The organism is Streptomyces sp. NPDC001231 (assembly GCF_042896885.1).
Taxonomy (GTDB): Bacteria; Actinomycetota; Actinomycetes; order Streptomycetales; family Streptomycetaceae; genus Streptomyces.
The window spans coordinates 57,051-98,937 of the sequence record NZ_JBIAXS010000033.1 but is presented as its reverse complement, the minus strand read 5'-3'; the positions used below and the strand labels follow the sequence as shown (position 1 = coordinate 98,937).

The following is a 41,887-nucleotide window of genomic DNA, read 5'->3' as shown; positions in this document are numbered from 1 at the left end:
CAGTCCTCCAACCCCGCGGTCATCGCCTTCCTGCGGGAGTACGAGGACGACCTGGTCCTGTGCGTCCACAACTTCTCCCGCTTCGCCCAGCCCACGGAGCTGGACCTGAGCGCGTTCCACGGACGGCATCCGGTGGAGCTGTTCGGCGGGGTGCGCTTTCCGGCCATCGGTGAACTCCCCTACCTGCTCACCCTGGCGGGCCACGGCTTCTACTGGTTCCGGCTGCGCAAGGACGCAACCGTCTAGGGCTCGTCCGGTACCCGGGGCGGGGCGGGCGTTTCCTTCGCCCCGCCCGTGGGCACGCGTCAGTCACACCCGACCAGCGATTGGACGCGACGCCATGTCGGAAGCCATGTCGCAAGCCGTCACACGCTCTGTCACCACCGGCAGCCCCGGTCTCCTCGCGTCACTGGACCCGCTGCTGCGGGAGTGGCTGCCGCGGCAGCGCTGGTTTTCGGGAAAGGGCCGTCCGGTGACCGGCTTCTCGCTGGTCGCCGCCACCGAGCTGCTGCCGGGCGACCGGAAGCTGGGCCTGTACCACCTGCTCGTCCGCGCCCACCAGCCGCTTGCGCCCGTGCACGGCACGGTCCCGCACCCCGGTGACTGCTACCAGCTGCTCATAGGCGTGCGCGAGGCGCTGCCCCCACGGCTGGCGCCCGCGCTGATCGGCCATGTGCACGAGGGGCCGCTCGCCGGACGCACGGTGTACGACGCCCTGTACGACCCACGGCCCGCCGAGGTGATCCTGGAGGCACTGCGCACCCGGGCCCGCATCGGCGGGCTGCGTTTCGAACGGCGGGACGAGATACGCCCCGACCTGGTCCCCCGCGTGGTCACCGCCGAGCAGTCCAACTCGTCGGTGGTCTACGGCGACACGTTCATCCTGAAACTGCTGCGCCGGGTGCTGCCCGGCGTCAATCCCGACCTGGAACTGCCGCTGGCCCTGGCCGAGGAGGGCTGCTCGCGGGTGCCGCCGCCGACGGCGTGGATGACGGCGGAGCTGGACGGCGAGTCGTACGTGCTCGGGGTGCTCCAGCCCTTCGTGCAGGGCGCCTCGGACGGCTGGGAGCTGGCACTGCGCGAACTGGCCAAGGGCGAGGACTTCGGCGCCGAGGCGCGGGCGCTGGGCCGCGCCACCGCCGAGGTGCACACCGCACTGGCCCGCGCGCTGCCCACGGTCACACTCGGCCACATGCAGCTCGAGACCCTGGTCAACGGCATGACCGAGCGCCTGGAGTCGGCCGCGCAGGCGGTGCCCGCGCTCGGCCCGTACGTCCCCGGTCTGCGCTCCGCGTTCGAGGCGCTGGCCGATCTGGCGGCCGAGGGCCACACCTGGACCGCCCAGCGCATCCACGGCGACCTCCACCTCGGGCAGTGCCTGCGCTCCGCCTCCGGACAGTGGTGGCTGATCGACTTCGAGGGCGAGCCGGCGAAACCGCTGGCCGAGCGGCGGATGGCCCAGCCCGTGGTGCGGGACGTGGCCGGGATGCTGCGCTCCTTCGACTACGCGGCGCACTCGGCCGGCGGCCCGCCGGCACCGGAGTGGGCCGAAGCCTGCCGCGCCGCTTACTGCACCGGATACGCCGAGGTCAGCGGCAGCGACCCGCGCACCGACCCCGTCCTGCTGCGCGCCTACGAGACGGACAAGGCGATCTACGAGGTGCTCTACGAGGCCCGGCACCGCCCTGACTGGCTCCCGGTACCGATGTCCGCGGTACACCGCCTGGCCGCTCCGGACACGACCTGACCCCCTTCCCCTGTCCCCCGTCTCCCCCGTCCACCGCACCGAACTGCGCCGAGGAGGCTCCACCCGTGACTCCCCGCACCCCGTCCAGCGGTTCTGATCCGAAGAACACGGCCGAGGCCGCGGGCCACGACCGGCCGGCACCGGCGAAGAAGGCAGCCGCGAAGAAGGCCACGGCCAAGAAGGCGGTGGCGAAGAAGACCGCCGCGAAGACGACGACGGCCAAGAAGGCAGTGGCGAAGAAGACCGCCGCGAGGACGACGGCCGCGAAGGCCGCGGCCACCGGGGCCGCCGCCGGGAAGACCGCCAGGAAGGCGGCAACGGCGGTGAAAAAGACACCAGCCACGAAGGCAGCAGCCCGACCCGCGGCGCCGGAGCCCGTGGCACCGGACCCGGCAGCCGCCTGGCGCCCGGAGGACCCCGCTCTGGTCGCCGTCGGGGCCGGCGACCGGGAGCGGTTGCTCGCGGGGACGCATCACGATCCGCATTCCGTGCTCGGCGCGCACCCGGTACCCGGTGGGGTCGCCTTCCGGGTGTTCCGGCCGTACGCGCTGGGCGTGACCGTGGTCGCCGGGGAGCAGCGGGCCGGGCTGCGCGACGACGGGGAGGGGTTCTTCTCGGGCCTGCTGCCGCTGCCGGAGGTGCCCGCGTACCGGCTGGAGGTGCAGTACGCGGGGACGGTGCAGCACACCGAGGACGCCTACGGTTTCCTGCCCACGCTGGGCGAGTTCGATCTGCACCTGATCGGCGAGGGCCGGCACGAGCAGCTGTGGCAGGCGCTCGGGGCGCATCCGATGACCCACGGGGGCGTGACCGGCACCCGGTTCGCGGTGTGGGCGCCCAATGCCCGGGGGGTGCGCGTCGCCGGTGGCTTCAACTTCTGGGACGGCACCGGGTACCCGATGCGCTCGCTCGGCGCCACGGGTGTGTGGGAGCTGTTCGTGCCCGGGATCGGCGAGGGCGAGCTGTACAAGTTCGAGATCACCCGGCCGGACGGCTCCAGGACACTGCGCGCCGACCCGCTGGCCCGCCGTACCGAGGTGCCGCCGGCCACGTCGTCCATCGTCCACGCCTCGCACCACGAGTGGGCCGACGCGGAGTGGATGGCCAGCCGTTCCCAACGCCCGGCGCACGAGGCCCCGTTCTCGGTGTACGAGCTGCATTTGCCGTCCTGGAGGCCGGGGCTGACGTATCGCCAGCTCGCCGAGCATCTGCCGGCGTACGTCAAGGACCTCGGCTTCACCCACGTGGAGCTGATGCCGGTCGCCGAGCATCCCTTCGGCGGCTCCTGGGGCTACCAGGTCACCGGCTTCTACGCGCCCACCGCGCGCCTGGGCACCCCGGACGACTTCAAGTTCCTGGTCGACGCCCTGCACCAGGCGGACATCGGCGTCCTGATGGACTGGGTGCCGGCGCACTTCCCGCGCGACGAGTGGGCCCTGGCCGAGTTCGACGGCCGGCCCCTGTACGAGCACGCGGACCCCCTGCGGGCCGCGCATCCGGACTGGGGCACCCTGGAGTTCGACTTCGGCCGCCGCGAGGTGCGCAACTTCCTCGTCGCCAACGCCCTTTACTGGTGCGAGGAGTTCCACATCGACGGCCTGCGCGTGGACGCGGTCGCCTCCATGCTGTACCTGGACTACTCCCGCGAGCCGGGCCAGTGGACGCCGAACGAGCACGGCGGCCGGGAGAACCTGGACGCCGTGGCGTTCCTCCAGGAGATGAACGCGACCGTGTACCGCAGGGTGCCGGGCGTGGTCACCGTCGCCGAGGAGTCCACGGCCTGGGACGGCGTGACCCGCGCGACCCACCACCGGGGCCCGAGCGGCTTCGGCGGCCTGGGGTTCGGGCTGAAGTGGAACATGGGCTGGATGCACGACTCGCTCCAGTACATGAGCCACGATCCCGTCCACCGCAAGTTCCACCACGGTGAGATGACGTTCTCGATGGTGTACGCCTACAGCGAGAACTACGTGCTGCCGATCTCGCACGACGAGGTGGTGCACGGCAAGCGTTCGCTGGTGTCGAAGATGCCCGGCGACTGGTGGCAGCAGCGGGCGAACCTGCGCGCCTACCTGGGCTTCATGTGGTCCCACCCGGGCAAGCAACTGCTGTTCATGGGCCAGGAGTTCGCGCAGGGCGCCGAGTGGTCGGAGACCCGCGGCCCGGACTGGTGGCTGCTCGACCCGAACTACGGTGCCGCGGCCGACCACCGGGGGGTGCTGGACCTGGTCCGCGACCTCAACACCGTCTACCGGGCCGCGCCCGCCCTGTGGGCGCGCGACGTCCACCCCGACGGCTTCCAGTGGATCACCGGGGACGCGGCGGACGACAACGTCTTCGCCTTCCTGCGCTACGACACCGACGGCACCCCGCTGCTGGCGGTGTCCCACTTCGCCCCGGTCGTCCGCCCCGACTACCGCGTCGGCGTCCCCGACGACGTGCCCGCCTGGCTGGAGGTCCTCAACACCGACGCGGGCCGCTACGGCGGCAGCGGCGTCGTCCACCCGGACCCGGTCAAGCCGGAACCCCAGGGGCGGCACGGCCGTCCGGCGAGCATCCGCCTGACGCTGCCACCTCTGGCGACGGTGTGGCTGCGACCGGCGTAAGGATTCCTCCGGCATCTGGAAGATGCCTGGCCGACTGCGACCAGCCCGTCCGGCGTTTGAGGACGAGGCCGTCCAGGCCGAAGCGGGGGTCCCGGGGGCGGCAGCCCCCGGGACAGCCCCCCTACTCCCCGAACGCCTCCGCCAGAGCCGGAGGCAACACCTCCGTGTACAGCACGCCCAGCCGCTGTGTGGCGCGGGTCAGCGCCACGTACAGGTCGCTCGTGCCGTAGCGGGCGGGTTCGACCACCAGGACGGAGTCGAACTCCAGGCCCTTGGCCTGGCGCGGGTCGAGAAGGACGACCGTCCGGGTCAGGTCGGGCTCGGCACCGGCCTCGACCCCCTCGAGGCGGGCCGCCAGCCGCCGGTGCAGGTCGCGCGGGGCGATCACGGCGAGCCGGCCCTCCTCCGGGGTCAGTTCCGCGACGGCCTTCTCCACCGCCCCGGGCAGGTCGTCGGTGGCGTGGGCCCAGGGCCGTACGCCCGTGGAGCGGACCGAGCTCGGGGGCTCGAAGCCGGGATGCTCGGCGCGGACCACGGCCGCCGCCACGTCCATGATCTCGGCCGGGGTGCGGTAGTTGACGCCGAGGCGGGTGTGCTCCCAGCGGTCCTCGACGTACGGCCGCAGGATGTCCGCCCAGGAGCCGACGCCGGCCGCCTCCGCCGTCTGCGCGGGGTCGCCGACCAGGGTCATGGAACGGGTCGGGCTGCGCCGCATCAGCAGTCGCCACGCCATCGGTGACAGCTCCTGCGCCTCGTCGACGATGATGTGCCCGAACGCCCAGGTGCGGTCGGCCGCCGCGCGCTCGGCGGCGCTGCGGTGGTCCTCCTCCTCCTGGCGTTCGGCGAACCGCTCGGCGTCGATGATGTCGTGCGCGGACAGCACCTCCGAGGCGTCCGGGTCACCGTCCTCCTTGTCCTCGAACTCGTACGTCCGGGACGCGTACGACACGTCGAGCACGCCCTGGGCATAGGCGATCCGGGTCTCGCGCTCGCGCTCGGCCCGGGTGCGGGCCAGGCGGTCGTCCTCGCCGAGCAGTTCGGCGGCCTCGTCGAGGAGGGGGACGTCCGCGACGGTCCATGCCCGGGTCACCGGGCGGCGGATCGCGGCCGCCTCCTCGTCACCGACGTACCCCTCCGGGTCCGCCAGGAAGTCCGCCACCAGCCGCTGCGGGGTCAGCCGCGGCCACAGCTGGTCGATGGCCGACCAGACCTCCGGGTTCTCGGCGAGTTCGTCGCGGATCTGGGTGATGTCGCTGGGGTCGAGGAGGTTGGATCCGTCGTAGGGGTCGGTGCCGATGCGCTCGGCGACCAGGTCGGTGAGCGTGTTGAGGATGTGGCCCTCGAAGTGCTCGCGGGCCGCGTTGTGCGGCAGCTTCGCGGCGCGGGTGCGCTCACGGGCGACGCCCACCAGGCCGTCGTCGAGCATCAGGATCTCGCGGTCGTGCTCGATGGCGATCACCGGATCGGGCAGCGCCTGCCGGTCCCGTACGACGGCGGCGAGCACGTCGGCCATGCCGGCGCGGCCCTTCACCGCGGCGGCCTCGGGAGTGTCCGCCGCGGTGGCCCTCACTCCGGGGAACAGCTCGCCGACGGTCGCCAGGAGCACCCCGGTCTCGCCGAGGGAGGGCAGCACCTCGCCGATGTAGCCGAGGAAGGCGGGGTTCGGACCGACGATCAGCACGGCCCGCCGGGCGAGCAGCTCCCGGTGCTCGTACAGCAGGTACGCGGCCCGGTGCAGGGCGACCGCGGTCTTGCCGGTACCCGGGCCGCCCTCGACCACGAGCACTCCGCGGTGCGGTGCGCGGATGATGCGGTCCTGGTCGGCCTGGATGGTCCGCACGATGTCGCCCATCCGGCCGGTGCGGGCGGAGTCGAGCGCGGCGAGCAGCACCGCGTCGCCGGTCGGGTCCTCGTGGCCGGTCCGGGTGGTGTCGCCGAGGTCGAGGATCTCGTCGTGCAGGGCGGAGACCCGGCGGCCCTCGGTGGAGATGTGCCGGCGGCGGCGCAGGCCCATCGGGGTGTGGCCGGTGGCCAGGTAGAAGGGGCGGGCGACGTCGGCGCGCCAGTCGATCAGGATCGGCGTGCGCTCGGCGTCGTCGGCGCGCAGGCCGATACGGCCGATGTGGTGGCTGTCGCCGTCGGTGAGGTCGATCCGGCCGAAGCAGAGCGAGCCGTCCACGGCGTTCAGCGCGGCGAGCAGCCCCGACCGCTCGGCGACGAGGATGTCCCGCTCCAGCCGGGCCTGCATGGGCGTGTTCCCCTGGGCGAGCGCGTCCGTGACGGAGTCCTCGGTGTCGCCGCGCAGCGCGTCCACGCGCGCGTACAGTCCGTCGATGAATTCCTGCTCCTGCCGCAATTCATCGTCTGGAAATTCGGTGTTTGACAATTCAGCTCCCGCCCGGATATACTGTGCTCACTGAACTTCTTCGTGATTCGATGAATACCAAGTCACGAATCACCGAATATACGCAAAGAAATCCCCCGGGCGCAATTACCCGGGGGATTTCTGGTTCTCGGGCCCGCCGTCACAGCAGGTCCGGAGGGTCACACCACGTCCGACAGCTCCTCCAGCAGCCGCCGCTTGGGCCGTGCGCCCACCATGGACTTCACGGGCTCACCGGCGCGGAAGACCATGAAGGTCGGCATCGACAGCACCTTGTAGGCGTTCGTGGTGTCCGCGTTGGTGTCCACGTCGAGCTGCACCACCTTCAGCCGCTCGCCCTGCTCGGCAGCCAGCGCGCTGAGCACCGGCCCCATCTGCCGGCACGGCGGACACCAGTCGGCGGTGAACTCCACCAGCACCGGCCGGTCCGCGCCGAGCACCTCCGCCGCGAAGTCCGCGTCCGTCACTTCCGCCACTCCCGCTGCCCTGATCACCGCTGCTGCCCTCCCAGCTCGCACCTGGGCTCCGGACCTCCCGGAACCCGCGCGTCGGCGGCCAGCGCCTCCCGCGCCTGCTCGGCCTTGGCCAGCTGCGTGCCGACCTGCTCCCGCACCGCCCGCAGCTCGCCGATCAGCGCGTCGAGCTCGTCCAGCTTGCGCCGGTAGACCGCGAGGGACGCCGGGCACGAGTCGCCCTCCGGATGTCCGGCCCGCAGGCACTCCACGAACGGCCGGGTCTCCTCCAGCTCGAACCCGAAGTCCTGCAGCGTCCTGATCTGCGTGAGCAGCCGCAGGTCGCGCTCGTCGTAGGAGCGGTGGCCCTGCGCGTCCCGCCGCGCGGGCAGCAGCCCCCGCGACTCGTAGTACCGCAGCGCCCGCGTCGTGGTCCCGGCCCGCTCGGCCAGCTCGCCGATTCGCATGTCCTCGACCGTACGGCTTGACGCCGACGTCAGGGCAAGAAGCTCAGCCGGGGGGCAGCAACGGCTTCCGCCGCACCGGGGAGGACAACACGATCGACGTGGTCGTGCGGCCCAGCACCGAGGTCTGCTCGAGGACCTCCTCCAGGTGCACGGTGTCGGTGACGGCAACCTTGAGGATCCAGCAGTCCTCGCCGACCACATGGTGTACCTCGGTGATCTCCGGGCGGTCGATCAGTTCCAAGGTGCGAGGGTGCTTGAGGGTGTAGCCACCGTGAGGGTTGACCCGGATGAAGGCCTGGATGCCGTAGCCGAGCCGGGCCGGAGCGACCTGCGCGCCGTACCCGGTGATCGCACCCGCCGCCTCCAGCCGCCGTACCCGCTCGGTGACCGCCGCGGGGCTGAGCCGCACCCGCCGCCCCAGTTCGCTCAGCTTGATCCGGCCGTCGGTCTGCAGGAGGTCGAGGATCTGCCGGTCCAGCGCGTCGAACGCCACCGAGGTTTCCTCGGCGGCGAGGCGCGGATGCCGTGGTTCTTTCGGTGCGGAGGCGCCAAATCCCATGTCTTCCCCTTCAGACGTCGTGGACACGCCGGGAGAATTATGGTCATGCGAACGGGACGAGGGGCTCAAGAGCCGCGAGATGTACTGGTCATCGGCGGCAACCGCTATTTCGGGAAGCGCCTGATCGCGCGACTGCTGGCGGCCGGAGACCGGGTCACGGTCCTCAACCGCGGCTCGTCCGCCCCGCCTTCCGGCGCGCTTCACCTGGTCGCCGACCGGAACGACGATGCGTCTCTGGCCGCGGCGATCGGCTCACGTACCTTCGACGTCGTGGTCGACCAGGTCTGCTACACACCGCGCCAGGCGGCGACCGCGCGCCGCGTCTTCGCCGGGCGCACCCGCCGCTATGTGATGACCTCGACCGTCGAGGTCTACGAGTACGAGGACTCGGCCGCCCCCGTCCGCGAGGAGCACGTCGACCCGCTCACCGTCCCGGTCGACCTCGAACTCCCCTGGCACAACGCGGAATTCCTCGCAAACCACTATGGCGAGGGCAAGCGGCAGGCCGAGGCGGTCCTCGCCGCCGATGCGGAACTCCCGTACGTCGCGGTGCGGGTGGCCCATGTGCTGGGCGGGGAGGACGACTTCACGGGACGCCTACGGCACTACGCGGACCGGATCCGAGCCGGCGAGCCGATCTCCGTACCCGTTGTGAACCATCCGGCGTCCTACATCCACGTCGACGAGATCGCCGGTTTCCTGGCCTGGGCGGCCGGCGAGGACTTCACCGGGCCGGTCAACGCTGCCTCCCACGGGGAGCTGACCACCGGGGAGTTGTGCGAGGTGGTGGCCACACGTCTGCCCGGCGGCAGGGTGGTGTTCCAGGAGGTCGAGGGCGGGGAGGTCTCCCCGTTCTCCTTCTTCCGCCGCCACTGCATGGACAACTCCCGGGCCACTGGGCTCGGTTACGGATTCGAGCAGGTGCGTGAGTGGCTGCCGAGGGCGGTCGCCGAGACGCTGGGAAAGGACGGCTGAAGTGCGGTACCGCAACCTTGGCGATCTTCGGGTGAGTGCGGTCGGGCTCGGGGCCATGCCCCTGTCCATCGAGGGCCGTCCGGATGAGGCCCGTGCCCTGGCCACCGTGCACGCGGCGCTGGACGCGGGTGTGACGCTGCTGGACACGGCGGACTCGTACCACCTGCCCGGCGAGGGGCCCGGCCACAACGAGTTGCTGCTCGCCCGCGCGCTCGCGACGTACGGCGGTGACACCGGCGGTGTGCTGGTGGCGACGAAGGGAGGCCGGGGCCGGTCCACCGACGGCAGCTGGACGGTGACCGGCACGCCCGCCCATCTGAAGGCGGCCGCCGAGGCGTCCCTGAAACGGCTCGGTGTGGAGGCGATCGGCCTCTACCAGCTGCACAAGCCCGATCCGGCGGTGCCCTTCGAGGAGTCGGTCGGCGCCCTGCGGGAGCTGCTGGACGAGGGGAAGATCCGGCTGGCCGGGCTCTCCAACGTGGACGCCGACCAGATCCGCCGGGCGCGCACGATCCTCGGCGACCGCCTGGTCTCGGTGCAGAACCGCTGCTCCCCCACCGTACGCAGCAGCGATCCGGAGTTGCGACTGTGCGCCGAACTGGGGTTGGCGTTCCTGCCATGGAGCCCGCTCGGGGGCATCTCCCGCAGCTCCCTGGACGGGCCGTCGAGGACCGAGGGCGCCGACCGCTTCGCAGCGTTCCACTCCGTGGCGCGGGAGCGCGGGGCCGGCCCCCAGCAGATCTGTTTGGCCTGGCTGCTGGCCAGGTCTCCGGCAGTGATCCCGATTCCGGGGGCGAGCCGACCGGAGACGATCCGGGACTCGGCGGGCGCAGCCGACCTGGAGCTGAGCGGGGAGGAACAAGCGCTCCTGGAATCGGCCGCCCGGCGTAGCTGAGATCACGAGAAGCTGATACCGGTGGGCCCCGTACGGGACCTCAGCGCCGGGCCAGCGCCAGCACACTCAGACCGAACATCAAGACACCCAGGGGGAGATGGACCGACGGGACGTGCGCGATGCCCAGCACGACCTGGACCGAGGCGAGTACGAGGAAACCTGACGCGTGCCAGACAGGCCGGGGCGAGCCGCCGCCCGGCTTCCACGCCAGCACCGCCGCGAGCACGTACAGCATCGACGCCCCGTACATCACACGGGCTCCGACACTGTGCAGCGTCTCTCCGTAGGACGAGGTCAGCAGCAGTCCGGCGGAGACCGCCTGAAGGAAGATGGTCAGGGTCTGGAGGGCGATCGCGATCTGTAGGAACGAGGAGCCGCGCCGTGCGTTCGCCGTCACCTGAGTGGCCATGTCGCAGTCCTCTTTTCCGCCCTCGGGCAGTAGATCGATAAGGTCTCACCAGCTCGACGACGCGGGCCTGCGAAAGGTAAGGCGAGGGGGCGGCCGGAAGCATGGGGACTGTCGGGACCAGCGCAGATGGGATAGCCGACGAGCGACGCCAACTGATCAATGTCGCTTACCGGTTGCTCGGTTCGGTGACCGAGGCCGAGGACGCCGTACAGGATGCCTACGCACGCTGGTACGGGCTGCCACGAAGCCGGCAGGAGGAGATCCTGTCCCCCGGCGCCTGGCTGACGACGGTGACCAGCCGCATCTGCCTGGACCTGCTCGGCTCGGCGCGGGCCCGCCGTGAACGCTATGTCGGCGCGTGGCTGCCCGAGCCGCTGCCCGACCGCACCGAGTGGGACCACGCGGGCGGCGCCGACCCCACCGGCCCTGCCGACCCCGCCGACCAGATCGTCCTGGACGAGTCGGTGGCCATGGCCTTCCTCGTCGTCCTGGAGTCGATGACGCCCGCCGAGCGGGTGGCGTTCGTCCTGCACGACGTCTTCCGGTACCCGTTCGCCGAGATCGCCGACGTTCTCGGCCGGACCCCTGCGGCCTGCAAGCAGCTGGCGGCCTCCGCCCGGCGGCGGGTGAGCATCGCACACCCGCCGGTGACGGCAACCGGCCGGGCCGACGTGGTGAGGCACGTCAAAGAGGCATGGGAGACCAAGGACATCGCAGCCCTCGTCGGGCTCCTCAACCCGGCCGCCGTGATGACCGCCGACGGCGGCGGCATGGTCGGCACCGTCCTGCGCCCGGTCGAGGGCGGCGCGCGCATCGCCCAGTACATGGTCGCCATTGCCGACAAGGCTCCGGGGCTCGAACTGCTGGAGCGGTCGGTCAACGGTGTGCCGGGCCTGGTGGCCCAGCGTGCCGGCGTCGTCCTGACCGTGGCCTCGTTCGACGTCTTCGACGGGCGCGTCACCCGGATCTGGGTGGTCCGCAACCCGGAGAAGCTGCGGCCATGGACACGGGACGGCTAGCCGGTGAAGGCGATGCCGTGTGCGGGCCATTCACAGGATCTCGCCCCGGCTCCGGGCGTTGGCCTCGGCTACCTTCTCCCTCAGCTTTTCCGGGCGGGTCGCCGAGAAGGGCGGTCAGTTCGACGCCGAGGCCCTTCGCCAGAGCGTGCAGGGTGGGCAGGTGCGCCGAGTGCTTACGCTTCTGCTCCGGTTTCCTGACGACGTCCACGGACGTGCCGGACCGCTCGGCCAGCCCCTCTTAAATCAGCTTGACCATCTTCCGGAGCCGCGCGACGCGGTCCCCAAGGTGCTCAGCCATGCTCCGAGCGTACGGCTCGCGGCGGCAGCAGTACGTTCAGATGCTGCAACGGATACCGAGCCGCTCAGACCATCACCCCCGCCGACTCCCCCACCTCCAGCAGTGAGGCGCTGCGGCGCTCCTCGTCGAAGGCCGCGCGCCCGCCGCGCAGGCCGAACAGGCGCTTGGCGAGGGCGATGTAGAGGACGGCGACGATGTTGAGGACGAGCGTGGTGATCTTGACCGCGCTGATGTGCTCGGTGAGTTCGTAGATCTCCAGCGGCAGGAAGGCGGCGGTGGCGACCACCGTCAGGTATTCCGCCCAGCGCTTGGCGTACCACAGGCCGACCGCCTCGATCAGTTCGACCAGCGCGTAGGCCAGCAGCAGGGAGGCCACCAGGAGCAGCGTGGAGTGCTGGTAGCCGAAGGTCTTCCGGACGGTGCCGACGACCGGTGAGTGGTCGAGGTCGTAGTGGAAGTGCTGGAAGACCGGGCGGAAGGCGTCCAGGTACTCGTCGAACAGCCGACGTACCGCGTCCTGGCTGTTGCTGAATTTCCACACCGCTACCGCGACCAGCACGATGAACACTCCACGCAGGGCCCGCTCGACGGCGAGGAACCGCAGGATGAACAGGTCCCGGAGCACCTTGCCGCGCGGCACCAGCGGGGCGTCGCCGGCCGGGCCCGAGCCGTGCGGCTCGCCGAGTGTGAAGTCGCCGCAGCGCAGGCAGCGCCACACGTCCCCCAGTGCGGTCTGCGCGCGCAGCCGGATCCGCAGTCTCGGGTCGTCCGGGGCGTAGGTCACATGCCCCTTGCGCGCACACGTGCGCCGGTCCCAGTCGATCGCCATCCCCCGTGCCTCCATACATACATACCTGGGGTTGTGCCGTGCCGGATCAATCCGGCACGGCAAGGTACTGCATCACAGTAAGAGACGACCGCCGGGAGGTTTCCGTTCAGAGCGCCCCCACCAGCTCCTTCGCCTCCTCGGCCGGCTGCTCGTCGCGGGCGGCGCCGCGCGGCAGCAGCAGGGCGACGGCGAGGGTGCCCACGCCCAGGATCACCGCGCCGACCAGGCTGGTGTGGGCCACCGCGTCGGAGAAGGACGAGCCGACCGCGTCCTTCATCCGCTGTGCGCCCTGGGCGAGTTGGCCGGCCTGCGCCTTGAGCTGCGCGGCCTGCTGCGGGTCGGTCGCGTGGGCGGCCTGCGCCGCGAGCTGCCGGGCCTTCTCACCGATGCCCTGGGCGACGGCGTATCCGGCGCCGACCGAGTCCTGGGCCGTGGACAGGGCACCCGCCGGGAGCCCGCCGCCGGCGGTGGCGTCGGAGAGGTGCCGGGCGTACGAGGTGGACAGCAGGGAGCCGAGGATCGCGATGCCGAGCGAGCCGCCCAGCTCCAGGGAGGTGTCGTTCACGGCGCCGCCGACACCCAGCTCGGACTCCGGGAAGGCGCCCATGATGGCGTCGGTGCAGGGCGAGAGGGCGAGTCCGATCGCCAGCCCCAGGATCACCAGGGGTGCCACGAGGTCGCCGTAGCCGGACGAGCCTTCCACCCGGGTCAGCAGCGCCAGGGCCGCGGTGCCGCCGACCATGCCCGCGGTCACCGTCCACTTCATGCCGACCCGCGGGGTGAGGTAGCCGGTCAGCGCCGAGCCGGCGAAGACGGCGCCGGCCAGCGGCAGCATGCGCAGGCCGGTGGCCAGGGCGTCGTAGCCGAGGACGAACTGGAGGTGCTGGGTGAGGTAGTAGAAGGCGCCGAAGACGGCCAGGAAGAACAGGGCGACGGCCAGGTTGGAGCTGGCGAAGCGCCGCTGCCCGAAGCGCCGTACGTCGAGGACCGGGCGCGGGTGGCGCAGTTCCCACAGGACGAAGGCCACCAGGCACACGCCCCCGACCGCGGCCGCGGTGACCGCCTTGGCGTCCCAGCCGAAGTGCGGACCCTCGATGATCATGTAGACCAGCGAGCCGATCCACACCACGGACAGCAGCCCGCCGACGTAGTCGATCCGGCCGTGGTGCGCCGCCCTGGAGGACGGTACGAGGACGAAGGCGCCGACCAGGGCGACGGCGGCGACCGGCACGTTGATCAGGAAGGTCGAGGACCAGCCGTGGTCCTGGAGCAGCGCGCCGGCGACGAGGGGACCGGCGGCGATGGCGAGGCCGGCGGTTGCGGTCCACAGGGTGATCGCCTTGGCGCGCTCGGCGCGCGGGAAGGTCGCGGCCAGCAGGGAGAGGGTGGCAGGCATGATCAGCGCGGCGCCCACGCCCATCACGGCGCGGGCCGCGATGACGGTCGCCGCGCTGTCGGCGAGGTAGCCGAAGACGGCGCCGCCGCCGAACACGACGAGCCCGAGCACGAGCGCGCCGCGCCGGCTGTACTTGTCGCCGATCGCGCCGAGCAGCAGCATCAGCGCCGCGTACGGAACGGTGTAGCCGTCGATGACCCACTGGAGGTCGGCGCTGGACAGGCCGAGGTCCCGGGTCATGTCGGGCGCGGCGACCGTGAGCGCGGTGTTCGCCATCACGATGATCAGCAGGCTCAGGCAGAGCACGAGGAGCGCCCACCAGCGCCGGGCGTAGGGGCGGTCCATCCTTTCGGCCGGTTCGTTCATGACGAGTCGCATGGGCAGGGGTCGCCTTCCTCGATCTACTTGCACAGCGGAGTGCAATTGCACAACGATGTGCAATGTACGGCCCTTGCACAACGCTGTGCAAGTCGAAGGAGGGCAGAATGTCAGTCATGACCACGGGTAACACCAGTCGCGCCGACGCGAACCGGCGCCGCATCCTCGATGTCGCCCTCGCGGAGCTGCTGCGCGACCCCGACGCGTCCATGGACCAGATCGCGCGTGCGGCCGGTGTCGTACGGCGCACGGTGTACGGCCACTTCCCCAGCCGGGAGGCGCTGATCAGCACGCTCGTCGACGAGGCGGTGCTCTCGCTCGCCACCGCGCACGCGGCGGGCCGCGAGGGCGTCGAGGACCCGGCGGAGGCGGTGGCGCGCTCGGTGCTGGCGGTCTGGGAGATCGCCGACCGCTACCGGCTGCTGGTCGCGCTCGCCCAGCGCACGGTCACCGTGCAGGGCATCCGCGAGCGTCTGGCCCCGGTCCGCGACCACTGCGCGGAAGTGCTCCAGCGCGGCCTCGACCAGGGCACCTTCAGCTCCCCGCTGCCCGCGTCGGCGCTGGCGTACGTCCACGAGCAGATCCTGTTCGCGCTGATGGAGGCCGTGAACGAGGACCTGCTGGCTGCACACGCGGCGGGGCGCGCCGCCGCGGTGACGGTACTGACGGCGGCCGGGGTGCCCGCCTCCCTCGCCGCCGCCCTGGTGGCCAGGCTCAGCGACTGACCGCCCCGGAACGCGAAGAGACCCCGCGCCCCTTGAAGGGGCGCGGGGTCTCGGTGTCCCGCGGAGCGCTACGCCTTGGCCAGCTCGCGCTGCTCGGGGACCTCGGCGGAATCGTCCGCGTCGTCCAGCAGTGTCTTCTCGTCGAAGGGCAGCTCGCCGGCGAGGACGCGCCGGACGCGGTCCTTGTCGACCTCGCCGGTCCAGGTGCCGATCAGCAGGGTGGCGACCGCGTTGCCCGCGAAGTTGGTCAGGGCGCGGGCCTCGCTCATGAAGCGGTCGATGCCGACGATCAGGCCGACGCCGTCGACCAGTGCGGGCTTGTGGGACTGAAGGGCACCGGCGAGGGTGGCCAGTCCGGCGCCGGTGACACCGGCGGCGCCCTTGGAGGCGATCATCATGAACAGCAGCAGCGTGATCTGCTGGCCGATGGACAGCGGCTGGTCCATCGCGTCGGCGATGAACAGCGAGGCCATGGTCAGGTAGATCATCGTGCCGTCGAGGTTGAAGGAGTAGCCGGTCGGCACGGTGATGCCGACGACCGGACGGCTCACGCCCAGGTGCTCCATCTTGGCGATGAGCCGGGGCAGCGCGGACTCCGACGACGACGTCGACAGGATCAGCAGGAACTCCCGGCCCAGGTACTTCAGCAACTGGAAGATGTTGACGCCGGCCACCAGCCGGGTCAGCGCGCCCAGCACCACGAGCACGAACAGCAGACAGGTGACGTAGAAGCCGAGCATGATCGCGGCGAGTGCCTTCAGGGCGTCGATGCCCGTCTCGCCGACGACGGCGGCCATGGCGCCGAAGGCGCCGACCGGGGCGGCCCACATGATCATGGCGAGCACGCGGAAGACCAGCCGCTGGATGTGCTCCACCCCGCGCAGGACCGGCTCGCCCTTGCGGCCCATGGCCTGGAGCGCGAACCCGACGAGCAGGGCGACCAGCAGGGTCTGGAGCACCTGGCCCTCGGTGAACGCCGACACGAGCGTGGTCGGGATGATGCCGAGCACGAAGTCGACCGGGCCCTCGCTCGCGGCCTGCGCCTGCGCCTGGCCGACGCCCTTGACCGCCTCCGTCAGGTGCATCCCGCTGCCCGGGTGGACGATGTTGCCGACCACGAGTCCGATGGCCAGGGCGACGAACGACATCGCGAGGAAGTAGCCGAGCGCGAGTCCGCCGACCTTGCCGACCTTCGCGGCCTTGCGCACCGAACCGACGCCGAGCACGATCGTGCAGAAGATGATCGGCGAGATCATCATCTTGATCAGGCTCACGAAGCCGGTGCCGAGCGGCTTGAGCTCCTTGGCGAAGTCGGGCGCGGCGAACCCGACGGCGACGCCCAGGACCACCGCGGCGATCACCGCTATGTACAGATAGTGGGTACGGTCCCGCTTGGCTGCGGGTGCGGGTGCGGCAGGTGCCGTATCGGCTGCGCTGCTCAAGGCGGCCCTCCTTGACGACGTCATCGGCATCACCGGCGTGCGGCTCACGTCCGGGTGTGGGGGAATGCCGCGACTATCTCCCGTCCTGTGAGGGCGGTCACGCTTCCGTTCATTAAGTTCACGCCACATAGTTCACGCCAGAACGAAAGAGGCAGACTGGCGGCATGCGCATACCCGTCCTCCCCAGACCCCGCAGCCTGGCGGGCCAGCTGTTCGCCATGCAGGCCGTGCTGCTGGCCCTCGTCGTGGCCGGGTACGCGCTCTTCAGCTACGTCAGCGACCGGAGCCAGGCCGAGGAGTCGGCCCGGCGCCAGACCACGGCGGTGGCCCGCTCGATCGCCGACGCCCCCTCGGTCCTGGCGGCCGTCCACACCTCCGACCCCTCGTCGGAACTCCAGCCGTACGCGCTGAAGGTCCAGCAGGACACCGGCGTCGACTTCGTCACGATCATGACTCCGGGTGGCATCCGCTGGACGCACCCGGATCCGGACCAGATCGGGCGGCCCTTCCTCGGGAACATCTCCCGCGCCCAGCGAGGCGAGTCCTTCACCGAGACCTACACCGGCACCCTCGGCCCGTCCGTCCGCGCGGTCACACCCGTCGAGGAGCACGGCCGCGTGGTCGGTCTGGTCAGCGCCGGCATCAAGGTGGAGGCGATCAGCGAGCGGGTCCGGGAACAGGTCATCGCCCTGCTCTCGGTCGCGGCCGGGATCCTCGCGCTCGGCGCCATCGCCACGTACGTCATCAACGCCCGTCTGCGCCGCCACACCCACGGCATGAACGCGGCCGAGCTCAGCCGTATGCACGACTACCACCAGGCCGCCCTGCACGCGGTGCGCGAGGGCCTGCTGATGCTGGACGCGCAGCACCGGGTGGCGCTCATCAACGACGGCGGGCGGGAACTGCTGGGCGTGGGACGTCAGGAGGACGTGATGGGCCGGTCGGTGGCGGACCTTGGCCTGCCGGCCCCGCTGACGGGCGCGCTGCTGGCGTCCGAACCGCGGGTGGACGAGGTGCACCTGACCGACTCGCGTGTGCTGGTGGTCAACACCTCACCGGTGTCGGGCGGGCAGCGCCGGGGCACGGTGGTGACCCTGCGGGACGTCACCGAACTCCAGTCGCTGATGGGGGAACTGGACTCGGAGCGCGGCTTCAGCCAGGCGCTGCGCTCCCAGGCGCACGAGGCGGCCAACCGGCTGCACACGGTGGTGTCGCTGATCGAGCTGGGGCGGGCGGAGGAGGCCGTGGAGTTCGCGACGGCGGAGCTGGAGCTGGCCCAGGCGCTGACCGACCAGGTGGTCAGCGCGGTGAGCGAGCCGGTGCTGGCCGCGCTGCTGCTCGGCAAGGCGGCCCAGGCCAACGAGCGCGGCGTGGAGCTGGTGGTGTCCCCGGACAGCGGTCTGGACGACGGTCTGCTGCCGCGGAGCCTGCCGCCCCGGGACCTGGTGACGATCCTCGGCAACCTCGTCGACAACGCGGTGGACGCGGCGCAGGGGGGCATGCCGGCGCGGGTGACGGTCACGGCGTGCGCGGAGGACGGCGAGCTGGTGCTGCGGGTCGCGGACACCGGGCCGGGCGTGCACCCGGCCCACGCGGACCGGGTGTTCCAGCACGGCTTCTCCACCAAGCCGACGGGTCCCGGCGGGCGGGGACTGGGCCTGACGCTGGTACGGCAGGCGGTACGGCGGCACGAGGGGACGCTGACGGTGACGGAGGCCGAAGGGGGCGGCGCGGTGTTCGAGGCACGGCTGCCGTTGACGGAGGGGACGGAGAACCACGTGAGCCGCAAGGCCGTGTCCGGGGCCGAGCGCGGCCTGCCCGGAGGCGTGGCATGACGGACGGCGGGAGCGGGACGCAGCCGATCCGCGTCCTGGTGGTGGAGGACGACCCGGTCGCGGCGGACGCGCATGTGATGTACGTGGGCCGGGTGCCGGGATTCGTCGCGGTCGGCAAGGCGCACACCGGCGCCGAGGCCCGGCGGGCGCTGGAGCGCACCCCGGTGGACCTGCTTCTGCTGGACCTCCACCTGCCGGACGTGCACGGACTGAAGCTGGCCCGGTCCCTGCGGGCGGGCGGCCATCACGCGGACGTGATCGCGGTGACCTCGGCACGGGACCTGGCGGTGGTGCGCGAAGGGGTCTCGCTGGGGGTGGTCCAGTACGTCCTGAAGCCGTTCACCTTCGCCACGCTCCGGGACCGGCTCGTGCGGTACGCCGAGTTCCGCGCGGCGGTCGGGGAGGTGGGCGGCCAGGACGAGGTGGACCGGGCGCTGGCGACCCTGCGTGCCCCGAGCCCGGCCGCCCTCCCCAAGGGCCTGAGCGCGCCGACGCTCCAGCGGGTGACGGACGCGCTGCGCGAAGCGGGGGAAGGGCTCACGGCGGCGGGGGTCGCCGGGGCGGTCGGCATCTCCAGGATCACCGCCCGGCGCTACCTGGAGCACCTGGTGGACGCGGGCCGGGCCGTACGCAGCCCGCTGTACGGGCAGGTGGGCCGGCCGGAACTGGTGTACCGGTGGGTGCGGGAGAGCGGCGGGGACCGGTAGAGGGGGGCCGCACCCCTGTGGAGAGGTTCTGTGGACAGCTTCGCGCCGGGGCGGCGCGGTCAACGGGCGGGGCCACCCGCGGAATCGCGGGCCGGAACCGCACGTCCGCGAGTGGCCTCGTAGGTCCTCGGGAGCCGGTGGGGCGGCGGGGAACCCGTCCGGAGCGGGAGAGACGACCGCGACAGCCGCACCGGCCGCGTTCACGGCCGCGGGCTCCGCGCGGGCCTCTTCGGGAGACCGGCTCCGCGCGGGCCTCTTCGGGAGACCGGCTCCGCGCGGGCCTCTTCGGGAGACCGGCTCCGCGCGGGCCACCGGCTCCTAGAACACCGACTCCGTCTCGTCCATGCGGTCCTTGGGGACGGTCTTCAGCTCGGTCACCGCCTGGGCCAGCGGGACCATCACGATGTCGGTGCCGCGCAGCGCGGTCATGCGGCCGAACTCACCGCGGTGGGCGGCCTCCACCGCGTGCCAGCCGAAGCGGGTGGCGAGGACGCGGTCGTAGGCGGTCGGGACGCCACCGCGCTGGACGTGGCCGAGGATGACCGGCTTGGCCTCCTTGCCGAGCCGGCTCTCCAGCTCGTACGCCAGGGCCGTGCCGATGCCCTGGAAGCGCTCGTGGCCGAACTTGTCGATCTCGCCCTTGCCGTAGTCCATGCTGCCCTCGGCCGGGTGGGCGCCCTCGGCGACGCAGATCACCGCGAACTTCTTGCCGCGGGCGAAACGCTCCTCGACCATCTTCACCAGGTCGGCCGGGTCGAAGGGGCGCTCGGGCAGGCAGATGCCGTGGGCGCCGGCCGCCATGCCGGACTCCAGCGCGATCCAGCCCGCGTGCCGGCCCATGACCTCGACGACCATCACGCGCTGGTGCGACTCGGCCGTGGTCTTCAGCCGGTCCATGGCCTCGGTGGCCACGCCGACGGCCGTGTCGAAGCCGAAGGTGCGGTCGGTGGAGGAGATGTCGTTGTCGATCGTCTTCGGCACACCCACCACCGGCAGCCCGGCGTCCGACAGCATGCGCGCCGCGGTCAGCGTGCCCTCGCCGCCGATCGGGATCAGCGCGTCGATGCCGAACCGGTGGATCATGTCCGAGGCGTTCTCGCAGGCCTCGCGGAGCCGGTCGCGCTCCAGCCGGGAGGAGCCGAGGATGGTGCCGCCGAGGGCGAGGATGCCGCCCACCGCGTTGAGGTCCAGAGCGCGGTAACGGCCGTCGAGCAGGCCCGCGTAGCCGTCCTCGAAGCCGATGACCTCGTCGCCGTACGTGGTGACCGCCCGGTGCACGACCGACCGGATCACCGCGTTGAGCCCCGGGCAGTCGCCGCCCGCCGTGAGAACTCCGATACGCATCCTGCTGTGTCTCCTGCTCGCTGTTGACACCGGTGATCCCGTCCGATTGTTTCATGTCCGGGAGGCGACCATGGCCTGACGGGCGCCATATCTACCGGCGGGGGTATTGTCAAGAGGATTCCGCTCACCCCGGTGGGCGTTTTTTGCAGGACGCCATCCCCGGCCGACGAGTGATCCCCCGAGGAAACGGAGAGCCCGCGTGACCCGCAGCGTGTACGTGACCGGCATCGACCGCGGTGACGGCCGACAGGTCGTCGAGCTGGGAGTCATGGAACTGCTGACCCGGCAGGTGGACCGGGTGGGCGTCTTCCGCCCCCTCGTCCACGACGGCCCCGACCGCCTCTTCGAACTGCTGCGCGCCCGCTACCGGCTCCCCCAGGACCCGGCGACCGTCTACGGCATGGACTACCACGAGGCGTCCGCCCTCCAGGCCGAGCAGGGCACGGACGAACTGGTGTCGGCCCTCGTCGACCGCTTCCACCTGGTCGCCCGCGACTACGACGTGGTACTCGTCCTCGGCACCGACTACGCCGACACCCAGCTCCCGGACGAGCTGTCCCTCAACGCCCGGCTCGCCAACGAGTTCGGGGCCTCCGTCCTGCCGGTCGTGGGCGGCCGCAGGCAGAACGCCGAGTCGGTGCTCGCCGAGACCCGCAACGCCTACCGCGCCTACGACGGCCTGGGCTGCGACGTGCTGGCCATGGTCACCAACCGGGTCGCCCGCGAGGACCGCGACGAGATCGCCGAGCGGCTGGCCGGCCGGCTGCCGGTGCCCTGCTGGGTGGTGCCGGACGAACCGGCCCTGTCCGCGCCCACGGTCGCGCAGATCACCCAGGCCCTGGACGGCCGGGTCCTGCTGGGCGACGACTCCGGCCTGGCCCGCGACGCCCTCGACTTCGTCTTCGGCGGCGCCATGCTGCCCAACCTCCTCAAGGCGCTGACCCCCGGCTGCCTGGTGGTCACCCCCGGCGACCGCGCAGACCTGGTCATCGGCTCGCTCGCCGCGCACAGCGCCGGCACCCCGCCGATAGCCGGCGTGCTGCTCACCCTGAACGAGGCGCCCCGGCAGGAGATCCTCACCCTGGCCGGCCGGCTCGCCCCGGGCACCCCGGTCGTCTCGGTGTCCGGCAACAGCTTCCCCACCGCCGAGCGGCTGTTCTCCCTGGAGGGCAAGCTGAACGCGGCCACCCCGCGCAAGGCGGAGACCGCGCTCGGCCTGTTCGAGCGGTACGTCGACACCGCCGACCTCAGCAAGCGCGTCTCCGCGCCCAGCAGCGACCGGGTCACCCCGATGATGTTCGAGCACCAGCTGCTCGAACAGGCCCGCAGCGACAGGCGCCGGGTCGTGCTGCCGGAGGGCACCGAGGAGCGCGTGCTGCACGCGGCGGAGGTGCTGCTGCGCCGGGGCGTGTGCGACCTGACGCTGCTCGGCCCGGTGGAGGGGATCCGCAAGAAGGCCGCCGACCTCGGCATCGACCTCGGGGACGCGCAGCTGATCGACCCGGCCACCTCCGACCTGCGGGACGCCTTCGCCGAGCAGTACGCGCTGCTGCGCGCCCACAAGGGCGTCACCGTCGAGCTGGCGTACGACGTCGTCTCGGACGTGAACTACTTCGGCACGCTCATGGTGCAGGAGGGTCTGGCCGACGGCATGGTGTCGGGCTCGGTGCACTCCACGGCCGCGACCATACGGCCCGCGTTCGAGATCATCAAGACCCGCCGGGACGCCTCGATCGTCTCGTCGGTGTTCTTCATGTGCCTGGCCGACAAGGTCCTCGTCTACGGCGACTGCGCGGTCAACCCCGTCCCGGACGCCGAGCAACTCGCCGACATCGCCATCCAGTCGGCGGCCACCGCCGCCCGGTTCGGCGTGGAGCCGCGGATCGCCATGCTCTCGTACTCCACCGGCGACTCCGGCTCGGGCGCCGACGTGGACAAGGTGCGCGAGGCGACCGAGCTGGTGCGGCTGCGCCGCCCGGACCTGATGATCGAGGGGCCGATCCAGTACGACGCGGCCGTGGAACCGTCGGTGGCCGCCACCAAGCTGCCCGGTTCAAAGGTGGCGGGGCAGGCCACCGTGCTGATCTTCCCGGACCTGAACACCGGCAACAACACGTACAAGGCCGTGCAGCGTTCGGCCGGCGCGATCGCGGTCGGCCCGGTCCTCCAGGGTCTGCGCAAGCCGATCAACGACCTGTCCCGCGGCGCCCTCGTGCAGGACATCGTCACCACCGTGGCCATCACGGCGATCCAGGCCCAGTCGTCCGGCAACTGACCTCCCGTCGGCCGTGTGCGACCGGGGCCGCCGCCCCGGCCGCACACGGCCGCAGACCTCCAGAGCTCCCGACCAGAAAGCGCCAGCGCTCGTGACCGCGACCCGCGTCCTCGTCCTCAACTCCGGTTCCTCGTCGGTGAAGTACCAGCTGCTCGACATGCGCGACGCGACCCGGCTCGCCGTCGGCCTGGTGGAGCGCATCGGCGAGCAGACCTCCCGGCTCAGGCACACCTGCCTGACCACGGGGGCCACCCGCGAGGAGAACGGGCCGATCGCCGACCACGACGCCGCGCTGAAGTCGGTCGCGGAGGAACTGGCCCGGGACGGGCTCGGCCTGGACTCCCCCGAACTGGCCGCGATCGGGCACCGGGTGGTGCACGGCGGCATGTTCTTCACCGAGCCCACCGTCATCGACGACGCCGTGCTCACCGAGATCGAACGGCTGATCCCGGTGGCGCCGCTGCACAACCCGGCCAACCTCACCGGCATCCGCACGGCCATGGCGCTGCGCCCCGACCTGCCGCAGGTCGCCGTCTTCGACACGGCGTTCCACACGACCATGCCGGAGTCCGCGGCGCGCTACGCGATCGACACGAAGATCGCGGACCGGTACCGGGTGCGGCGCTACGGCTTCCACGGCACCTCGCACGCCTATGTCTCCCGGGCGACGGCGGAGCTGCTCGGCAAGGCCCCCGAGGACGTCAACGTCATCGTGCTGCACCTGGGCAACGGCGCGTCGGCCTCGGCGGTCCGGGGCGGCCTGTGCGTGGACACCTCCATGGGGCTCACCCCGCTGGAGGGGCTGGTGATGGGAACGCGTTCCGGTGACCTCGACCCGGCCGTCATCTTCCATTTGCAGCGTGTCGGCGGAATGTCCATGGACGAGGTCGACACTCTCCTCAACAAGAGGAGCGGTTTGTTCGGCCTGTGCGGCGACAACGACATGCGGGAGATTCGGCGCCGGATGGAGGAGGGCGACGACGAGGCACGGCTCGCGTTCGAGATCTACATCCATCGGCTGAAGAAGTACGTGGGCGCCTATTACGCGGTACTCGGCACGGTGGACGCGGTCGCCTTCACGGCAGGCGTCGGCGAGAACGCGGCCTTTGTGCGCGAGGCCGCCCTCGACGGCCTGGAGGGGCTGGGCCTGACGGTGGACCGCGAGCGGAACGCCGTACGCGGCGACGGTGCGCGGCTGATCTCGCCCGAGGGCGCGCGAACCGCCGTGGCCGTGGTTCCCACGGACGAGGAAATGGAGATCGCCACCCAGACTTACGCACTGGTCGGAAAGGACGGCTGAGCGCGTCCACGGAATTCCGGCCGGCACTCGACTGAGCGCGAAGGCGCCCATTTGTACCTTCCACCAGACGGAATATTCCGGAGCGAAACAAACCGATAGGATCGCCCCATGCGCCGTTCGAAAATCGTCTGTACTCTCGGCCCAGCGGTCGACTCCCACGAGATGCTCGTCGCCATGATCGAGGCGGGCATGAATGTGGCCCGTTTCAACTTCAGCCACGGAACGCACGCCGAGCACCAGGCACGGTACGAGCGTGTCCGCGCCGCGGCCAAGGAGACCGGCCGGGCCATCGCCGTCCTCGCCGACCTCCAGGGCCCGAAGATCCGGCTGGAGACCTTCGCCGAGGGGCCGGTGGAACTCGAGCGGGGTGACGAGTTCACCATCACCACCGAGGACGTCCCGGGCGACAAGCACATCTGCGGTACGACGTACAAGGGGCTGCCGGCCGACGTCTCGCGCGGCGACCAGGTCCTCATCAACGACGGCAACGTCGAGCTGAAGGTCCTCGACGTCGAGGGCCCCCGGGTGAAGACGATCGTCATCGAGGGCGGCGTCATCTCCGACCACAAGGGCATCAACCTGCCCGGCGCCGCGGTGAACGTGCCCGCGCTGTCCGAGAAGGACGTGGAGGACCTGCGCTTCGCGCTGCGCATGGGCTGCGACATGGTCGCCCTGTCCTTCGTCCGCGACGCCAAGGACATCTCCGACGTCCACCGGGTCATGGACGAGGAGGGCCGCCGCGTCCCCGTCATCGCCAAGGTGGAGAAGCCGCAGGCGGTGGAGAACATGCAGGACGTCGTGATGGCGTTCGACGGTGTGATGGTGGCCCGCGGCGACCTGGCCGTCGAGTACCCGCTCGAGAAGGTCCCGATGGTGCAGAAGCGCCTGATCGAGATGTGCCGGCGCAACGCCAAGCCGGTGATCGTGGCGACCCAGATGATGGAGTCGATGATCACCAACTCCCGTCCGACCCGCGCCGAGGCCTCCGACGTGGCCAACGCGATCCTGGACGGGGCCGACGCGGTCATGCTGTCGGCCGAGTCGAGCGTGGGCGCCTACCCGGTCGAGACCGTCAAGACGATGTCGAAGATCGTCAAGGCGGCCGAGGAGGAGCTGCTCGGCAAGGGCCTGCAGCCGCTGGTGCCGGGCAAGAAGCCGCGCACGCAGGGCGGTTCGGTGGCCCGCGCCGCCTGCGAGATCGCCGACTTCCTGGGCGCCAAGGGCCTGGTGGGCTTCACCCAGTCCGGCGACACCGCGCGCCGGCTGTCCCGCTACCGCGCCTGCCAGCCGATCCTGGCCTTCACCACCGACGAGTCCACCCGCAACCAGCTCGCGCTCAGCTGGGGCGTGGAGCCGCACGTGGTGCCGTTCGTCAACAGCACCGACGAGATGGTCGACCTGGTCGACCAGGAGCTGGTCAAGCTCAACCGCTTCGCCCCCGGCGACACGGTCATCATCACCGCCGGCTCGCCCCCCGGCGTCCCCGGCACCACCAACATGGTCCGCGTCCACCACCTGGGCGGCGGCTCGCGCGACTGAGACCGGCCAAGCGCACGGTCGATCGGCACACCACTGAGGGCGCCCCCCGCGAACAGGGGGCGCCCTCGGTGGTGTCGCGGCTCCGGGACGGGCCTTTGGCCGGTCAGTCGGTGGTGTACACGTGCATTCCGGGGACGTGCAGGTTGCCGCCGAACTGGGCCGCCTGGACCACTTTGACCTTGGTGAAGTAGATCAGCGGGATGTTCAGCGGCGGAGGGCTGTCCGGGCTGAAGGTGACGGGGATCAGACCGAGCAGGTTGCCGGAGATGCTCTCGGTGTACATCACCGTGTCGCCGCCGCGGATCGTGGACGTCGAACCCTTGGCGGCCTGCACGTGGTACGTCTTGCCGGCCCGCTTGTCCTTCACCGTCTGGTGCAGGTCGCCGATGTCGGTGCCATCCGAGATGACGTACTTCAGCACCTTCTTGACTTTTCCGCCGGCCGTGCGCACCTCCACGATGCCCTGGTAGTCGGCACCCTTCAGCAGCAGCGAACTCGCGTTCAGGTACCAGGGATCGTCGGCCAGGAGCACCTTGTTGTCCACGCCGCCCACGGCGTCGGTGGCGACCGGGCAGTCCTCCGGGTCCGTCGTGGAGCTCGCCGACGGGCCCGGCGAGGCCGTCGCCGCGTCGGCCGCCTCACCGGCCGCCTCGCCGGCTGTGTCCTTGACGCCCTCGACGGTCTTCCCGGCCTCCCCGGCCGCCTCGGAGACCGTGCCGGTCGCGTCCTTGACGGTGTCCTTGACCGTGTCGGTGGCCTTCTGGGCCGTGTCCTTGACCGTGTCGGCAGCGTCGTCGCCGGCGTCCCCGGCCCCGCCCGCCGAAGGCGTGGCGGAGGCGGACGGCGTGGCCCCGGAGTCCGCGGAGGCCCCGGACCCTGAGCCCTGCTGGCCGCCGGTGAGCACGCCTCCGAGCGCGTCACCGATGGTCCCCAGCAGACCGCCGCCGCCCGCGGGCGCCGACTGGGCCGCCGTGGCGGCGCCTCCCGTGTCCGAACCGCCCGGCTTGCTCTGCGAGGCGGTGGAGTCGGGCTTGGGCGCGGCCTTGTCACCGGAAGCCGGATCAGGCGAGGGGGACGTGTGCGAGGAGTCCTCGTCCCCCTCGCCGTCCTGGTCCCCCTGCCCGTCCTGGTCCGCGGTGCCCGTGGAGGACGTGGCCGAGGGGGCCGGCTGCGCGGTGGCGTCCTCACCGTCCTCCGCGGGGTCACCGGCGCTCGCGGAGGCGGACGGCGTCGGCGAGGCCGAGGCCTTGTCCTGGGAGCCGTCCAGCGCCGCGACACAGTCCTTGTACTCGTCGGCCGTCAGGCTCTTGGCGGACGGCGTCGCCGCGTTGTTGTCGGCGACGGCGTGGGTCGATGTGAAGCCCATCCCCATGAGGACCGCCGTCGGCATCGCCGCCATGGCTATCGCCCTGCCGGCCGGCATGTGGAACCTGGTGAACAGCGGCTTCTTGGGTGCCGCGTGACGCGGCCCGGTTCTCACACGGGACTCCTCCACTCCCGTCCCGTGAGTCACCTCGTCAGCCGGCACTTTGCCTCCCGTTCGCCCCGTTGGCCGGGCTCGTTCCTGACAGGTCGTTCTCCCCCAGTGCCTCGAAGGCCTGGGAGGGGCCCCCACCGCTCGTCGGGTCCACCGCGGGGCCGGCCGGCGCCGGGCCGTCCACCACCGGGCCGGGCGCGGCCTCGGGGGCACCGCCCCGTACCGGGCCGGCCTGCCCGGCGTCCTCCCGCGCGGGCGGTACGCCCTCCGCCCACGCCACGGCCATCGCGCCGCCGATGAGCGCGAACAGGAAGCCCATGACGAAGCCGCCGAAGTTGGACACGGGGATGGACACCAGCGCCAGCAGGATCGCCGCGACACCCGCGAACACCCGGATGTGTTTCTGGAACCAGAGGCTGATGCCGAGGACGACGAGCAGCACGCCGATGATCAGAGATCCGGCTCCCGCGGTGGTGGCCATCGCCAGCGTCAGATGACCGAGCTGGAGGTGGGCGTACGGGAAGTACATGATCGGAAAGCCGCCGAGCAGGACGAACAGACCGGCCCAGAACGGACGTGTGCCCCGCCAGGCGCGGAACTGCAGCCTCCGGCGGGTGAACTGGCCGGTTACGGCAGGAGTCTCGGCGCTCATGGAAAACAGCTCCCTGGTGCGGCGTTGCTGTGATGAGGGTGGTGCTTGGTCGGTGTGGGGGGTGTGTGAAGAGCTGGTGGAAGGTGGAACGGGCGGGGGCGCCGTCGGCTCCCCCGCCCGTCACCGAGTGCCTAGTAGCACTCCTTGGTACCTGTCGCCAGCGACATGCTGAGTCCGCTGAGCTTGAAGGTCCCGGCGGTCGTCGCCCACGCCGTCTGCTTCACACCGGTCAGCGTGGCCGAGTCGGCCTGCTGAGCGAACCCGAAGGGGCTGGTCTGCTTGTTGGCGATCTCGCCCGGCTTGATGCCCGGCCCCTTGCTGGCGGAGCCGGCCGCAACACCGATGTCGATGTTGTTGAACGTGGCATCGGCCTTGAGGTCGGCGACGTCGATGTAGAGGTTCTCGGCCTCGACCGGCGTCTTGCCGCCACCCGCCTTCAGCAGCAGGCTCACGTTGCCGAAGGGCGTCGGAGTGACGACCGACTGGCACAGGTTGTTGATCGTGGCCGTCCTGAACGCCGAGACCGCGACCGGGTGGTGCTCGTCCTTGCTGCCGTCGAGGCTCTTCCCCGAGTCGATCGCGCCGTACTGGGCGAACCCCTTGCCCTCCAGCCTGTCGGCCGTCACCTTGAACGACTGACCGGACACGCTGAACGACGCGGCGAGGGCACCCTGAGCCAGGGCCACGCCTATCGCCGCCGTCGCGGCCACGCTGGGCACCATGACCACAGCGAACCGCTTCCATCTGGTCCCGCCACGCACTTGGGACTCCATATTTCCTCCTTCTCGGACGTACATCTCCTGGCCCGGCTCACCACCGGCCGGCGGCTCGGCCGGGCAGGGATGGGAGAAGTGCTACGTCCTCGGGAAGGAGAGCGCCCGCGCTCGGTGGCGCCAACCGCGCCCGAATCACCGGCGATCACCCCCGAGCGACAACCACTGGTCGCGCCTGACACGCATCACGCACAACCCTGCTGGACAGGCTTCGCCAGCCGGCGAAGACCCCCCTGCCCCAAGGGACGGCGCCACTGCCGCCGGCCCTGCTCGGTGGGGACCCAGACACCCCATGACCCGACCGGTTGCCGGGGTACGGGGACGGACCGAGCGTCGCCGATCGTGGTGCATTCTCGCCGCCCGCACAAGGGGGTTCGTTACTCGCTAGTAACGGCTGGATAACCGGGACACGACTCACCGGTTCCGAACGGCAACACTCGGTGGTAACAAAGGGCAGAACAAAACGGTTCACCTCTGGACGGAACCGGGCGGAACCACACCCTCGATTTACTGCCAGTAACAGCGGCCGCGATTACCAAGTTTTGGTAAAGCGCGGCCGCACTGACGGCTCCTCGGCCAATCTTTCACTCGGGCATCACATGCCGTGGCGTTTAACGACTGGTCAGCACAAGAGGGTTGGCCCGGATCAGAACAACGCCCGCGCCAACGCCCGGCGCGCCCCCGTCACTCGCGGGTCCTCGGCGCCGACGACCTCGAAGAGCTCCAGCAGCCTCAGCCGCACCGCGTCCCGGTCCTCACCGGCGGTCCGCCGCACGGTGTCGATGAGCCGGCTGAACGCGTCCTCCACGTGACCGCCCACCAGATCCAGGTCGGCGGCGGTGATCTGCGCCTGTACGTCGGTGGGCTTCTCGGCCGCCTCCTTGCGCACCCGCTGCGGGTCGAGGTCCTGCACCCGCTGGAGCAACTCGGCCTGCGCCAGGCCGAGTTTGGCCTCCGGGTTGGCCGGGTCGTCGGCCAGCACGTTCTTGTACGCCTGCACCGCGCCGCCCAGGTCGCCGGCGTCCAGGGCCTGCGAGGCCGCGTTCAGCAGCGCTTCGTACGGGCCGACCGGGACCTGCTGAGCCGTCTGTGCGCCCGCCTCGGCGTCCGGGTCGACGGTCAGACCGGTCAGTCCGAACCGCTCCTCGGCGACCTGCACCAACTGGTCCAGCGTCTGTCGGATCTGCTCCTCGCCCGCCGCCCCCTGGAACAGGGGCAGGGCCTGGCCCGCGACCACCGCGAAGACCGCGGGGATCCCCTGGACGCCGAACTGCTGCATCAGCAACTGGTTGGCGTCGACGTCGATCTTGGCGAGGAGGAAGCGCCCGTTGTACTCGACGGCCAGTCGCTCCAGGACCGGGCTCAGCTGCTTGCAGGGCTGACACCACTCGGCCCAGAAGTCGATGACGACGGGCACCTCGGCCGACCGCTGGAGGACATCGCGCTCGAAAGTGGCCTCGTCGACGTCGATGACGAGATCGGCCGGGGAGACCGCCCCCGCGCCGCCCTCCCTGGCCGCTTGGGCGCGCGCCTGTTCCGCCTTCGCCTTGGCCTCCTGGGCCGCCTTCACCGCGGCAAGGTCGACGACTCCGCTCATGGACATGTTCCGTGGCTGCATGCGTCTATCCTCCCCCGTTCTGCCCGCCTGAGTGAAAACCGCCGGGAAAGCCGTACCGCGCCGGGCGCCCGGTCCCCACCTGACACCCTGTGGTCATCGCTCGGACACGGGTTCACGCCCGCGTTTCGCTACGACCCGTAGCGTAATGGCAGCGGACGCCCGCGCGGAAGCACGCCGTGGTGATCTCTCTCACGACCGGACAGGAACCACTCGTTTTCGGTCCGGTTATGGTCATGGGATGCAGAGCCGCACCCCCGCCGCCCGCGCCGGCCGGCCGCGCAGCGCCGCCGCGGACGCGGCGATCCTGGCCGCCACCCGGGCGGCGCTGGTGGAGCTGGGCTGGTCCCGGCTCACCCTGGGGGACGTGGCCACCCGGGCCGGGGTCGCGAAGACGACGCTGTACCGCCGCTGGGCGGGCAAGAACGAACTCGTCGTCGACGCCGTCGCCGAGCTCTTCGACGAACTCCGCCTCCCCGACCGCGGCAGCCTCGCCGCCGACATCGAGGGCGTGGTCCTCCAGTTCGCGGCGATCCTGGCCCGGCCCGAGGCCAAGAGCGGACTGATGGCCGTGGTCGCCGAGTCGACGCGCGACGAGGCCCTGCGCGAACGCATCCGCACCTCGATCGTGGACCGCCAGAAGCGCCTGGTCCTGGAGGGCCGCGCCCGCGCCCAGACCCGGGGCGAACTCCCCCCGGAACCGGACCCGGAGGAAGCCGCCCGCACGGTCGGCCTGATCTTCGACATCGTCGCGGGCGCGGTGGTGCACCGCACCCTGGTCAGCGCCGAACCGGCGGACGAGGAATGGGTGCGCGGCTTCACCCGGGTCCTTCTGACCGGGCTCGCGACGGACGGCTGACAGGGGCGCCGGGGCGGACGAGCCCGCCCCGGCTCCGGTCCCTCAGAACCCCGCGGGCTCCGTGTACACCCCCCACTCGTCCCGCAGGACCCCGCAGATCTCACCCAGCGTCGCCTCGGCGCGCACGGCGTCGAGCATCGGCTCGATCATGTTGGCGCCGGACCGCGCGGCCGCCAGCATCGCGTCCAGCGCGGAGCGCACGGCACTCTCGTCCCGCCCGGTCTTCCGCTCCCCGAGCACCCGCACCTGCTCCCGCTCGACCTCGTGGCTGACCCGAAGGATCTCCAGGTCCCCGGTGACCGAGCCGGTGTGGACGTTGACGCCGACGACCCTCTTGTCGCCCTTCTCCAGCGCCCGCTGGTACCGGAACGCCGACTCCGCGATCTCGCCGGTGAACCACCCGTCCTCGATGCCCCGCAGGATGCCGGACGTGATCGGCCCGATCGGGTGCTGCCCGTCGGGGTGCGCCCGCAGTCCCCGCTCCCTGATCTGCTCGAAGATCTTCTCGGCGTCCGCCTCGATCCGGTCCGTCAGCTGCTCGATGTACCACGAACCGCCCAGCGGATCGGCCACGTTGGCGACCCCGGTCTCCTCCATCAGCACCTGCTGCGTGCGCAGCGCGATCTCCGCGGCCTGCTCGCTCGGCAGCGCGAGCGTCTCGTCGAGCGCGTTGGTGTGCAGCGAGTTGGTGCCGCCGAGCACCGCCGCGAGCGCCTCCACGGCCGTGCGCACGACGTTGTTGTACGGCTGCTGGGCGGTCAGCGAGACCCCGGCGGTCTGCGTGTGGAAGCGCAGCCACTGCGCCTTGTCGGTCTTCGCACCGTAGACGTCGCGCATCCACCGGGCCCAGATGCGGCGCGCCGCACGGAACTTGGCGATCTCCTCGAAGAAGTCGACGTGCGCGTCGAAGAAGAAGGACAGGCCGGGCGCGAAGACGTCGACGTCGAGACCGCGGCTGAGCCCGAGTTCGACGTACCCGAAGCCGTCCGCCAGCGTGTACGCCAGCTCCTGCGCGGCCGTCGCCCCCGCCTCGCGGATGTGGTAGCCGGAGACGGACAGCGGCTTGTACGCGGGGATCTTGCTGGCGCAGTGCTCCATCAGGTCGCCGATGAGGCGCAGATGGGGCTCGGGCTGGAAGAGCCACTCCTTCTGGGCGATGTACTCCTTGAAGATGTCGGTCTGGAGCGTGCCGTTGAGGACGGAGGCGTCCACGCCCTGCCGCTCCGCGGCGACCAGGTACATGCAGAAGACGGGGACGGCCGGCCCGCTGATCGTCATCGACGTGGTGACGTCACCGAGCGGGATGTCCTTGAACAGCACCTCCATGTCGGCCGCCGAGTCGATGGCCACGCCGCAGTGGCCCACCTCGCCCAGCGAACGCGGGTCGTCGGAGTCGCGGCCCATGAGCGTCGGCATGTCGAAGGCGACCGAGAGCCCGCCTCCGCCGTTGCCGAGGATCATCTTGTAGCGCTCGTTGGTCTGCTCGGCGTTGCCGAACCCGGCGAACTGCCGGATCGTCCACGTACGCCCCCGGTAGCCGGTCGGGTACAGGCCGCGGGTGAAGGGGTACTCCCCCGGCCAGCCGATCCGCTCGAATCCCTCGTACGTGTCTCCCGGCCGGGGACCGTACACCGGCTCCACGGGGTCGCCGGAGAGCGTGGTGAAGTCCGCCTCGCGCTTGCGTGCGGCGTCGTACCGGGCCTGCCAGCGGTGGCGGCCCTCCTCGATGGCGTCAGCGTCCATACCCTCGAATTTACTAGGACGTCCAAGTAAATGTCGACGGCTGACCGCCGTACGGGTTCCGTACGGCGGTGGCGCGTGCTCAGGCCTTGGCGACCGCGGGGGCCTCGTCCTGCGCGGCGAGCCGGGACTCCAGCTCGCGGCTGACCTTGCGCTCGACGAAGAAGGCGGCGGTCGGGATGGTCCCCGCGAGAAGCACCCACAGCTGCTTGGCGACCGGCCACTTGGCCTTGGAGCCCAGATCGAAGGCGAACACCAGGTACACGACGTACAGCCAGCCGTGCGCGATGCCGACGACGCTCGTGAACCCCGCCGCGCCGTTGATGCCGAGCAGGTGCTTGGCGATCACGCCGAGAGTCAGCAGGACCAGCAGCACACCGGTGACGTAGGCCATGACCCGGTAGCGGGTCAGCACGCTTCGTTTCATGGGGACGAGCGTAACCACCCGTTCCGGGAGATCTTGCCCCGGGTGGCCCTGCCGCGGCGGTCCGCGCCCCGGCCCCTCGGTCCTCGCGCAAGCCGTGCGCGTCAGTCCTCGTGGAAGTCGTGCGCGGCGATCCGCAGCGGCCGCAGCATCGCGAAGATCTCGCCGCACTCCTCGGCGTCGTAGGCCCCGAGGCCGAACTCCATCGCCATCAGGTCGCGGGTGGCGGCATCGACCACCTCGCGGCCCTTGTCGGTGATGACGGCGAGCGTGCCGCGCCCGTCGTTGGGGTTGGGGCGCCTGGCGACGAGACCGGATCTCACCAGCCGGTCCACGGTGTTCGTCACGGACGTGGGGTGCACCATCAGACGCTCGCCGATCTTGGACATCGGCAGTTCGCCGGCCTTGGAGAAGGTGAGCAGCACCAGGGCCTCGTAGCGCGCGAAGGTCAGCCCGTACGGCTTGACCACCGCGTCGACCTCGGCCAGCAGGATCTGGTGGGCGCGCATGATCGAGGTGATCGCGGCCATGGACGGCACGCTTCCCCAGCGCTGCTTCCAGAGCTCGTCGGCACGGGCGATGGGGTCGAAAGGGAGACTGAGGGGCTTCGGCACGTCACCAGACCCTACCGGTCGGTCATATGCGGCTCAGCCCCGTCTCAGCTTTCGGTCCGGCGGGCTCAGCTCCCGGTCCGGCGGGCGGCCACCGCCAGCCCCACGCAGCACACCGTCCCCAGCACTCCGGCCCCCGCGACCGTCGCCGCCACCCCGGCGAACTCCGCCGCGACCCCGGCCAGTGCCATGCCCACGCCCTGGATCGTCATGAGTCCGGCGGTCAGCAGGGTCATCGCCCGGCCGCGCAGTTCCTCGGGCACCGCCCGCACGAACCACTGGTCCAGGCCCAGCGTGTACGCCGACCCGGCGCCCGAGAGCACCAGCAGGAGCAGGGAGACGGCGAGGCCGGGACGCAGGGCGTAGCCGAGGTAGGGCAGCAGGGTCAGGCAGACCAGTGGCAGGGCGATCCGCTCCCGGACGGCGGGCCGCAGCCGGGAGCCGGCGTACAACTCGCTCGCGATCGTGCCGACGGGCAGCCCGCACATCAGCAGACCGAGCCCGACGGAGCCGGCACCGAGCGCGTCGGCGTACGCGGCCGCCAGCGCCTCCGGCACGACCGCGAACATCGGCGGCACCCAGAACAGCAGCAGGAGTACGCGGATCCGGCGGTCGGCGAGCACCTGCCGGGCACCGCGCAGCGAGTCGCCCACCAGGGCGCCGGGCTGCCCGGTCCGGGCGGGACGGTTCCGGGTGCCGAGGCGGAGCAGGACGGCGGAGGCGAGGAAGGTGCCGACGGTGATCAGCAGGGCGTGCCGGGGGCTGACCACGGTGAGCAGCAGGCCGCCGAGGCCGAAGCCGACGAGCAGCGCGCTCTGCGAGACGATCCGCAGCAGGGAGCGGCCGAGGACGAACAGCTCGCCGTCGCCGAGGATGTCGGTGAGGCTGGCCATCCGCGTTCCCTGGAACACCGGTGACACGACGGCGACGGCGCAGCGCAGCGCGAGCAGGACGCCGATGTGGGCACCGGGCACCACCATCGGCGCCACACAGGCCGCGCACACCAGGTCGCAGGTGACGAGCACCCGGCGGGCCGGGAAGCGGTCGGCGATCCCGCTGAGGAGGGTGCCGCCGACGACGTAGGGCATGAGGCCGAGCGCGAAGGTGAGGGCGCTCATCAGGGGCGAGCCGGTGAGGTCGTAGACGAGCACCGACAGGGCGATCTCGCTGACCATCACGCCGAGCAGGGAGAGGGCGTGGGCGGCGAAGACCGCCCGGAACTCGGGTACGGCGAAGACCCGGGCGTAGCCGACCGCCGCTTCGGCCACGGGCACGGGGGCGGGCGTGGGTGCGGGCCGGTCCGGGGCCTGCGGGGTCGGGGTGGGCTCGGGGGCTTGCTGCTGCATGGGCGGCAGCGTGCCGGTGGGAGGGGCGGTCGGCGTAGAGTTTCGGCCACTGCCGAATCTTTGCCGTCTCTCCTGCCTTCCCCGTCTTCACCTGCCTTTCCTGTCTTCGCCTGTCTTTCCTGGGGGTGCCGTGCCGTTCCGTCTGCACTTCGGGGAGGACGACCTCATGCGGTGCCGGTTCGCGGTGTCGCCGCTGTGGGAGACGCAGGAGGCGGTGCGCACGCTGCGACGGCCGGACCGGCACGGGTACCACCCGCACTGGCTGCGCCGCATCCGGGAGGCCGCAGAGGGGCTGGACCTCGCCCCGCTGTGGCTGCTCATGCCCCGGCGGGGGCACAGCCCCGACTTCCTCGGGCCGCCACCGATCGGGCCGGCGGCCGTGTTCGAGGACGAGATCGCCCAGGTGCGGGCGGCGGATCCCGGGGCGGCGCGGGAGGACCTGGCGCGGGCGCTCGCCGAGACGCCGGGTGCGCTGGAGTCGTCGCGGGGGCGGGCGATGCTCGCCGATCCGGGGCGTGCGGTGCGGGAGCTGGCCGATCTGATGGAGGCCGCGTGGCACGCGCTGGTCGAGCCGGAGTGGCCTCGGCTGCGGGCGCTGCTGGAGGCCGATGTGGCCTTCCACTCGCGGCGGCTGGCCGAGGTGGGACTGGGGGCGCTGCTGCCGGAGCTGGACCGGCGGCTGTCCTGGGACGGGCGGACGCTGACGGTCGACTGGCCGGGCGAGCACGGGCGCGACCTCGACGGGCAGGGGCTGGTGCTGCTGCCGAGCGTGTTCTCCTGGCCGGACGTGATCAGCGGCTTCGATCCGCCCTGGCAGCCCACGCTGGTGTACCCGGCGCGCGGGCTGGGCGGTCTGTGGGTGCCGCGGGGCGCGGAGGCCGGCGAGGCCCTGGTCCGGCTGCTGGGACGGGGGCGGGCCGCGGTGCTGGCCGCGCTGACCGATCCGGCGTCGACGACGGCGCTGGCCCACCGTCTGGACCTGGCCCCGTCGTCGGTGTCGGCGCATCTGACGGTGCTGCGGGACGCGGGCCTGCTCACGTCCCGCCGGTACGGGCACCAGGTGCTCTACGAACGCACTCCGCTGGGGATGGCACTGGTCTCGGGCGGGTGAGGCCCTCGCGAGAGGGGCGGCGCGGGTGGGCCGGAGGGTCCCGCGACGCGCCGCCGGGTGTTCACTCCGCCTGCTGGGCGAGGTGCCGTTCGACCCGCTCCACCTTGGCGGTGAGGCCGTCCGTGACACCGGGACGGATGTCCGCCTTGAGGACCAGGGACACTCGCGGAGCGCGTGCCTCCACCGCGGCGACGGCTCGCTTGACGACGTCCATGACCTCGTCCCACTCACCCTCGACTGAGGTGAACATCGCGTCGGTGCGGTTGGGCAGGCCGGACTCGCGGACGACCCGGACGGCGTCGACGACGTACTCCCCCACGTCCTCGCCGACGCCCAGCGGGGTCACGGAAAAGGCGACGATCATGCGCTCACGACCCCTTCGCGGCGGGCGCGGGAGGCGATCACCGCGTCCTCGGCCTCGCGCTTGAGCCTGCGCTCGGCGAAGAAGCCACCGGTGGGCAGGACCGAGAGGACGAAGTAGAGGGCGGCGGTCCCCAGCGACCACTTGGCACGGTTCCAGGCGTCGGCCCAGAAGATCACGTACAGGATGAACAGGACGCCGTGGATCGCGCCCATCACGGGCACCGCGTTGAAGTCCGTGGTCCGCTTCAGGACCGAGCAGACCAGCAGCAGGAGGAAGGAGACCGCCTCGGGGGCGGAGACCAGGCGGAGGCGGCGGAGGGCGGTGGCGGTCTTGATGTCCACGGGTCACCTTCGGTGGGAGACGGACGGGCGGGCCGCTGAAGTGACGCGGACCGGCTTGTGAATGCGAGCACAAACGTTCGTCCATTGTGGCAAACCCGCGGGGCGGGTCCGGTCAGGGGGTGGGCGCGGCCGTCCCGTAAGGGTGTGAATCAGGGTCGTTGTCCCCCCGTGGGCCCTGTCGGCCTGCCCCGTCCGCCGCTACCTTCGCTCCGTGGCGATGTTCCGACTTCAAGACAGCAGGGTGCTCGCCGTCGACATGACCGGGGACGCCGTGAAGGCGAAGAACGGCTCGATGGTCGCGTACGACGGGCAGATGGCCTTCAAGAGGCTGACCGGTGGCGGCGAGGGACTGCGCGGCATGGTGACCCGGCGGCTCACCGGCGAGCAGATGACCGTGATGGAGGTGCGGGGGCACGGAACGTGCTGGTTCGCCGACCGGGCGGCCGAGATCAATCTGGTGCGGCTCCAGGGGGACAAGCTGTACGTCGAGTCGAGCAACCTGCTCGCGACGGACGCCGGGCTGCGCACGGGGACGACGTTCACCGGGCTGCGCGGCGCCTCCCAGGGCAACGGACTGTTCACGACCACGGTCGAGGGGCACGGGCAGGCGGCGATCATGTCGGACGGGCCGGCGGTGGTGCTCAGGGTCAGTCAGCAGTACCCGCTGATCGTCGACCCCGGCGCCTACATCGCGCACCAGGGCAACGTCCGGCAGTCCTTCCAGTCCGGGGTGACCTTCCGCACGTTCCTCGGGGAGGGCGGCGGGGAGGCCTTCCAGATCCGGTTCGAGGGGGACGGGCTGGTGTACGTCCAGCCGAGCGAGCGGAACACGATCGCGGGGGACCTGTGAGATGACCTTCCGGGAGATCAACTCGAAAATGGTCGAGGCGACGGTCGTGCCCGGCCGGCGCCTGTTCAGTCAGCGCGGCGCGATGCTCGCCTACCGGGGTGACGTGGCGTTCACGCCCAACATCCAGGGCGGCCAGGGCGGTCTGATGTCGATGATCGGGCGCCGGGTGGCGGGTGAGGCGACACCGCTGATGACCGTGGAGGGCAGCGGCACGGTCTTCTTCGGGCACGGCGGCCACCATGTGCACGTGATCGAGATGACGGGTGACACGTTGTACGTGGAGGCGGACCGTCTGCTCGCCTTCGAGGGCACGCTCCAGCAGGGCACGATGTTCATGGGCTCGCAGGGCGGGGTCATGGGCATGGTGCGGGGCCAGGTGACGGGTCAGGGACTGTTCACGACGACCCTCCAGGGACACGGCTCGGTTGCGGTCATGGCGCACGGCGGCGTCTTCGAGGTGCCGATCACCCCGCAGCGCCCCGTCCACGTCGACCCGCAGGCCTACGTCGCCCACCACGGCGACGTCCGCAACAAGCTGTCCACCGCGCTGGGCTGGCGCGAGATGGTGGGACGCGGCTCCGGGGAGGGCTTCCAGCTCGAACTGAGCGGCAACGGCACGGTGTACGTCCAGGCGTCGGAGGAGAAGCTGTGAGCGCGTACGGAACGCCCGGCGCCGGGCCGGTGGTCCACGACCCGACGACCCTGCCGGCCGACGACAACGTGAACCCGTACACCTTCTGCGTGGAGCTCAAGGGAAGCCAGTGGTTCCTCCAGAAGGGGAAGATGATCGCCTACTACGGGGCGATCGAGTTCAACGGCATCGGACACGGCCGACTGGACCATCTGGTCCGCACGGCCTTTCATTCGCCTCTGCACGCGAGCGACTGGGTGGTGGCCGAGGGTTCGGGCCGGATGCTGCTCGCCGACCGGGCCTTCGATGTCAACTCCTTCGACCTGGACGACGGCAATCTGACCATTCGCTCCGGCAATCTGCTCGCTTTTCAGCCAAGTCTGTCGCTCAAGCAGTCGATCGTGCCCGGCTTTCTCACCCTCATCGGAACCGGAAAGTTCGTGGCCGCGTCCAACGGGCCGGTGGTGTTCATGGAGCCCCCGATCCGGGTGGACCCGCAGGCGCTGGTCGGCTGGGCCGACTGCCCGTCCCCGTGCCATCACTACGACCACGGGTACCTGACCGGCGTACTGGGCGGGCTGCGTTCCATGACGGGCCTCGGGCCGGTCTCCGGGGAGGAGCACCAGTTCGAGTTCGTGGGGGCCGGGACGGTCCTGCTGCAGTCCAGCGAGAGCCTCATGGCCGAACTGGCGGCAGGGGTGCTTCCGGACGAGCCCGGGGTACCCGGAGGGGGAAGGGTGTCCGGAACCCGCGGACAGCAGGGCGGGCAACCGCGCCTTCCCGGACAGCTGGGAGATCTCCAGCGTCGCTTCGGGGTGTGAGCGGTAGTCTGCGGAGTGTGACATCGAACGCGTGCGCGCCGTCACACCACCGTCACTAGTTCGCCTTTCAACTTCTTAGGTAGACTTCATTCATGGAGACCGAGACGGCCACGCGCTGGCTGACCGATGCGGAGCAGTGCGCCTGGCGCACCCACCTGGAGGTCAACAGGCTGTTGACGTACCAGCTCGAAAAGGACCTGCAGCCGTTCGGCCTGACGATGAACGACTACGAGATCCTGGTGAATCTCTCCGAGTCGGAGGACGTCCGGATGCGCATGAGCGACCTCGCGTCCGCCACCCTCCAGTCCAAGAGCCGCCTCTCGCACCAGATCACCCGCATGGAGAACGCGGACCTGGTGCGCCGTGAGAACTGCGAGTCCGACCGCCGGGGCCTGTACGCGGTCCTCACCGAGCACGGCATGGAGACCATGCAGAAGGTCGCGCCGCACCATGTGGCGTCCGTGCGGAGGCACTTCATCGATCTGGTCGACCACGAGACGCTGATGGAGCTGGACAAGGCCCTGAAGCCGATCGCCGAGCATCTGCGGGGGCAGCGGGGCCGCAACTGAGCCTGCTCGAGGCGTCCGGGTTTCGGGCCGGCCCGAAACCCGGACGCCGGGCGGAACACGCCTACCGGCGCCGCCACGCTCCCGCGATCAGCGCCGCCGCCACGGACGCCCCGCCCGCCAGCAGGAAGCACACCCCGAGCGGCAGGGCGCCGATCAGCAGTCCCGTCACCAGCGCTCCACCTGACCCGCCGGCGTTCACCGCCGCGTTCACCCACGCTCCGGCCCGCGTCCGAGAGCCTTCCGCCGCCGTCTCGTCGGCCAGCAGATACGCCGTGGTCAGCGCCGGAGCGATGAACGCGCCCGCGCAGGCCATGGCCGCCGTCAGGGTCCACATGCCGGGCGCGAGGCCCGCCGCCGCGACCACGGGACCAAGACCCGCCGCGAACCAGGTCAGACGCACACGGGCGGGTGTACGCCAGTCGATCGCCCCGTTGACGAGGCCGCCCACCGCGCTGCCTGCCGAGAGGGCGCCCAGGACCCACGGCACCAGGGCCGTGTCGTACGACCGCTCGGCGGCGAACGCCATCACCAGCAGTTCCACCCCACTGAGCGCCAGGCCGACCCCCAAGGCCACGGCGACCGGCGGCAGCAGGCCGCGGAGCCCGGCGAGGCGGCTGCCGGACTTCTCCCGCCGCGGCGCCGGACGGGGGCCGGTCATCGCCGGCGACGTGACGAAGGCGCAGGTGCCGGCGACGATCAGCAGCGCGCTGAGCAGGAGGCCGGACGCCGGGGGCGCGAAGCCCACCAGCACGCCGACGAGGACCGGGCCGGAGACGAACAGCAACTCCTCGGCGACGCCGTCCAGGCTGTAGGCCCGCAGCAGGAGGCCTCGGTCCGCGACGAGTTCGGACCACAGGGCGCGCATGGTGGGACCCAGCGGGGGCGCACAGGCGCCCGCGAGGGCGGCGGCCGTGGCGACGACCGCGGCCGGTGCGCCGGGGCCCCAGGTCAGGACGGCCAGGGCGCACAGCAGAGCGCCGTAGAGCGCCGCCATGGGGAGCAGGACGCGGCGCGGTCCGTACCGGTCGACCAGGGACGCCCGCAGGGGCATCAGGAAGACCGACGTGGCGCCGAACAGGGACATCACGGCACCGGACACGGCATACGACCCGGTGGCCCGGGTGACGGACAGCATCACCGAGAGCGCCACCATCCCGTAGGACAGGCGTGCCGTCAGGGCGGCGGTGAAGGTGCGGCGCGCGTGCGGGACGCGCAGGACGGCGGCGTACGAGGGCCGCGCGGGCAGGGCCGGGCGCGACGAAGTGGGCGCGGACATGAGTGGTTCCTCACATGAAGGCATGAAGACGGGACACCGGAGCGCCGCGTCCGCCGACGGTCGGTCGTCGGTCCGGGACGCGGCGCGGGTGTGCGGTCTATGCCAAGTGGAGGAACATGCCGGTCAAGTTAGCGATATCCGCCGTGATTGACCACGGGGTTTCCCGAAGCGGGCCGGGATCAGCCCTCGGTCAGGCCCGCCACCAGCTCGTCCGCCGCCTGGTACGGGTCCAGCTCACCGGCGGTGATCCGCTCCGCGAGGGCGCTCAGCCGGCGGTCGCCGTGCAGGTCGCCGATGCGCTCGCGCAGGGCCGTGACCGCGATGGTCTCCACCTCGTGGGCGGCGCGGGCGCGGCGCCGCTCCGCGAGGACGCCCCGCTCCTCCATCCAGGCCCGGTGCTTCTCCAGCGCCTCGACCACCTCGTCGACGCCCTCGGAGCGCGCGGCGACCGTCTTGACGATGGGCGGGCGCCAGTCGCCGGGGCCGCGGGCCTCGCCGAGGCCCAGCATGTGGTTCAGCTCGCGGGCGGTGGCGTCCGCGCCGTCCCGGTCGGCCTTGTTGACGACGTAGACGTCGCCGATCTCCAGGATGCCGGCCTTGGCCGCCTGGATGCCGTCGCCCATCCCCGGGGCCAGCAGGACGACGGACGTGTCGGCCTGGGAGGCGATCTCCACCTCCGACTGGCCCACGCCGACCGTCTCGACCAGGATCACGTCGCAGCCCGCCGCGTCCAGTACGCGGATCGCCTGCGGGGCGGCCCAGGCGAGCCCGCCCAGGTGGCCGCGGGTGGCCATGGAGCGGATGTAGACGCCCGGGTCGGAGGCGTGCTCCGACATCCGCACCCGGT

At 71.3% G+C, this 41,887-nt stretch carries 39 protein-coding genes and 1 pseudogene (1 of these 40 running past the window's edge); 18 read left to right on the top strand and 22 right to left on the bottom strand.

The window, feature by feature from the left end:
* From ACFY3J_RS32145 to glgB, 3 genes are all read left to right on the top strand, one after another.
* On the top strand, positions 1 to 246 hold a 246-nt coding region (locus ACFY3J_RS32145), incomplete at its 5' end, for an alpha-glucosidase C-terminal domain-containing protein (protein WP_390842286.1).
* A 106-nt stretch (positions 247 to 352) separates the two neighbouring features.
* Positions 353 to 1,747, top strand: a complete 1,395-nt coding sequence (locus ACFY3J_RS32140; protein ID WP_384171040.1) for a phosphotransferase — start codon at positions 353 to 355, stop codon at positions 1,745 to 1,747.
* A gap of 65 nt (positions 1,748 to 1,812) precedes the next feature.
* The gene (gene glgB, locus ACFY3J_RS32135; protein WP_390842285.1) at positions 1,813 to 4,353 is read left to right on the top strand and encodes a 1,4-alpha-glucan branching enzyme; all 2,541 of its coding nucleotides are present in this window, start codon (positions 1,813 to 1,815) and stop codon (positions 4,351 to 4,353) included.
* A gap of 121 nt (positions 4,354 to 4,474) precedes the next feature.
* Here glgB and ACFY3J_RS32130 read toward each other — a convergent pair whose 3' ends face one another.
* The 4 genes from ACFY3J_RS32130 to ACFY3J_RS32115 all read right to left on the bottom strand — a co-directional run bounded on the left by ACFY3J_RS32130 (position 4,475) and on the right by ACFY3J_RS32115 (position 8,214).
* Positions 4,475 to 6,709, bottom strand: coding sequence for a HelD family protein (locus tag ACFY3J_RS32130; RefSeq protein WP_384172560.1), 2,235 nt, complete (start codon positions 6,707 to 6,709; stop codon positions 4,475 to 4,477).
* Between the two features lie 188 nt (positions 6,710 to 6,897).
* Positions 6,898 to 7,230, bottom strand: a complete 333-nt coding sequence (locus ACFY3J_RS32125) for a thioredoxin family protein (protein ID WP_384171047.1) — start codon at positions 7,228 to 7,230, stop codon at positions 6,898 to 6,900.
* On the bottom strand, positions 7,227 to 7,655 hold the full coding sequence (locus ACFY3J_RS32120) for a MerR family transcriptional regulator (protein ID WP_384171050.1): 429 nt from the start codon (positions 7,653 to 7,655) through the stop codon (positions 7,227 to 7,229). The genes ACFY3J_RS32125 and ACFY3J_RS32120 overlap by 4 nt, the downstream gene beginning before the upstream one ends.
* 43 nt (positions 7,656 to 7,698) lie before the next feature.
* On the bottom strand, positions 7,699 to 8,214 hold the full coding sequence (locus tag ACFY3J_RS32115; protein ID WP_384171053.1) for an Lrp/AsnC family transcriptional regulator: 516 nt from the start codon (positions 8,212 to 8,214) through the stop codon (positions 7,699 to 7,701).
* Between the two features lie 45 nt (positions 8,215 to 8,259).
* Between ACFY3J_RS32115 and ACFY3J_RS32110 the strand changes: the two genes are divergently transcribed.
* Positions 8,260 to 9,189, top strand: a complete 930-nt coding sequence (locus ACFY3J_RS32110; RefSeq protein WP_384171056.1) for an NAD-dependent epimerase/dehydratase family protein — start codon at positions 8,260 to 8,262, stop codon at positions 9,187 to 9,189.
* Between the two features lies 1 nt (position 9,190).
* Positions 9,191 to 10,084 (top strand): aldo/keto reductase, encoded by an 894-nt coding sequence (locus tag ACFY3J_RS32105; protein WP_384171059.1) that lies wholly within the window; start codon positions 9,191 to 9,193, stop codon positions 10,082 to 10,084.
* Positions 10,085 to 10,124: 40 nt separating this feature from the next.
* Here the strand turns inward: ACFY3J_RS32105 and ACFY3J_RS32100 are convergent, their stop codons facing one another.
* A complete protein-coding gene (locus ACFY3J_RS32100) occupies positions 10,125 to 10,493 on the bottom strand; it encodes a hypothetical protein (protein ID WP_384171063.1) in 369 nt (122 codons plus the stop codon).
* A gap of 101 nt (positions 10,494 to 10,594) precedes the next feature.
* Here ACFY3J_RS32100 and sigJ point away from each other — a divergent pair, with 101 nt between their 5' ends.
* Positions 10,595 to 11,512 carry an RNA polymerase sigma factor SigJ gene (gene sigJ / locus ACFY3J_RS32095; RefSeq protein ID WP_384171067.1) on the top strand — a complete coding sequence of 306 codons (918 nt, stop codon included), beginning with the start codon at positions 10,595 to 10,597 and terminating at the stop codon, positions 11,510 to 11,512.
* An 88-nt stretch (positions 11,513 to 11,600) separates the two neighbouring features.
* Here sigJ and ACFY3J_RS32090 read toward each other — a convergent pair.
* The 3 genes and pseudogenes from ACFY3J_RS32090 to ACFY3J_RS32080 form a co-directional block, all read right to left on the bottom strand.
* Positions 11,601 to 11,744, bottom strand: a pseudogene (locus ACFY3J_RS32090) (transcriptional regulator); the annotation flags it as partial.
* 130 nt (positions 11,745 to 11,874) lie between these two features.
* Positions 11,875 to 12,639: a DUF2127 domain-containing protein gene (locus tag ACFY3J_RS32085; protein ID WP_384171070.1), complete on the bottom strand. Its 765-nt coding sequence runs from the start codon at positions 12,637 to 12,639 to the stop codon at positions 11,875 to 11,877.
* 106 nt (positions 12,640 to 12,745) lie between these two features.
* Positions 12,746 to 14,413 carry an MFS transporter gene (locus tag ACFY3J_RS32080; protein WP_390842284.1) on the bottom strand — a complete coding sequence of 556 codons (1,668 nt, stop codon included), beginning with the start codon at positions 14,411 to 14,413 and terminating at the stop codon, positions 12,746 to 12,748.
* 107 nt (positions 14,414 to 14,520) lie between these two features.
* Here ACFY3J_RS32080 and ACFY3J_RS32075 point away from each other — a divergent pair, with 107 nt between their 5' ends.
* Positions 14,521 to 15,138 carry a TetR/AcrR family transcriptional regulator gene (locus tag ACFY3J_RS32075; RefSeq protein ID WP_384171076.1) on the top strand — a complete coding sequence of 206 codons (618 nt, stop codon included), beginning with the start codon at positions 14,521 to 14,523 and terminating at the stop codon, positions 15,136 to 15,138.
* 68 nt (positions 15,139 to 15,206) lie between these two features.
* On the opposite strand, the gene ACFY3J_RS32070 is transcribed toward ACFY3J_RS32075, so the two are convergent.
* The gene (locus ACFY3J_RS32070; protein ID WP_384171079.1) at positions 15,207 to 16,580 is read right to left on the bottom strand and encodes a cation:dicarboxylate symporter family transporter; all 1,374 of its coding nucleotides are present in this window, start codon (positions 16,578 to 16,580) and stop codon (positions 15,207 to 15,209) included.
* A 164-nt stretch (positions 16,581 to 16,744) separates the two neighbouring features.
* Here ACFY3J_RS32070 and ACFY3J_RS32065 point away from each other — a divergent pair, with 164 nt between their 5' ends.
* Positions 16,745 to 18,415: an ATP-binding protein gene (locus ACFY3J_RS32065; RefSeq protein WP_384171082.1), complete on the top strand. Its 1,671-nt coding sequence runs from the start codon at positions 16,745 to 16,747 to the stop codon at positions 18,413 to 18,415.
* Complete coding sequence (locus tag ACFY3J_RS32060) at positions 18,412 to 19,122, top strand: response regulator (RefSeq protein ID WP_141358241.1); 711 nt, start codon at positions 18,412 to 18,414, stop codon at positions 19,120 to 19,122. The genes ACFY3J_RS32065 and ACFY3J_RS32060 overlap by 4 nt, the downstream gene beginning before the upstream one ends.
* Before the next feature lie 318 nt (positions 19,123 to 19,440).
* Here the strand turns inward: ACFY3J_RS32060 and ACFY3J_RS32055 are convergent, their stop codons facing one another.
* A complete protein-coding gene (locus ACFY3J_RS32055) occupies positions 19,441 to 20,466 on the bottom strand; it encodes an ATP-dependent 6-phosphofructokinase (RefSeq protein ID WP_384171085.1) in 1,026 nt (341 codons plus the stop codon).
* A gap of 199 nt (positions 20,467 to 20,665) precedes the next feature.
* Here ACFY3J_RS32055 and pta point away from each other — a divergent pair, with 199 nt between their 5' ends.
* From pta to pyk, 3 genes are all read left to right on the top strand, one after another.
* Positions 20,666 to 22,741, top strand: coding sequence for a phosphate acetyltransferase (pta, locus tag ACFY3J_RS32050; protein WP_390842283.1), 2,076 nt, complete (start codon positions 20,666 to 20,668; stop codon positions 22,739 to 22,741).
* A 91-nt stretch (positions 22,742 to 22,832) separates the two neighbouring features.
* Positions 22,833 to 24,041 carry an acetate kinase gene (locus tag ACFY3J_RS32045; RefSeq protein ID WP_390842282.1) on the top strand — a complete coding sequence of 403 codons (1,209 nt, stop codon included), beginning with the start codon at positions 22,833 to 22,835 and terminating at the stop codon, positions 24,039 to 24,041.
* Positions 24,042 to 24,149: 108 nt separating this feature from the next.
* On the top strand, positions 24,150 to 25,580 hold the full coding sequence (gene pyk / locus ACFY3J_RS32040) for a pyruvate kinase (RefSeq protein ID WP_390842281.1): 1,431 nt from the start codon (positions 24,150 to 24,152) through the stop codon (positions 25,578 to 25,580).
* A 103-nt stretch (positions 25,581 to 25,683) separates the two neighbouring features.
* Here the strand turns inward: pyk and ACFY3J_RS32035 are convergent, their stop codons facing one another.
* The 4 genes from ACFY3J_RS32035 to ACFY3J_RS32020 all read right to left on the bottom strand — a co-directional run bounded on the left by ACFY3J_RS32035 (position 25,684) and on the right by ACFY3J_RS32020 (position 30,100).
* The gene (locus ACFY3J_RS32035; protein ID WP_390842280.1) at positions 25,684 to 27,108 is read right to left on the bottom strand and encodes a hypothetical protein; all 1,425 of its coding nucleotides are present in this window, start codon (positions 27,106 to 27,108) and stop codon (positions 25,684 to 25,686) included.
* The gene (locus tag ACFY3J_RS32030; RefSeq protein WP_384171100.1) at positions 27,098 to 27,709 is read right to left on the bottom strand and encodes a DUF6114 domain-containing protein; all 612 of its coding nucleotides are present in this window, start codon (positions 27,707 to 27,709) and stop codon (positions 27,098 to 27,100) included. Before ACFY3J_RS32030 ends, ACFY3J_RS32035 begins: the two co-directional genes overlap by 11 nt.
* Before the next feature lie 131 nt (positions 27,710 to 27,840).
* Positions 27,841 to 28,482 (bottom strand): DUF6230 family protein, encoded by a 642-nt coding sequence (locus tag ACFY3J_RS32025; protein WP_384171103.1) that lies wholly within the window; start codon positions 28,480 to 28,482, stop codon positions 27,841 to 27,843.
* Between the two features lie 646 nt (positions 28,483 to 29,128).
* On the bottom strand, positions 29,129 to 30,100 hold the full coding sequence (locus ACFY3J_RS32020) for a tetratricopeptide repeat protein (protein WP_390842279.1): 972 nt from the start codon (positions 30,098 to 30,100) through the stop codon (positions 29,129 to 29,131).
* A gap of 238 nt (positions 30,101 to 30,338) precedes the next feature.
* Here ACFY3J_RS32020 and ACFY3J_RS32015 point away from each other — a divergent pair, with 238 nt between their 5' ends.
* Positions 30,339 to 30,956: a TetR/AcrR family transcriptional regulator gene (locus ACFY3J_RS32015; RefSeq protein ID WP_384171110.1), complete on the top strand. Its 618-nt coding sequence runs from the start codon at positions 30,339 to 30,341 to the stop codon at positions 30,954 to 30,956.
* Between the two features lie 42 nt (positions 30,957 to 30,998).
* On the opposite strand, the gene ACFY3J_RS32010 is transcribed toward ACFY3J_RS32015, so the two are convergent.
* The 4 genes from ACFY3J_RS32010 to ACFY3J_RS31995 all read right to left on the bottom strand — a co-directional run bounded on the left by ACFY3J_RS32010 (position 30,999) and on the right by ACFY3J_RS31995 (position 35,077).
* Entirely contained in the window at positions 30,999 to 32,699 is a 1,701-nt protein-coding gene (locus ACFY3J_RS32010) for a methylmalonyl-CoA mutase (RefSeq protein ID WP_384171113.1), read from the bottom strand.
* A 79-nt stretch (positions 32,700 to 32,778) separates the two neighbouring features.
* Positions 32,779 to 33,123: a DUF3817 domain-containing protein gene (locus ACFY3J_RS32005; RefSeq protein ID WP_384171116.1), complete on the bottom strand. Its 345-nt coding sequence runs from the start codon at positions 33,121 to 33,123 to the stop codon at positions 32,779 to 32,781.
* Positions 33,124 to 33,224: 101 nt separating this feature from the next.
* On the bottom strand, positions 33,225 to 33,734 hold the full coding sequence (locus tag ACFY3J_RS32000; RefSeq protein WP_365426234.1) for a MarR family transcriptional regulator: 510 nt from the start codon (positions 33,732 to 33,734) through the stop codon (positions 33,225 to 33,227).
* Positions 33,735 to 33,799: 65 nt separating this feature from the next.
* Complete coding sequence (locus tag ACFY3J_RS31995; protein WP_384171120.1) at positions 33,800 to 35,077, bottom strand: MFS transporter; 1,278 nt, start codon at positions 35,075 to 35,077, stop codon at positions 33,800 to 33,802.
* Between the two features lie 130 nt (positions 35,078 to 35,207).
* On the opposite strand from ACFY3J_RS31995, the gene ACFY3J_RS31990 reads away from it, so the two are divergent.
* On the top strand, positions 35,208 to 36,188 hold the full coding sequence (locus tag ACFY3J_RS31990) for a DUF5937 family protein (RefSeq protein ID WP_384171123.1): 981 nt from the start codon (positions 35,208 to 35,210) through the stop codon (positions 36,186 to 36,188).
* A gap of 61 nt (positions 36,189 to 36,249) precedes the next feature.
* Here ACFY3J_RS31990 and ACFY3J_RS31985 read toward each other — a convergent pair whose 3' ends face one another.
* Positions 36,250 to 36,552, bottom strand: a complete 303-nt coding sequence (locus ACFY3J_RS31985; protein ID WP_384171126.1) for an MTH1187 family thiamine-binding protein — start codon at positions 36,550 to 36,552, stop codon at positions 36,250 to 36,252.
* Positions 36,549 to 36,893, bottom strand: coding sequence for a DUF3817 domain-containing protein (locus ACFY3J_RS31980; protein ID WP_384171129.1), 345 nt, complete (start codon positions 36,891 to 36,893; stop codon positions 36,549 to 36,551). Before ACFY3J_RS31980 ends, ACFY3J_RS31985 begins: the two co-directional genes overlap by 4 nt.
* Before the next feature lie 217 nt (positions 36,894 to 37,110).
* Between ACFY3J_RS31980 and ACFY3J_RS31975 the strand changes: the two genes are divergently transcribed.
* The 4 genes from ACFY3J_RS31975 to ACFY3J_RS31960 all read left to right on the top strand — a co-directional run bounded on the left by ACFY3J_RS31975 (position 37,111) and on the right by ACFY3J_RS31960 (position 39,764).
* Positions 37,111 to 37,743 carry an AIM24 family protein gene (locus tag ACFY3J_RS31975; protein ID WP_384171132.1) on the top strand — a complete coding sequence of 211 codons (633 nt, stop codon included), beginning with the start codon at positions 37,111 to 37,113 and terminating at the stop codon, positions 37,741 to 37,743.
* A gap of 1 nt (position 37,744) precedes the next feature.
* Positions 37,745 to 38,395 carry an AIM24 family protein gene (locus ACFY3J_RS31970; protein WP_225075614.1) on the top strand — a complete coding sequence of 217 codons (651 nt, stop codon included), beginning with the start codon at positions 37,745 to 37,747 and terminating at the stop codon, positions 38,393 to 38,395.
* Positions 38,392 to 39,195 (top strand): AIM24 family protein, encoded by an 804-nt coding sequence (locus ACFY3J_RS31965; protein WP_225075613.1) that lies wholly within the window; start codon positions 38,392 to 38,394, stop codon positions 39,193 to 39,195. The genes ACFY3J_RS31970 and ACFY3J_RS31965 overlap by 4 nt, the downstream gene beginning before the upstream one ends.
* Positions 39,196 to 39,287: 92 nt before the next feature.
* Positions 39,288 to 39,764, top strand: coding sequence for a MarR family winged helix-turn-helix transcriptional regulator (locus ACFY3J_RS31960; protein WP_384171135.1), 477 nt, complete (start codon positions 39,288 to 39,290; stop codon positions 39,762 to 39,764).
* Positions 39,765 to 39,825: 61 nt separating this feature from the next.
* Here ACFY3J_RS31960 and ACFY3J_RS31955 read toward each other — a convergent pair whose 3' ends face one another.
* Together ACFY3J_RS31955 and meaB are read right to left on the bottom strand one after the other, a co-directional pair.
* Positions 39,826 to 41,040 (bottom strand): MFS transporter, encoded by a 1,215-nt coding sequence (locus tag ACFY3J_RS31955; RefSeq protein WP_384171138.1) that lies wholly within the window; start codon positions 41,038 to 41,040, stop codon positions 39,826 to 39,828.
* Between the two features lie 179 nt (positions 41,041 to 41,219).
* A protein-coding gene (meaB, locus tag ACFY3J_RS31950; RefSeq protein WP_384171141.1) for a methylmalonyl Co-A mutase-associated GTPase MeaB crosses the window boundary here: on the bottom strand, positions 41,220 to 41,887 show its 3' portion. The gene runs 289 nt beyond the window's last position; 668 of the gene's 957 nt are visible here — the last part of the coding sequence; its start codon lies off the right edge, out of view — the gene reads right to left on this strand; it ends in the stop codon at positions 41,220 to 41,222.

Coding starts and splice junctions, on each gene's coding strand:
- ACFY3J_RS31970 (WP_225075614.1), top strand. CDS start 37,745: ATGACCTTCCGGGAGATCAACTCGAAAATGGTCGAGGCGACGGTCGTG.
- ACFY3J_RS32015 (WP_384171110.1), top strand. CDS start 30,339: ATGCAGAGCCGCACCCCCGCCGCCCGCGCCGGCCGGCCGCGCAGCGCC.
- ACFY3J_RS31985 (WP_384171126.1), bottom strand. CDS start 36,552: ATGATCGTCGCCTTTTCCGTGACCCCGCTGGGCGTCGGCGAGGACGTG.
- ACFY3J_RS32025 (WP_384171103.1), bottom strand. CDS start 28,482: ATGGAGTCCCAAGTGCGTGGCGGGACCAGATGGAAGCGGTTCGCTGTG.
- ACFY3J_RS32060 (WP_141358241.1), top strand. CDS start 18,412: ATGACGGACGGCGGGAGCGGGACGCAGCCGATCCGCGTCCTGGTGGTG.
- ACFY3J_RS31995 (WP_384171120.1), bottom strand. CDS start 35,077: ATGCAGCAGCAAGCCCCCGAGCCCACCCCGACCCCGCAGGCCCCGGAC.
- ACFY3J_RS32010 (WP_384171113.1), bottom strand. CDS start 32,699: ATGGACGCTGACGCCATCGAGGAGGGCCGCCACCGCTGGCAGGCCCGG.
- ACFY3J_RS32085 (WP_384171070.1), bottom strand. CDS start 12,639: ATGGCGATCGACTGGGACCGGCGCACGTGTGCGCGCAAGGGGCATGTG.
- ACFY3J_RS32055 (WP_384171085.1), bottom strand. CDS start 20,466: ATGCGTATCGGAGTTCTCACGGCGGGCGGCGACTGCCCGGGGCTCAAC.
- ACFY3J_RS32080 (WP_390842284.1), bottom strand. CDS start 14,413: ATGCGACTCGTCATGAACGAACCGGCCGAAAGGATGGACCGCCCCTAC.
- ACFY3J_RS31955 (WP_384171138.1), bottom strand. CDS start 41,040: ATGTCCGCGCCCACTTCGTCGCGCCCGGCCCTGCCCGCGCGGCCCTCG.
- ACFY3J_RS32100 (WP_384171063.1), bottom strand. CDS start 10,493: ATGGCCACTCAGGTGACGGCGAACGCACGGCGCGGCTCCTCGTTCCTA.
- ACFY3J_RS32005 (WP_384171116.1), bottom strand. CDS start 33,123: ATGAAACGAAGCGTGCTGACCCGCTACCGGGTCATGGCCTACGTCACC.
- pyk (WP_390842281.1), top strand. CDS start 24,150: ATGCGCCGTTCGAAAATCGTCTGTACTCTCGGCCCAGCGGTCGACTCC.
- ACFY3J_RS32140 (WP_384171040.1), top strand. CDS start 353: ATGTCGCAAGCCGTCACACGCTCTGTCACCACCGGCAGCCCCGGTCTC.
- ACFY3J_RS32110 (WP_384171056.1), top strand. CDS start 8,260: ATGCGAACGGGACGAGGGGCTCAAGAGCCGCGAGATGTACTGGTCATC.
- ACFY3J_RS32030 (WP_384171100.1), bottom strand. CDS start 27,709: ATGAGCGCCGAGACTCCTGCCGTAACCGGCCAGTTCACCCGCCGGAGG.
- ACFY3J_RS31960 (WP_384171135.1), top strand. CDS start 39,288: ATGGAGACCGAGACGGCCACGCGCTGGCTGACCGATGCGGAGCAGTGC.
- ACFY3J_RS32065 (WP_384171082.1), top strand. CDS start 16,745: ATGCGCATACCCGTCCTCCCCAGACCCCGCAGCCTGGCGGGCCAGCTG.
- ACFY3J_RS31975 (WP_384171132.1), top strand. CDS start 37,111: ATGTTCCGACTTCAAGACAGCAGGGTGCTCGCCGTCGACATGACCGGG.
- ACFY3J_RS32115 (WP_384171053.1), bottom strand. CDS start 8,214: ATGGGATTTGGCGCCTCCGCACCGAAAGAACCACGGCATCCGCGCCTC.
- ACFY3J_RS32075 (WP_384171076.1), top strand. CDS start 14,521: ATGTCAGTCATGACCACGGGTAACACCAGTCGCGCCGACGCGAACCGG.
- sigJ (WP_384171067.1), top strand. CDS start 10,595: ATGGGGACTGTCGGGACCAGCGCAGATGGGATAGCCGACGAGCGACGC.
- ACFY3J_RS32020 (WP_390842279.1), bottom strand. CDS start 30,100: ATGCAGCCACGGAACATGTCCATGAGCGGAGTCGTCGACCTTGCCGCG.
- ACFY3J_RS32120 (WP_384171050.1), bottom strand. CDS start 7,655: ATGCGAATCGGCGAGCTGGCCGAGCGGGCCGGGACCACGACGCGGGCG.